The following is a 41,546-nucleotide window of genomic DNA, read 5'->3' on the forward strand; positions in this document are numbered from 1 at the left end:
GCCCGACCTACCGTCAGTATCAATGCCCGACATCTACAAACACCCGACGATTCAAAGCCTTGCAGCCGCCCTCACCACCACAACCGACAGCAAACCCACGCCCGCCCTGCAGCCGGCACCTCCGGCGCCTCTCATCGAGCCGCCGAGGCAAGCACGCTATGTCCTCTGCGGGGCGTTGCAGCTCCTGATCCTCCTCGGCTATCCCGCCCTCACAGCGGCCGTCTGGGTGGCGGGCTTCCACTGGGTCTCGACGAGCCCGAACCTGGTCGACGTCTACCTGCGGTCGGTGGCGTTCGGCGCCGCGATGTTCCTTGGCCTGTGCGCCCTTCCGATCCTCGTCAAGTGGGTGCTCGTCGGCCGGTGGAAGCCTCAGGAGATCCGCGTCTGGAGCTTGGCGTACGTCCGGTTCTGGCTCGTCAAAACCCTGATCCAGCGAAACCCGATGGTGTTGTTCGTCGGTTCACCGCTCTACGCGCTCTACCTGAGGGCACTGGGCGCGAAGATCGGGCGCGGCGCCGTCATCTTCTCCAGGAATCTGCCCGTGTGCACCGATCTGCTCAGCATCGGCGACGGCGCGGTGATCCGGAAAGACTCGTTCTTCAACGGCTACCGAGCCCACGACGGTGTCATCCGGACGGGTGCGGTGAGCATCGGCAGGGACGCCCTCGTCGGCGAGGCGACGGTGCTCGACATCGGGGCCTCGCTGGGTGACGGGGCTCAGCTCGGGCACTCGTCGGCTCTGCACGTGGGTCAGGCAATACCTGCTGAGGAGCGCTGGGCCGGCGCGCCTGCCCAGCGGGCCGAGAAGACGAACCAGATGGCGGTTTCAGCGCGCGACGTGGGCACCGGACGACGAGTGGTCTTCTCGGCCGTGCAGCTGGGGAACCTGCTGCTGCTGGGTCTGCCGCTGACGTTCGGCCTCGCGGACGTCGCGCTCCCGCGGCTCCCGGAGTTCGGCCCCCTGATGGACTCGGCACCGGTGTCGCTCACGACCTGGACATTCTTCCGTGACGCGCTGGTCGTCTCCGCCGTGGTCTTCTTCGGCGCCGTGCTCGTCGGCCTCGTGCTTGTGGGCACCGTTCCGCGCGTGCTGAACCTCTTCATCAAGCCGGACAAGGTCTATCCGCTGTACGGCTTCCATTACTGGGTCCACCGCGCGATCACCCGCACGACCAACCTCAGGTTCTTCACGACTCTCTTCGGTGGAACTTCCTACATCATCTACTACCTGCGTTGGTTGGGCTACAGCCTCCGGGGCGTGCGGCAGACCGGCTCGAACTTCGGCGAAATGGTCAAGCACGACAGCCCCTTCCTGAGCGCGGCCGGCAGCGGAACGATGGTCGCCGACGGGCTGTCCATCATCAACGCCGATTTCTCGAGCACCTCCTTCCGCCTGTCCCGGACGTCGATCGGGCCGGACAACTTCCTGGGAAACATGATCGCCTACCCCCCGCAGAGCAAGGCAGGCGACAACTGCCTCCTCGCGACGAAGGTCATGGTTCCCGTCGACGGACAGGTGCGGAAAGGCGTGGGCTTACTCGGCGCGCCCAGCTTCGAGATCCCACGATCAGTCAAGCGCGACAGGGACCTCGACGTGAGCAGCGCAGACGAGCTGCGCCGTGGCCTCAGGGCCAAGACCGTCTACAACACCATCAGCATGGCGCTGTTCCTGCTGGTGCGCTGGACTTTCTTATTCTCCGTCATCGTGGTCTACCTGGCTGCCGTCAACCTCTTGCACTTCCTGGGCGCGCTCGCACTCGCGGTCGGGCTGGCCACCGCCGGCGTCGTCGTCTTCACTGTCGCCTACAACGTCGTGGTCGACCGGCTGTTCCGGCCGCTGCAGGCCTTGGTGCCGCAGGGTTGCTCGATCTACGACCGCGCCTTCTGGCGGCACGAACGCTTCTGGAAAGTCACCTCCCTCACCTTTGTCCTCGCCTTCAATGGCACCCCGCTCAAGAATGTGATCTGGCGGCTGCTGGGTATGCGGGTCGGCCGCCGGGTCTTCGACGACGGCCTCCGCGTGCCAGAGCGGAGTTTCACCACGATCGGCGAGAACTGCACCCTCAACGCGGACACCATCGTCCAGTGCCACTCGCAGGAGGACGGCGGATTCAAGTCGGACCGCATCACAATCGGTGCCGGCTGCACCCTCGGTGTCGGCGCATTCGTCCACTATGGAGTGACGGCGGGCGACGGCGCGGTGCTCGCCACCAGTTCCTTCCTCATGAAGGGCGAGGAAGTGCCACCGAACGCACGGTGGGGCGGAAACCCCGCCACAGAGATGCGCGAGCACTCGGGCGATCCGCGGGCCCGAAAGATCAACATCGATGACAACTACGCCGCCGCGCTCGTCCGCGGCGGCTGACACCCGGCAAGCGTGGACACCGCCGAGCACCCGGTCCTCGCCGACCTGACCGAGCTACCGCACCGCGAGCACGCCCCCAACTGCTGACGTCCGCCTCTGGTCGGAACTGAAAGGAGATCGAGATGTCGTTCTCATCATCATTGCTGTTGGACGTGGATCTGCAGCTCGGCAGGGTGCCGATGCTGCGAGCCGCTGCCACCGGCGACGGACCGGGCTGGGCGGCCGTGCACCGCGATGCCTTGCGTGCCGTCGTCGCCGAGCACGGTGCGGTCCTGGTCCGCGGTCTCGGGCTGCGCGATGCGGCCGAGGTCGCCGCGGTGTTCCGTGGGCTGGCCACCGCAGGCCTGATGACCGAGAGGGAGGCGTTCGCGGAGCGGCAGACCTACGCCGAGGGCGTGTACTCCTCGTCGAAGTGGCCACCGAACCAGCCGATGTGCATGCACCACGAACTGAGCTACCGGCTCGAGTTTCCCGGCCTGATGCTGTTCGCCTGCCTGTCCGCGCCCGCCAAGGGCGGGGCCACCGGTGTGGCGGACTCGACGGCCGTGCTCGACGCGCTGCCCGGTGACCTCTTCGAGCGGCTCGAGAGGGAGGGCTGGACGCTCGTTCGCAGCTACAACGAGGAGATCGGTGCGTCGTTCGCCAAGGCGTTCGGCACCGAGGACCGGGGCGCGGTCGAGAGCTACTGCCGCGCCAATGCAATCGAGTTCGAGTGGCAACCCGATGGAGGGCTGCGCACCTGGCAGCACCGCAGCGCGGTGGTGCGGCACCCGATCACCGGTCGGCGCTGCTGGTTCAACCAGATCGCCTTCCTCAACGAGTGGACGCTCGACCCCGAGGTGCGCGAGTTCCTGGTCGACACCTATGGCGCCGAGGGGCTGCCGTTCACCACCCGCTTCGGCGGTGGCGACCCGATAGGCGAGGACGTCGTGCAGCTGCTCAACGAGGTGTATGAGGCCAAAACCACGCGGGAGCCCTGGCAGGCGGGCGATCTGATGCTCGTCGACAACATCCGCAGCGCACACAGCAGAGAGCCCTTCACCGGACCGCGCGAAGTCCTGGTCGGGATGGCTGACCCCGTTCGCCTGGCCGACTGCTCGCCGACCGTCGAGGTCAACGTCGGATGACCATGTCGCTCGTGCGACTGTTCACGGTCATCTCCGGTGTCCGGGTCCAGCGCGCTGGAGTGGCGCGAGCAACGGCTTCCTCGGCACACGACTCGACTACGTGCGGGGGGTTGTCAGCGGCGCAGCGAGCCCGCTCACTGGCGATGGCGCGCCTGCGGTGTCACTGCGGCGATCGCGCCCGACCTCGGCGAGCGCTACAGCGACACCGTCTTCCAGTGCAACTGTGCAGAGGACCTCCATGGCCCAGACTTGTCCAGCGCCCGGGCGATCCCGGCCCCGTCCTCCGAGACGAGCCGTCGCAAGGCAGGGGGCTGAGCCTCGCCGGTTGCCAGGCGAAAGGAACAGAAGGGAACCTTCCGAGATGATCATGCGGTTGCCGGACCTCGTTGCCAGATCCGCCCAACGCGCCCCCGGCGCGCCCGCCCTGACCGCGCGAACGACCACGATCTCCTACGCGGATCTGTGCGAACGGACGGAGCGAGCAGCCGCCGGGCTGCGCGGTCTCGGGCTCGATGGTGGTGAGCGCGTCGCGGTCTTCCTGGACAAGAGGATCGAGACCGTCGTGGCGCTGCTCGCCTGCTCGCGGGCCGGTGGCGTGTTCATCCCGGTGAATCCGGTGCTGCGACCCAGGCAAGTGAGGCACATTCTCGATGACTGCGCCGCGCGGGTCGTGGTGACGTCCACTGATCGGATGCGGGCCCTGCGCACCGAACTCGCCGCCTGCAAATCACTTTCCCACGTCCTCGTGCTGGGCGACTCGCCTGGTGAGGACAAGGAAGCCCCTTACCGCATACATTTCTGGTCAGAGGTCGCCGAGGGGGCAACCCAGGCGGTATGTCCTCCAACGGGTGGGGTCGACACGGATATGGCCGCGATCCTCTACACGTCGGGGAGCACCGGAGCCCCGAAGGGCGTCGTGCTGTCGCACCGCAACCTGGTCGTCGGCGCGGAGAGTGTCAGCACATACCTGAACAACACGGCGGAAGACCGGATCCTGGCGGTTCTCCCGCTGAGCTTCGACGCCGGACTGAGCCAATTGACGACTGGCTTTCACGTTGGTGCCCACGTGGTGCTCGCCGACTACCTGCTGCCGGGAGATGTCGTCCGGCTGTGCGCGGAGCACCGCATCACCGGGATGGTTGGGGTACCACCTTTGTGGATCCAGCTCGCGGCCCAGACGTGGCCATCCGAGGCCGTAGCCGGGATGCGCTACTTCGCGAACACTGGAGGGCGCCTCCCGCGCGTCACCCTGCAACGACTGCGAGCGATCTTCCCGACTGCGGCGCCGTACCTGATGTACGGCCTCACAGAGGCGTTCCGCTCCACCTACCTCGATCCTCAGGAGGTCGACCGGCGGCCGGATTCGATCGGCCAGGCCATCCCGAATGCCGAGATCCTCGTAGTCCGGGAGGACGGTGGCCTGTGTGGTCCGGGCGAGCCGGGGGAACTGGTGCACCGAGGTCCGCTCGTCGCCTCGGGTTATTGGAATGACGCGCAGCGGACGGCCGAGCGATTCCGGCCGCCGCCGAACCGTCCAGCCGAGCTGTGTACGCCTGAGCTGGCGGTCTGGTCCGGCGACGTCGTCGTCCGCGACGAGGAGGGTTTCCTGTACTTCGTCGGACGGCGCGACGACATGATCAAGACATCGGGCTATCGGGTCAGCCCCCAAGAGATCGAGGAAGTCGCCTACGAGACCGGACTGGTCCACGATGCCGTAGCGCTCGGCCTCGAGGACGAGGCTCTCGGCCATCGGGTCGTCCTCGTCGTGACCCCTCGCGATCCCGCCGGCTTCGATCCGGCCGCGGTGACCGCGCGCTTGCGACAGGAACTGCCCGGCTACATGGTGCCCGCCGAGGTGATAGTCCGCAGCGCCCTGCCCCAATCGCCGAACGGCAAGTTCGACCGGGCAGTCCTTCGCCACGAACTCGCCGCCTCCCGCCCTCAGGAGCCCGCATGACCGCAGTCGCCCACGCGCACCCCACGATCAGCCCGTTTGCGATCGCCAACGGCATGCTCCACGTCGGCGGCCACCCGGTCGGGTTGCTCGCTGAGTGCACCGGTGCCACCCACGACAACGAGTCGCGCGGCCACACCTTCCTCGTCGATGGCGGCCTCCACCACCAGTTCGCTGCCTTGTGGAACTTCGGGCAGGTCATCCGCAAGACGAACTACCCGGTCGCCAGCGCGAACCGATTGGGGGTCCCGGATGCTGAGACCGTCGGCGTCGCCGGGTGCTTGTGCACCCCGCTGGACCTGCTCGCACTTGATGTCTGCCTCCCGCGTGCCGAGATCGGCGACCTTGTGGCGGCCTTTCGGGCCGACGCCTACCGGATGACGCCAGTCCTACAGCGTTCCTCGGCCATCCGACACCGAAAGAACTGTTGATGTAGATCGCAGGTTGCCCCGCCTGTACGACCGATGAGGAGAATCCACATGCCTCGCTCGCCAGAGATCTCGCAAGCGATTTTCGAGGACGTCAAGGCCGTCGTGGTGGGCACGCTGGACATCGAGGACAAGGCCGATGACCTCGGACCGGAGACGGAACTCTACGGCAATTTCCCTGAGCTCGATTCGCTCACCGTCGTCAAGCTCATCGTCGCCTTGCAGAAACGGTTCGGGATCGAGATCGAGATCGACGAGATCGTCGGTGACATCTTCGACACACTCGGACGGCTCGCGTCCTTTGTGGAATCCACGGTGTACCGGGAGCCGCACGGCGGAGTCAAGTGCTAGAAATGCGCCACCGCATTACGGCCGCCGACCCGGCCCCGCGCCCGGCGCACATCGCCGGGGCGGACGAGGCCGCGACGCTACCTTGCATGCCGCCCGCCGGTAGGTCGCCGGCTTTACCGGCGTGGTCAAAGGCCCGGAGCCTGCAATTGTGCCGTGGCATGTCGGCGCTCTGCGGGAACGGAGCCCGACCGGAGTGTCCCTATTGTGTCGAAGTCGAGTTTGGCACGCGGACCTGCCAACGCTGTCGATGGTGATCTCCCGTATTTCGAGCAGGCCGCGCCGGGTGAGGGCGGCCAGAGTTTGAGCCGCTGCCGGCACTATGGATGCCACGGGCTGACGCCGGCCGATAGAATGGGATCTCTTCGCGGAACACGCCGGTCAGCTGCCGCGCCAACCGCGCGAGACGAGACGTCAGGCACACTGCTCGTTTTGCGCAGAAGTGTCGGCCGGGGCCCCAGGAGCGGGCCCCGGCCGACACTCGGTAACGGCAGGCTGTTTACTCGTTGTCTCCGTTGAACAGGTAGCGGCCGGGAACCTCGTCAGGCGGCAGGATCTTGTCATCGCCGGGGAACGGCTTGGTCCACCCGGTCGAGGTGTACCAGTCGTACCGGCCCAGCTGCGGCTGGTTCACTCCGTCGGCCTGAGCGTGTTCTCCGGTGAGCTTCGGCATTGCCTCGTTCTGGTGCCACTGGGCCCAGGCATCGGCCGTCTGCCGCTGGTCGGCGGGAGCGGCCGGCGCCTCGCTCGCCTGAGCCGACGGGGAACCCGACGTCGGAGTCACCGGGATCAGGTTGCTCACGCCTTCGGTGAGCGGGATCTGGTTGGCCACCGTGGTGTAGGGGGTGAAGTTCGGCGTGTCGGTGAACGCGCTGAACATCGGCGTCGCGGCGCGGTCCTCCTGGTTCAGCGGCTGCATCCCGAGGATTTCTTCGATCGTCTTCACCGCGTTGACCTGCGTGAAGTACTCGCTGTTGACGACGCCGCGCTTGGCGTAGGGGCTGGCGATGAAGAACGGCGCGCGGTGCCCGTCGACGTGGTCGGTGCCGGCCTGGGTGTCGTCCTCGAACACGAACACGGCCGAGTCCTTCCAGAACCGGCTGTGTGAGATGTCGGAGATCATCCGGCCGACGGCCAGGTCGTTGTCGGCGACCTGGGCCCGCGCGGTTGCAGGTCCACCGGTGTGGTCGTTGGGCAGCGACATGGTCGTCAGAGCCGGCAGATCACCGGTCTGCTCGGCCTTCTTGAAGTCCTGCTCCCAGACGTCGACCTTGTACTGGTCGGGAATGGCCAGGTTGAACTGCGGGAAGTTCGGGTTGCTGATGGCGTTGTTCGACGGCACGTCGGAGTACGACTTGTACGCGTCCATCGCTACCGGGAGGTCGCCGGTAGCCTTGCCCTCGAGGATCTGCGAGTCCGCGTAGTACTGCTGCCACGAGCCGGGCTTTCCACTGGCGATGGCCTCGTACTCGCCGTAGTTGCGCGCCGACTTGCCGGCGCGTTCGGCGGCGTCCCAGATGAACCCGTCGCGCTGGTAGGCCAGCGCGTCCCGGGCGTTGTAGGGGTAGCTCCGGGCCCAGGCGCTGGCCGCGTCCTGCGCCAGGTAGTCGTTGGGCTCGGCCTGCGTCAGCCAGTTGTGGCCGTCCGCCGACAGCATGCCGTTGTCGTAGAAGTTGTCGAACGTCGTGAACGTGTTCGCCATGCTGTGCTCGTTCGGCGTGACGGCCGCACCGAAGCTGGTCCGCGACGGGTCGCCGTTGCCCTTGCCCAGATCGCCGAGGATCTGGTCGTAGGTCCGGTTTTCCTTGATAATCATGAAGACGTGCTTGATCGGCGAGGTCTCACCGTGCTGACGCGGGATCGCTGTCAGCCGGCCGTGGCCGTTGGCGTCCGACTGCTCGTTCCCCGCCTGCGCCGGACGGTCCCAGGCGTTGTTGCTGAACACCTGCCGGGTCGTGTCGGCGAGCCGGCGGCCGTCCGGCATGGCGAAGGAGGTCAGCGTGCCCTTGTAGGCATAGCTCTGCGGAGCGCCGTCGGTGCCGATGCCCTGCTGGTTGCTGACGACGACCTTGCCCAGCTTGGCGTCGAACTGAACCTGGTTGGGGTACCAGTCGGTCGGGATCAGGCCCTGGTACTTCACCGGTCTGCGGGGGCCGTCGTATTCGAACTGCGCGAGCGCGTTGTCGCGGCCGACACTCACCAGCATGTGCTTCGCGTCGGTGAACGCGATCGAGTTCGGCGACGAGCCGACCTGGATGCCGGGCAGCGGCTCCACGTTGACTGTCTGCGTCACCTTGTGCGTGGCCGCGTCGATGACCGAGACGGTGTCGCTGTTGGTATTGGTGACGAACACGGCGCCGTCGTGCTGGGTCAGCGACGTCGGCTGGAGACCGACGTTGACGGTGTCGACGACCGTGTTGGTGCCGAGGTCCACCACCGAGACCGTGCCGGTTGTCGAAGCACCGGTCACCGGGTCGGACACGATGTTCGTACCGTCGGACTTGTTGGTCGTGTCGCCGGCGACGGCGGTACGGCCACCACGGTTCGACACGAACGCCTTGTTCCCGACGATCGTGACGGCCTGCGGCGCATTCCCCACCGCCACCTGGGCCGTGAGCGTGTTCGTGGCGGTGTCGACCACGCCGAACTTGTTGCTGCCGCTCAGCGCGAGGTACAGCTTCGCGCCGTCGGGCGACAGCGTCAGCCCGTACGGCAACGACCCGCCCGGCAGCGCGAGCTTCGCCGGCGCGGTCGGGTTGGTGATCATGCCGTTCGAGCCGACCGCGTACTTCAGGACGCTGGAAGTTGTGGCGGCATACAGTGCCGAGCCGTCCGGCGAGTACACCGGCGCCGCGACACCGGTGCCGCCGAACGTCTGCAGCACCGAACCACTTGCGGCGTCAAGGATGGTGATCGACGGCGTACCGGAGTTGTCGCCACCCGTCTGCGCCGCCACCTTCGAACCGTCCGGGCTGATGGCGCTACCGATCGATTGCGCGGAGAACGTGGCCGCACGCGATCCGAACGGGGAGATCCAGTGGTTGTCCGAGGTTAGGATCCGCCCGGCCGCGTCGTGCTGGCCGAGCATGCTCGTGCCGAACGGGTTGGCCGGGACGTGGCCCACCGCGGCGGACGCGACGCCGCCGACCGTGAGCATGACCAAGGCAGAGCCGGCGATCGTCGAGCGCTTGCGCGCTGCAGACCGTCGTCGTTGAACTTGCACCATCGATCCTTTCACAGAACAAATGCTCGGAGGGGACTCCGGGAACTAAACAACCCCAAGACAGCGCGGCGCCGAACGCGCGATTGCTCGCGCGGAGTAAAGGGATGGCCAACTGGTTACGGCCAGCCATCAGAACAGGATCAGACCAGCACCTGTCACCGTCAAAAAAGGCAAACCAAACAATACGGTGAAATCGCGATGCCCGTTCAGGATGGACGATGCCTGTGTGAAATCGACCGCCGATCGAGCGCAGTGCCCGTCCACGGCTTTTTCGCCGAGCTGGCAATTGGCCCATAGCTTACCTACTTAACTTCTAGCTTACCTGTTTAACTCATCACTTACCTGTTGCGGCGATTGGTCGCCAGCGGCTTCAGGCCGACCGGACGACGATCGCGAAATCGACCTCCTCGATCACCTGCAACGTGTTCGGCTTGCCGCCGCCACAGCAGGCCAACACTGGCCGGGATCAAGGCCTTCAAGGTGCCGTGCGGCGCGATACTGGCCGCGCTGCTGTTGACGGCCGGCTGCACCGCGTCGCCGGCCTCGGCTCCGTCGCCTGCGCTGGCGGCGCCTGGCCGCAGGCGGCCCGACCGACCAGGCCGGCGGGCCGCCCAGGACGCCGACACGAATCGCCGTCGGTGCGTCGCTGGGGGCAGCACCGCCGCCTCGATATGGCCAAGGCGCGTAAGGTTGAACACTTCATTCGGAACAGGAACCGCTGATCGGTGAACGCAACACCTCCGGCCACGACTCCCGCAACATCCCGGGCTGACCCCGGCCCGCCACCGCGGTGAACACCCCCGGACCCGACAGTCGTGCACCGTGGCGGCAGGTGCGAGACGATCGTGGCATGCAGACATCCGATCCCGGCCCAGATCGCGGTGCTGGCGAGACGAGCGTCAGCCTGCGCCGCGAGGGTTCCGCCGTAGCGGGACCCCCGCGAACAAGCCGATCACGTCGGTGTCCCCGTCGCCCTCCAGGTCCACCGCCAGGCTCCCCTGGTCGCCGGCGATGCTGTCGTTCAGCCACTGTGTGGGCGGCCAGAACCGTTCCACGCCGTCGGTGCCGATGATCGACCTCGTCACGAAGATGCCCTGTATGCGCGGGCTCGAATGCGTGTGCGGCCGGACCGTGATGGCGTCCGCGCGGCCGTCGTTGTCCACGTCTCCGAGGAAGTATCCGTAGTACGGGCTGTCGTCGAGGCTATTCGCGCACAGGCTCCACGCGAGGTACTCCTGCGCGACGGCGGCCGACAGCCCGCGGGTGGCTGCGTCCAGGCGCGTCAGCTGCGGCACCGCGACGCTGGTCTGGACACCGAAGCGACGAGTCGAGACCACCCCGAAAAGCTCCTCCTGGTGCTGCAGGGACTTCATCCTCAGGTACACCTCGACGGTCAGTCCGGCCGCGGCGACACCGTGTGGTTGTGGTGCTGGAGCGCGGTGAGCGTAGCGATATCGGGCGGGTCGGGAAGCAGCACCGGCGCCAGCCCGCCTGCGGGCTCGTCGGCCGCTCCGTCCTCGCCACCTGCCGCGCCGCCTACGAACGCTGGTCCGCGCGCGCCGACGCCGACCTCACCGTCTACCTCGACGCCGTGATGAAAGCCCTCGCCGCCGGTTTCACCGACACCGCACTGACCACCCCGGACCCGTCCACCGAGCACGCGTGAGTCGCGGCCACCACGGCCATACCCGGCGGCGGTCGTCGGGCGCGGGGTGCCGAGCGGCCACCGCGGCGTATCCACGTGGGGCACTCCGCCGGCGCCACAGTGGTGGAGCCACGTCAGCTTCGCTTCACACCAGTGCAAGAGCGCGCAGATCATCCGCGTACTTCTGGATCAGCTCCTTGGTGACGTGCGGAATGTCGCCCAGTGATGTGATCTTGGCGTCGCGTACAGCTTTCCGGAACTCCTCGGCCGGAGCGATCCCGGCGCGCACGGGTTCCGTCGGCCGTTCGTACGAGTGCAGGAGCGGCAGCAACGTGTTGCGTCGCTGGGGTTCCGGCAGTTTCCGCAGCGCGTCGCCGAACTGACGAAACCACTCCGAGTAGTCCTGGAGCCGGTCGATGCGGTGACCCGCTTCAGTCAGCCAGTCCACGAAGGTGTCGAGCGAAATGCCGTCGTCGTGGGGATTGAGCACGTGGTACGTGTGGTAGCCGCGCGTGTTTCGGGCGCCGATGGTGTTGACGGCTTCCGCGGTGAAGTCGACGGGAAGTCCGTCGTAGTGTGCCCTCGGCGGCCGGCCGGCCTCGGTGCGGTAGAAGGTTTTCGGCGCGATCCCCGTGGTGATGATGCTCAGGAGCAACCGCGTGAACAGGTCCGGTACGTTCACCTGGCCTACGCAGCGGCTGTGCGTGAGGATCATGTCGGATCGGAACACGGCTACGGGCAATCCGCATGTCTCGTGTGCTTCTCGCAGCAGTACTTCGCCGGCCCATTTGCTGGTCGAATAGCCGCTTGCGTAGCCGTCGCCGCGATGCCGGACGGGGCTGAGCCGCCGGATGTCGCAGCTCTCGGCCAAGGAACCGGGATCGATCTGGTCCGCGATGCCGATGGTCGACAGGTAGGTGAACGGCTTCAGTTTCGCGGTGACCGCCAGCCGGATCAGCTCGGCCGTGCCGACGACGTTCGGGCCGAACAACTGCTCGTACGGGAGCACGTGATTGACCAGGGCACCGACGTGCATGATCGCGTCGACCTCCTCGGCGAGGCGTGACCATGTCTGCCTCGCGATCCCCAGATCGGGACTTCCCAGGTCGCCGGCGATCACCTCGAGGTGGTCCTCGGCGAGTACGCGGTAGTGGCGGAGGAGTTCGGCGTCGCCGTTGTCGAAAGCCTTGTCGAGACGGTCACGTGCAGCCGCGTCGTCTGTGGCACGCACGAGACAGATCAGCTTCCCGCCCCGCCCGGCGACGCGTTCGAGCCAGTCGAGGCACATGAACCGGCCGAGGAACCCGGTAGCGCCAGTCAGCAGCACAGTCTTCGGCTCTCCGCCCGGCTGGGCCAGTCGTTTCGCCCTGGCCAGGGTTTCCACGTCCAGAAACTGGTCGAGTTTGAGGTCGCTCGCCCGTACCTCGGCAGCACCTCGCCCGTGCACGGAATCGAAGGTCGGACGCTGCCCGGTGGAGTCACGCTGGGTTTCGATGTGGTGTGCGATCGCCTGCAGGTCGTTGGCCGGACTGATGACGACGCCGACCGGCACTGCGATGCCGAAGACGTCCCGCAGGAGGTTGGAGAACGTCAGCGCGGACAGGGAATCCCCGCCGAGGTCGGTGAAGTGCGTTTCGGGACTGAGGTCTGTGCTGTCGCAGCCGAGCAGCGCCTGCACCGCACGGGTGACCGTTTCGTACACGGGCTGATCGGCGCCGCCCATGCGCAGTGCGCGCAGGTCGTCATTCTGGCCGCGTTCGATGTCTTCGTACAGCTGCTCCAGCTGGTCACCGTAGCGTTCTCGCAGGCGCGGTCGCAGCTGTTTCCTGATGTCGGACAGCAACCCGTTGTCGATGCTGAACGGCTCGGTCTCGATGAGGAAATCGCGGGGAACCTCGTACGGCTCCAGACCGGTCTCCTTGGCTGTCGCCTGCAACGCTTCGGTGAGCCTGGCCTTGAGGGCGCCGGATCCGCCTGCTTCTCGCCGGGCTTTGCGCGTCGGCACGACCACCGCGAGCAGGTACGGTCGCCGGCTACTGCCGTAGACGTAGATCTGGTGGATGAGGGGGTTTGCCGCGAACACGGACTCCACTGTGGACAGCGTGACGAACTCGCCTTGCGACAGTTTCTGCACATTGTTGCGCCGGTCCACGTACACCAGCTGATCAGCGCCGGTCTCGGCCATGATGTCGCCGGTGTGGTAAAACCCGTCGTCGTCGAACACGGAGGCGGTGATGTCGGGCCGCCGATAGTAGCCGGGGAAAATGGGATCGGTCTTGACCAGAAGCTCGCCGCGCGGGTAGGGGCGGTCGGTGCGGCGGTAGCCGAGTTCGGGGACGTCGGCCAGCTTGTACTCGGTCACCGGGGGCCGCTGGATCCTGCCGTCCATCAGCACCAGGCCGAATTCGGTGGCGCCGTATGCTTCGTGCAGCGGGACGCCGAGCACGGATTCGGCGAACGCCTTCGCCTCCGCCGAGGTCGGGGCGCTTCCCACCATGGCGTGCAGCAGCCGGTCGCCGAGGAAGTGCCGGCGGATGTCCGCCTTGACGGCGGCGTCGAGTTCGGTCGCGTCGGCGAACTCACCACGACGCCGGTCACGTTCGGCCTGGTACTCCTGGAAAAGCATGTCGAGGACGCGCGGAACGGTCATCAACGCGGTGGGCCGCGCCATCCCCATGTCCTCGAACAAGGTGGACAGGTCACTTTTCGCCGTGAAGTAGTTGATTCCGCCACGCCCGAACGTGTCGACGATCGTCGCCCGGCCGAACATGTGGCTCATCGGCATGAAGTTGACCGTGATCGCCGGTTCGTCGTCGGCACCGCCCAGGGCGCCGGACCACCACCGTCGTACCAGGCTTTCCGGGTACATCGCGCCTTTCGGCGTGCCGGTGCTGCCGGACGTGTAGACCACCAGGCTCAGCGGATCCTCACCGGGATCCGGCACGTGCAGCGGAGCGACAGGCAGCGTGCGTCCGCGCTCGACGACTGCCTCGAGCGTCGCGATCGAGCGGCCGGCACGGTCCAGTTGGGCCTTGGCCGACTCGAGTTCCTCCCGCTCGTCGTCGACTTCCGAGTGGTGATCGAACACCAGGACCGCCAGCACCGACTCCACCGACAGCGCCACCTCGACCGCTTTCCCCAGATAGGCGGGGCTCGTGGCCAGCAATCGGGGCTCGGTTTCATCGACGATCGCCCGTAGCTGGGCCACGGAAGCGGTCGGCTGGAGCGGCACGGAAACCACACCCAGGCAGACGCCGGCGAGGTCCAAGGTCGCGTAGTCCGCGCTCGTGAACCCGATCGTGGCGACGAAGTCTCCGGCCCGCAGGCCGCGCGCCGACCATTCCGACGCGATCGCCGTGGCCCGCGCCCACAGTTCGCCATAGCTGCGAGTCGTGAACTGAGGCAGCAGGCGGCGCGACCGGCGGCCCGAAACCGGGTCCGTGACCAGCGCCGACCGCCGCTCACGCACCGCGGGTCGCCCGGCATACGCGCGCATCGCACATTCGACGATCCGCGCGAGCGGCAGACCGGTCGCCGCCTGCACAGACCGATCCGGTATCGCAGCCATGAACTCGGGGTCTGTTTCACACAGCCGGGCCTTCCGCCGCTGCGCCTGTTCCTCCTTACCCTCCGACGTTTTCACTCCTACCACCGCCTTCCTCGTCAAGATCCACACGCGAGGCCATACGTCGCCGTCGCACAACCTTTACTGTACGGACAAGTAATCTAATTGGCACCTACATCGCGTGTGATGGTGGCCGCACGGACCGTAGCCGTCAGTGGGATTGACTGCCCTGAAGGCACTGGTCAGGACGGGTCGGCTACTCCAAGCCGTGAGTGAGAGAGGGCCACAACAGCTCCACGCTCTCCCAGTCGCGGTCCGTCGACATCCGCACCCGGTACAGGCTGTCCACGAACCGGACCCCGTAGACCATCATCGCCGCGTGTTCGGCGTTCACGTCCGGCCGGATTTCACCGCGCTCCTTCATCGCCTCGAGCAGTTCGGCGATGGCCCTGGCGCGGGGCTGGACGACGTGTTCTTCTAGGAGCTGCAGCAGTTCCGGCACGCGGTTGCTTTCTGCCAGCAGCGCGGTGTACAGCTGCCGGTTCTCACGGTCCTCGGCCGGCTCGATCCTGCGCAACAGCCGCAATAGCCGTTCCTTCGGCGGCAAGTCGTTCCAGTCCTCCGGCGGCGGTGCGAGAGACTGCTTGAACATGGAGCGGACGGCTGCGACTACCAGTGCCTGTTTGGTTGGCCAGCGCAGGTACATGGTCGGCCGGGTCGTGCCGGCGTCGGCGGCGATCTTGGCCAGGGACATGCCGGTGTAGCCGTCTTCGACCAGCCGTCGGATCGTCGCCTTGAGCACCGCCTCTTCCACGCCGGGCGTGCGCGGCCGCCCCATCGACGGCCGTCGGCCGGGGACATCCGCCATCGTCACTCCCCCTTCAGTGGACCACGAAGTATAGAAGCGCGACGGACACCCGCTCCACGAGAGCGAGCCGACTCATGTTGGCGCGGGGAGCGGTGCTAACGCGCCGCCGGCAGGCGAGGCTGCGGCTGGGCCAGTGAGCCGTTGCGGGTCCAGTCCGGCGGGCCGAACACCGCTTGGCCGAGTCCGGCCAGTCGGCGTGCTGCCTGGCGCTGGGGTGACGGAGACGATCGCGGACCTTGATCTCCTCCGGCAGCAGCCTGGTGATCATGTCGACGTCGGGGGCGCAGATGCAGACCGCGATGAACCGGCTCCAGGAATCCGGTTCCAGGTTTGCCATCTGGTAGTGGACAACCTCACCTCCGGGCTCCCACAACGCCTGCCCCGCGGTGATCTCGCAAGGCTCCCGTGGTCGGCGGTATCGGAACGTCCGCTCCTGCAGTCAAGGAACCGGCGTCAGCGTTGGTCGAGCTGCGCGCGCAGGTCGTGGATCGTGGTCTCGGCGTCGGCGAGCTGGTCCTGCAGGCCGATGATGCGGGCGGCGGCGGCGAGGGTGTGGCCTTCGTCGAGTTGTTCGCGCAGCCGGACCACGAGGGCGAGCTGGCGGCGAGAGTAGCGGCGATGCCCGCCGTCCGAGCGCTGAGGGCGCACCAGGTCCGCGGTGTCGAGGCTGCGCAGGAACGCTTCCTGTACATCCAGCATCTTCGCGGCCTGCCCGGTGGTGAAGGCCGGGTAGTCCTGATCGTCGAGGTTGCCCAGATCAGCCACGCACACCTCCTTCGCGGGTCGTCACGCCAGTCGCTACAGATTATCTAGAGCAGGTGCTTGACACAAATTGCAGTGCGCGCTATAGAAATGCGTAGGCGGTATATGACCTGGTGTCGAACACGACGATGGTGCCGAGGAGTGATCGACGATGCCGGACACCACTCATCACACAGCGGTGACCAGCGGGTTCGCCGATCTGCTCTGCGCTGATGCGGCCTGGCTGCGCGCGGAGTTCGACGCGATCATCACCGCCAATTTCGGAGTTGTCCCGCCCCCTCTGGCACGGCCGCGGCCTGGATCCGCGGGCCCGCGGCAAACCGGCCGCACGTCCCGCGAGGCCGCCGCCGGCGACTGGCCGCCCGGCGCGGCGCCGGTGCGGCGAACTGGTCATCGACAGCGTTCCCCTCCGCTGACCGGACGCCTCTGCAGTCAGCGAGTGATCTCGAAAGGCAGGTGATGCCCGCGCTCTCGTGGAGCCCGTCAGCCCGTAGTTCGTTCGCCGGCGGGGATGCCTGCTTCGCAAGACGGCCGAGGAGACCCTGGTAGCGGTCCCGGCCCCGCGTCTAGCGGCGCGCCCCTCGCGACACCCGAGCCGGCCCGACTGCAGCGGCGGCGAGCACCGGAGTGAACGACGTAGCGATCGCACATGCAACCCTCGAACTGGTTCCGGCCGCCGCCTCGGTGGCGGCGACCGGACTTCGACGAGATCAGCCGTACAGGTTGACGAACCGCCGCCGGCCACCCGAACGCCGGTGGTGGTGCACGGGGAAGGAGCAAAGGAGGCGAAAGGTCATGTTGATGCGGACTGACCCGTTCCGGGAGCTGGACCGGCTGACCCAGCAGTTCTTCGGTGCCAACGGCACCACGTCGCGCCCGGCGGTCATGCCGATGGATGCCTACCGGTCCGGCAATGAATACGTGGTGCAGTTCGACCTGCCCGGTGTCGCACCGGACTCCATCGACCTGGACGTGGAACGCAACGTGCTCACCGTCAAGGCCGAACGCAGCCCGGACTACGATGAGGGCGCCGAGGTGCAGGTGTCCGAACGACCCCGCGGGGTGTTCTCCCGCCAGTTGTTCCTGGGCGACACCCTCGACGCGGACAACATCGCAGCGCGTTACGACGCCGGGGTGCTGACGCTGCGGGTACCGATCGCCGAACAGGCCAAGCCGCGCAGGATCGCCATCAGCGGCGGGGGCGAGGCCAAGCAGATCAACGTGTGAGCGCCCCGAATCCGGGTTGGCCGATTCGCGGCCCCGCCTTGCGCGGCCTCGACCGCTTGGGGCGGGGCCGGTGTCGTCTTAGCCACCGGTACTCGAGCCTTGCCACCGGCGCCCGAGCCGTCTGCCGCGTCAGCAACAACACGCATCAACCCCAACGGAGAACCGGGTCATGCTCTACGAAGCCCCGACCCACGATGTCGCCGACCAACATTGCGACGCACCGGCACTCGACGACGGCGAACCCTGGCCCTGGCCCGGCGTGCCCCGTCTGGGGCGGGCACAGCAGGAGGATGAGGGGAAGCGATGGGTACGGCCTGCCGCTGCCGTGGACCCCGCAGCAGGACGTCGAGCGCACCGGCGGTGCCCGATGACCTCCTCGTTTACGCCCGCGAACTCCTCCCGAGGTCGGGCCGTCGGTGTTTCTGGCCGGGCCGACACCGCGCAGTCGAAGTACCGTCGTGTCGCCCGGACGCGATCGCCGAGCAACGGACCGGTCCGGCCTTTCAGGTCGGTGACCTGCGCTTTTCCGCACGCGGTTGCTTCATCGGAGTTACGCTCGCGGCAAGTGTTGCCGGGTGGGAACGGTCCCGCTTGCGGGTGAGCCGGGAGGTCACGATGGTTACGAAGCCAGTGGGGGCCGGGTAATCGTGGCGTCGGTGCGGCCGCCGGTGCGGTTGCCCCTGGCACAGCCCGCGCGGGAGGTGCCGGAGTCTCGTCCTGGCTGGTCCTGGGCGTTTGAACCGAAGCTGGATGGGTGGCGTGGTCTGCTGTTCGCCGAGCTCGGGCTACTGCAGTCGCGCCAGGACAACAACTTGGCCGATCGCTTCCCCGAGATCATGCAGGCCGGCGTGTCGCTGGGCGACGTCGTGCTCGACGGGGAACTCGTCGCCTTGCGCGGCGGCCGGCTGGATTTCGGGTCACTCGCCTCACGCCCCGGTGTCCGCGGGAAAGCCGGGTTGAGCATCTACTTCGCCGTGTTCGACGTCCTCGCGGATGGACCCGGACCGGGCAACGACTGGAGACCTCGCCCGTACCGGGAACGGCGAGCGCGCCTGGAGCAGCTGTTAGCCGATGTCGCCCCGCCGCTGCAGCTGGTTCCGAGCACGACCGACCGCGACGTCGCGCTGGCGTGGATGCGACCGGAGTCCAGCGACGTCGGGATCGAGGGCGTTGTGGCCAAGCTGATCGAGTCCCGGTACCGGCCCGGGCGGACCGACGCGTGGGTGAAGGTGCGGCAGGTGACCGTCGTGGACGCCGTTGTCGTCGGCGTGGCCGGCGACGTGCACGCCGCGCCGAGCGAGGTCGTGCTCGCCCGCCGCGACGAGCACGACATGTGGCGGCACATCGGACTGTCCCTGCCGCTCGCTCCACGGCTGGGCCAGCAGATCGGGGCGCACGTCACGCCCACCGGCGCGCCTGCGGCCTACATCTCCGCTGGGTTCGGCCGCGGACGCACCTGGTACCTGCCGGTGCGGCCCGAGCTCGTCGTCGAGGCCGAGACCGACCCCGCGGTCGAGTCGTTCAGCAGCCGGCAGCGGCCGCGGGTGCACCGCGCGCGGCCCGACCTCGCCGCCGGTGACGTGCCACGCGGCCGCCACACGGAGGAGTGAAGACGATGCCGGAGAAGAAGGTCACCGTGCAGGTCGGCGAGCGGCAGCTCGTGCTGTCGAACCTGGACAAACCGCTGTACCCGAGCGGGTACACCAAGGGCGAGGTGGTGCATTACTACAGCCGCATCGCCCCGGTCCTGCTCCCGCACTTGCGCGGCCGGCCGGTCACCTTCGTCCGGTTTCCGAATGGAACCGCCGCCGGCGAGGCGTTCTTCGAGAAGAACCTCGCCCGTGGCGCCCCGGACTGGATCCACACCGCCGAGTTGCCGAGCACCGGTTCTCGCAGCGGTCGCGGCCCGGGCACGATCGTCTACCCGCTGATCGAGGACCTGCCGAGCCTGGTGTGGGCGGCCAACCTGGCCGCGCTCGAGCTGCACGTCCACCAATGGATCGTCGGCCCCGGCCCGGCCCGCCGGGCTCCGGACCGACTCGTGTTCGACCTCGACCCCGGCGAGGGTGCCACCATCGTGGAGTGCTGTCGCGTCGCCGAGCGGCTTCTGGAGGTGCTCACTGCCGACGGGCTCACGCCGCTGCCCAAGACCAGCGGTTCCAAGGGCTTGCAGATCTATTGCGGCGTCCGGACCCGCCGCGCCGAGCGCACCTCCAATTACGCCAACGCGGTCGCCGAACAGCTCGCGGCCGAGATGCCCGAGCTGGTGGTGGCGAAGATGGCGAAAAACCTGCGCACGAACCGGGTCTTGATCGACTGGAGCCAGAACAACCCGGCCAAGACCACCATCGCCCCGTACTCCCTACGCGGGCGCGACGCCCCCACCGCTTCGACGCCGATCACCTGGGATGAAGTCCGCGCCTGCCGGACCCCGGCCGAGTTGACCTTCACCGCCGACGACGTGCTGCACCGCGTCGACGAGCACGGCGACCTGCTCGCCGAGCTTGAGCCGTCGCGTGCACCACTTCCGCAGAAGCCCAGCGCGTAAACAGCTGCGCTGCCGCAGGCGTTCTGCCACCGCCGAAGCCCACTACGCGCGGGGTCAGGTGGTTCGACGTGTTACGGGGCGGAATACGGGTAGCCGGGACTTGAGGTCGTCCGGAAACGAGCTCGAGGAGGAGTCGTGACCACAAGCGAAACTGGCCAGGTCACCGGTACCCAGGACAAGGACTACAACATCATCTGGTTCGTGGAGGCGTGTCTGAGCAACGCCCTGCGGATGGAGTCCTACATCGCCGACGCCGACCGTGCAGGCGACAGCGAGCTGGCGGACTTCTTCCGCCGCGCGCAGCAGGAAAGCCAGAAGGGAGCGGAGCAGGGCAAGAAGCTGCTCGCCCAGCGGCTCGGTGCCGCGAACTGAGTCCGCGAGCCGCACGTCGCGCCGCGGCCGTCGTGACCGACGTCCCCGACGAGCCGCGACTGCGAGGCGCGGCCAATACGAACAAACAGAAACCCTCACCTCGGGAGCGGGCGCTGTCGCCTGCGACTTACTCGCGGGCGTCAAGGAACGCGGTCACCTGCCGTGCCCTCGCCGACAACAACGCCTGACCGGGAACTACCCGACCGTTGGCAGTTTCTCCCTTAATCCCGTCGGCCCTCTGCCCCGTCCCGTCTCAGGTGGATCGGCTGGACAGCGCGTCGCGGATCTTGTCGATGAACGCCACGCCCGGGTCAAGCAGCCGGTTGGCCGGCGGTTTGTCCGGCGCCGAAGGATGGGGCCGAGTGGGAGCGCTCTTCTTCGCGTCCAGGACTTTACGACCCAACCGGCCCAGCTCTTCGACAGAACACGCGGCCCGGAGCCCGGGCAGCAGGACATTCTCCTCGTCCTCGATGTGGTGGCGAACGTCCCGGATCAGCCTGCCCAGCAGATCGTCGAACTGCGAATCATCCGGCTGAAGCCCCTCAAGCTGCTTCATCACCTCCTCAGCTTCAGCGTGCTCCCGGATCTCCTTGTCGGCCAGCTCATCGCCATTCTCCAGATACTCACGCGCCGCCGGGTACACAAACTGCTCCTCGGCGACCGAGTGGCGCACGAGCTCCGCGATAACGTGGTCGGTCAGATCCTTGCGATGCGCCCAATCGGTACCGCTTTCCAACTCGGCGAACACCTCTTCCACCGCACGATGATCACTGGTGATCACCGTGATCAGATCATTGTCTTGTTCGGAGGCCATGGCACTCACTCCCGTCCTGCAATATCGATATCACCGGGATACCCACCTCACCAACATCAAACGTCCGACACCCTGACGACGTCGTGCGCCCGCGTCCGCCCGTGACGACGACCTGCTCGCCGAACTCGCCATCACGCGTGTAGCGCTTCCGGCCCAATGACCGTCAACCCTGCTTCGCCTGCGGCAGAGCCAGGTCGCACGGCACCGCGTGCCGATGGGCACACGTCCGCCGGGAGTCGAAGCAGACATGGGCGCGGGCGACGAGTGGCCGGAGATCCGGCGGAGGATCACGGCAGCCGATGTGCTGCTCGTGGCGACTCCGACCTGGGTCGGGCACATGTCGAGCGTGGCCAGCGCGTCCTCGAGCGCCTCGACGCGGAACTGTCCGAAAGCGACGACGAGGGCCGCCCGGCGATGTTCGGGAAGGTCGGCGTCGTCGCGGTGGTCGGCAACGAGGACGGCGCCCACAAGATCATCGGCGACGTGTTCCAGGCCCTCAACGACACGGGCTTCTCGGTGCCGGCCCAAGGCGCGACGTACTGGAACGGCGAAGCATGCAGGGCGGCGACTACAACGACCTCGAGGAGACGCCCAAAGCGGTAGCCTCGACGAACGCGACGCTCGTGCGCGACGCCGTGCACCTGGCGAACCTGCTGAAGCAGCACCGGTACCCGGCTGGCTAGCGCGTCCTCGCCCCGCGCGAGCTCGCGGCCGCTCGCGCACGACCGCGGCCGGGCTTCCCGGGGCACTGCTTCGTGTGCCCATCCGTGACACGAAGGCACAGGTCCCTGGCGCAGGTCCGGATGAGCGAGAGAATCGAGGGGATCGGCCGGGAGTGCACCACCGACCCAAGCCCGAGGAGGTGCCGGGCCTCGAGCCGGGCGGGTCCGTGCTGCCCGGCGATACTCCACCGGACGCCGGACAGACGCCCGCTCTCTCCCACCCGCAGCCCAAGCCGTCACGTGACCGGCGAGCGGTTCGGCCGGGCGGGCGTCGCCCGGATCCTGGAGCGCTCCGCCGGCTCGCCGCCGTCGGAGCTCGCCCGCCCGCCTCCTCGCCAAGCCGCGGTCGCCGACCATCTCGGTGCCGATCCGTCCGCCGACGTCGGCGGGCTGGTGGTTTCCTGGACGCCGGGCGGATGAGGGCGCGCTCACGCGGACGGGCCGGCCGCCGGGCTCCGGTCCGACCGCGGCCAGACATACGGCAGGTCCGCCGGCACGTCCGGGAACCGCCACCGGTAGTGCCCGGGTTCCTTGCGCACCAGCGCCGAACGATGGCTGCGGTGCAGTTCCTCGTCGCCCAGCCAGGGCGGCAGCTCCCCCGCGGCGGCCAGTTCGGCCTGGGTCCGCACCGGCGCCGTGCCGTACTGGTCGAGCAGCTTCTCCGCGCACGTGTCGGCCGCCCCGGTCGCGCGCCACACGGCGCACACCTCCAGGCCGTACCGGGTCAGCGCCTCCGCGTACCCGGTCCACATCTTCGCGGCCGGGTGGTGCCGCCAGCCGTAGCCGGGCACGACCAGAGCGCGCAGCACTTGCAGCGCTTCGACGCGCTGCTTGCCCAGCCGCCGGCGGTCGAGTGTCCGGGCGCTTTCCGCGAAATCTTGAAGGGGAAGGAAAGTTTGCATCACCGTAAGCCCTACCCTCGGGCCGCTCGCCGCAACCGTTCACAGTCGAAACCGTGGAGCGCCACCGCTGCCGGCTGCTTCGGGCCGGTCGGTGGCTCGGTCAGGGCAGCGCCGCCGAACCGCACTGCAACGCTGAACGTCGAGCGAGTCCGCCTGGCGATCACCGTCGGCATCGCCGGGCGGGACCGGCTCATCGGGCTTCGATCACGGTCTTGAACTCCGCGGCGGCACGCTCGACCTTCTTCTCCGGGTCCGCCAGCAAGGACGCGACCGCCTCGCCGAGCTTCCCGGCCGGGGGCTCGTAATCCAGGGAGATCTCCACGCCGGTCCTGCCGTTCCCCTTGTCCTCGAAGCGGACGACACCGGAGTTCTTCACGTCCGGGTCGGCATCGTCGACCGTCGTCCAGGCGATCTTGCGCGGAGGCGAGTCCTCAGCGATGCGAGCCTCCCACTCCACCGTCGAGCCGGCCGGACCGGCAACCTTCCAGCGGGTGCGCGTGGCGTCCCCGTCCATGGCGTCGACGGACTTGACGTCCGAGAACACCTGCGGCAACCGCGTCAACGGCCGCCACCAGTCGTAGCACGCCTGAGCGGGCGCTTCGACCTCGACGTAGTGCGCGACAGCAGCCACCATGACCTCCTCGATCAATTCGGGCGCCGGGCCAGGTCGGCCTCGGCGGACTCACCGCTTACCCGGTTCGGCGCACTCGGCAAACGCCCGCGTCGGGTCGAGGTCGCCGTGGCGCGCCGAGGTTTCGGACCGCGAACGCCGGGTATGAGAAGGCAACCTCCCCGGAGAAAGAAACTGCTCGTGGTCGAATTGACACGCACCTTCACCGTCGGAACCGGACCGCGCGAAGTCGTCGAGTACCTCAAGGAATTCGGCAGCACCACCACGTAGGGCCCCCGGGACGCAGTCGTGCGACCGCCTCGACAGCGGCCTGATCGCGATTGGCGCGCTGCCGGCACAACGTCTCCAAGGTTGCCGGCGTGAGAACCGAATTCACCTACGAGCTGACCCGGCTCGAACCAGGCCGGGTCATGTTCAGCGACGACACCGCCACCACCACCGACTCATCAGCGTCACCGGCGCCGACGGCGGGGCCACCCTGACCTACCACGCGACGGTCGAGTTCCACGGCGCAGCTCGGCATGCCGATCGCCGAAGCGGTGTTCAAGAAAGTCCGCAACGATACCGAAGCCAGCCTTACCCGGGTCGTCGGCACCCTCCAGGCCCCGCCGGCTGAGCCGATCAGGACACGGCGCCCGGATCCGCGGCTGCACCGGACACGAGCCGAGGGCAGCGGCCTCGCGGCGTCATCAAAGGGCGGTCACGCCGGGTGGATCTTGTCCGGGTGATGCACCGCCGTCCGCCCCGATTTCTCGCTGCGCACCAGGTACTGCGGCGCGTCCGGTGACGCCTTCGCCTTCCGCCCACCGGCTTCGGTGTCGAAGGTGATCACGTCCTCGACCGTGCCCACCGAACTCTCGTTGCCCGCGTCCCACCGCACGCGGTCGCCCTTTTCGAAGGTCTTCGCCATACCCCGGGCTACCCGCTCATCCAAGGACCACACCCTCTCCCCCGAAGTGTGACCCGGCGCGCTTCCGGCGCTATGGGTGGACGGCGTCCCCGGCCGCGGGCCGGCACGCGACAGGCAAGTGGCGCGCATGCGTGAGCGTCGCAGCTGGCTATCGGATGACCGAGCGCCCGATCCGTATTGGCGCCAACTGGAAGTCCACCCGTACGGATCCCTCCGGGGCGAAAAGCCCATCGGGCGCAATCACCGAGCGAACCACATCGATCGCGCGCTTGTCTCCACCCCGACTCTCCGACCCGACGCTGATTTTCAGCTGTCGCGTCCGCTGAGCGCGGCCCGCATGCGGTCGATGAGCCCCACTCCCGGACCGAGGATTTTGTTGGCCGGCGGCCCGCCAGGGGCCGCGGGATCGCGGGCGCGTCGGTGCCAGCTCCTTGGCCTGCTCGAACTTTTGGCCCAGCTCCCGAAGCTGCGCACCGCACGCGCTGCGCAGCTTCGGGAGGAGGTCGTTCTCCTCGTCGTTGAGGTGATGGCGGATCTCCTCGATCAGTTTGCCGACCAGCTCGCCGAACTTCGGCTCAGTGGTGTCGGTGTTTTTGATCGCCTTCATGACCTTCTCGGCTTCGGCGTGCTCTTCGAGCTCGTGGTCGGCCAGCTCGTCGCCGTTCGCGAGCACCTTGCGGGCCGTGGGGCACAGATACTGCTCCTCGGCCACAGAGTGGCGCACCAGCTCGACGATGGCGTGCTCGACCAGTTCCCGCCGTGCGCTCGGGTCGATGCCGACCTCGATTTCGGCGAACACCGCTTCCACCTCGCGGTGGTCTGTGATGATGGCTTCGACGAGGTCCGGGGGGCACCGACGGCTACCCGGATTCCCCTCGGTCAAGCATCGCCGCGTACGACGCGGTGGTGACCCAGCCGTACGCGATGTGCGGCACCACGTCGGACACCCAATCCGAAAGCGACCAATCGCGCGGGTTGGACACTCCTATCGCGGCCATCGATGCGGCCGACACAGCGATGGCGCCCACGGTGGCGACCGCGCCGGCCGTCGTCGCGGAGGGGCGCCAGCCCGCCGCGCGGATCGCGCCGTAGCCGGCCCCCACCACGAGACCGGACACGATCCCGAGCAGCGCGCCAGCTCCCGAAACGCGATTGTTCCGCCCCTTGGCGGGGAACGTGAGTCCGGCCAGGTCGGCCAGCCGCGTCACGCTCTGCTCCGGGGTTTGGCTGGCTGGCCTGCCGCGCAGGACCATGTCCAGATAGGTGATGGCGTGCAACGCCGTGGTGCCCGCCGCTCCCGCGGCCAGGCCGCGGAGGATCGCTCGCCTCATGTCAGCGGGTGCCCGGGACCCGGATCGCCGAAACTCGGAATTCAGGACGCGGCCCGCCGGTCCAGATCGCAGCACACGCCGGCGCGCCACCAGGTCGTGCCGGTACCGCCCGCAATTTGGCCCATGTAGCGCAGGGGTGGCGGTGGGTGGGCCAGATTGCGCCGGCGTCGTCGAAGGGATCGGCGTCCTGGCCGTCGCGCATCCGGCGGATGATCTCGGTGCAGACCGCCGTTTGGTGAACGGATCGGCGGCTACGGCTTGCAAAAGACCCGGCGGCAGAACGGGTAGTCCGGTTCGGCACAGCTGGTCGTGGACAGTTCGCCGCGCCGCGCCTGAGCGGGCTCATCCCGTGTCACCCGAAACCGCTCAGGCTGATGGCGCTGGACCGTGCGAGCCGTTCGACATGAAGGCGACACCAATATGGGTTCTTCTACTGGGTTGAACGACTGCCGGAGGGGAACGAGGGGAGAGTGATCACGACAGCAGAGGGAGCAGAACGTGCTCGTGCGAGGGGGGCCCGCGCACGCGAGCTGGCGACCCCTGACCGCGTCAGTTCCGCAAGCTGGTGCGGCTGGTCGCCAAGCGGGGCGCGGCGAGATCGCGGACGGCTGCCCGGGGCCGGCAGAGGGCGTTGCCGCTGGCAGATCGCGTGGGGCAGGTGGCGACGTACTGGCGGGCGTACCTGACGATGCGCCAGATCGGGCCGCTGTTCGGGTTTCGCATTCCGCGGCGTACCGGATGATCGACACGATCGGCCCACTGCTGGCGCTGGCCGCGGTCCGCAAACGCCCGATCGATGCAGTCGCGATCGTGGACGGCACCCTGGTCCCGAATTTGATCACCGGCTGGCGACACCGTCGAAGAACTACCGCTATCGGCCAACGTGCAGGCCGCGATCGACGCCGAGACCCTGCTGGTGATCGCCACCGGCGATCCGCAACCGGGCAGCCGCAACAACTGCACCGTCTACCGCGCCTCCGGCATCGCCGAACGACTCGCCGACCGGCCGGTCATGGCTGATGGCGGCCATCGCCGGGGGCGTCGGCGGAGGTGTCACGACGGAGCCGGTGGATGATCTGATCGCTCAAGGCGGCGTCGGCGTCGTCGAGTTCGTCCAGGGCGCCGGCGAGATTGCGGGCCCGGTCGGAGATGTGGCCACCGGGGCGCGAACGAGGCGTGCAGGCAGATGAACGGGCGTGGCACGCCAAGTATCAGAAAAGATCGCTGGCGAGACACTCGCGGCTGATCGGTGTTTGCGTAGGACGAGAATGTAAAGCTTGCCGTGTACGCGCCAATGTCACGTTCTCGGGGGTTTGCGATCCGCCTGTGAAGGTCCCCGTTACGCCGACAGGACGGCGCTGAATCGCGTCGTCACGTCCGTGCCGAGCCGCGCACCAGCGGTGATCGAGACTCGGTTCCCGTTGGTGTGCGCCGAGTACCGGCTGGCGGCTTCGATGTCGGCGACCGGCACCTCGCGGGCCCACAGCACGTTGTAGGTGGAGCTGTCGACGGCGATCAAGACGGCGACGTCGAAATCGAAAGAACGGAAGGGTGAGAAGAACGCGCCTCGGGTGTCCGGGTGGATGGTCCTGGCCTTCACCTGGACCCGACGCCCGTCCGCAGCCCGCAGGTTGTAGGAGACCGACTTCGGGGCCAGCTCCCCGTCGTAGACCCGCGCGGCGAGGCACTCGGCATAGTCACCCAGCGGCGCATTCCGAGTCCTCACAACGCCCCGCCGCCGCAACTCCTGCAGGATCGCCGCGTAGTGTCCCAGCAATTCCGGAACAGACTCTCCGCGCAGGCCCTGCCGGCTGTCGGGATCCATGCCCGGACACTACGCGCTACCGGAGACCGATCCACCGAGACCGCGTCGCGCACGGTGGTCAAGAACTGCTGGCCGGTGGTGAGCGCCATCGTCGAGGGGCTGCGTTTCAGGTGGGTCTCGCGACCGGGCGGCGGGTACGTTCGGGGTGGCCGTGACGGCACCGGCCTGATCTCCCATTTGATCCAGGAGCCGATGATGCCTGTACCGGCACTGACCGCCGAGCAGCGGGAATCCGCGTTGGAGAAGGCGAACCTGCTGCGCCAGCAGAGGGCCGTGTTGTTGGCGGCCGTGAAGGATGGCGTCGTCACGCTGCCGGGCGTCCTGGAACGGCCGGTTTCGGCGCAGCGGCTGATGGATGAGGTCGGGATCTCCGCCGGCCGTTTACCGGACTAAGAGGCGACACGCCGAGACAGTCCTATCCGCAGTCGCGAGTAGCCAGTAGTCCTCACTCCATCGCTGATCGATCGGTTGGAGTGACGATGTTCGACGAGGCTGAGTGGGACGTCACCGCGATCTGCCGAGCGAGCGCGCGGTGCCGTGGTGGGTTGTTGATGAGGACCTGGTGCCGATCGAGTCGATACCGTGACCGAACCGGGCATGCCAGTGATAAGGACGTTCCTTCTTAGAGTGTGTTCGAGAAGGCTGGCGTGCCCGCGTGACCTTGTCGGCGCAGGTGATCAACAGTGCCGGGGTGGCACGACGTGCGCGGTACTCCTCGGACACCGGCGACGAACACTGGGCTCTGATCGAGCTGCTGCTGCCGGAGGTGAGGACCGCGGGCCCGGCCGGAGAAGCATCCCCACCGCGCGCTGGTGGACGCGATCCTCTACATCGTGCGGGCCGGGTGCTCGTGGCGGCAACTTCCCGCGGACTTCCCGCCCTGGCAGACCGGGGTTATGTTGGAGGAGTCGCCGCTGGTCAGGCCGGTTGTGGCGATGTGATCGGCGCGGCGGGATCTGGCTGGTGGCGGTGGGTGGCCGGGCCTGTCCACCCGGACGGTTCCTGGCCGGCCTTCTGGCTGTGGGCGTGCGGGCGCTGGCGGGCGTCAAGTGAGGAGGCGGCGTGGCTGCCGCCGGAGCGGAGGCCTGATGGTCACTCAGCGGAGCGACCGGATCGCCAGGGAGCAGGCGGCGCTGCGGCGGGTGGCGACGCTGGTGGCCCGGGCGGCGTCGCCGCAGAAGGTGTTTGCCGCGGTCACTGAGGAAGCCGGGCGGCTGCTGCGCGCCCACCACGCGTGGATGACCCGATACGAACCTGATGGCGCGGCAATAGTGGTCGCCACGTGGAGCAGCACCGGCGCCGCCGTCCCCGCCGGAACCCGATTGCGCCTCGGAGGGCGGAACGTGCGCACGCTGGTGTTCCAGACCGGCCGTCCCGCGCGCATCGACCATTCCACCGGCACCCCGGGCCTCGTCGCCGACGATCTCGCCCGCAAGTTCGATTACGGCGCGGCCGTGGGCGTGCCGGTCAGCGTCGAAGGCCGCCTGTGGGGCGCCATGGTCGTCGCATCCTCGCAAGGGGAGCCGCTGCCGGCCGACTCCGAGGCGTGGCTGGCCGGGTTCACCGAGCTGGTGGCCACCGCGATCGCCAACTCACAGGCGCGGGTGGAGCTGCACCGGTTCGCCGAGGAGCAGGCGGCGCTGCGGCGGGTGGCGACACTGGTGGCCCGGGCGCCGCCGCCGCCGGAGGTGTTTGCCGCGGTCACTGAGGAAGCCGGGCGGCTGCTGGGCGCCCACCACTCGTGGATGACCCGATACGACCCCGATGGCGCGGCAAGGTTGATCGCCACGTGGAGCAGCACCGGCGCCGCCGTCCCCGCCGGAACCCGGCTGCCCCCCGGAGGGCGGAACGTGTACACGCTGGTGTTCCAGACCGGCCGTCCCGCACGGATCGACAGCCCCGCCGGCACCCCGGGCCCGGACTGCGATGTCGCCAGCGAGTTGGGCGTGCGCTCGGCCGTCGGCGTGCCGGTCAGCGTCGCGGGCCGTCTGTGGGGCGTCATGGTCGTGTCATGCACGCAAGAGGAGCCGCTGCCCGCCGACACGGAGGCGTGGCTGGCCGGGTTCACCGAGCTTGCCGCCACCGCCCTCGCCAACGCCGAGGCCCACGCGCAGCTGGCCACCTCCCGGGCGCGGATCGTGACCACCGCCGATACCACCCGCCGCCGGATCGAGCGCAACCTGCACGACGGCGCTCAGCAGCACCTGGTCTCCCTCGCCCTACAGCTACGAGCCGTGCAGCTGGCCGCGCCGTCCGGGGGCAGTGAGCTGGTGCGGCAGCTCGACGAGGTGGCCGCTGGGCTGATCGAGGTCCAGGAGGAGCTGCGCGAGATCGCCCACGGCCTACACCCGGCCATCCTGGCCGAGCGCGGTCTGCGCTCCGCGCTGAAGGCGCTGGCCCACCGCTCTGCGGTCCCGGTCCGGCTGGATGTCCGGGTGGAGGGGCGGCTGGCCGAGCCGGTCGAGACCGCCGCTTACTACGTCGTGGCCGAGGCGCTGACCAACGCGGCCAAGCATGCGCACGCCACCACCGCCGAGGTCCAAGTGGCCGCCGATAAAGACGTGCTGCACGTGCGCGTCCGCGACGACGGCTGCGGCGGCGCCGACATCACCCGCGGCTCCGGTCTCACCGGCCTCAAGGATCGGGCCGAGGCGCTCGGCGGCGGCCTAGCGCTGCACAGCCCGCCCGGAGAGGGCACCACCCTTCAGGTTCAACTCCCGATGGAGCACGCCGGCGAAGCCGACAGCTTTGAGCACGTCAGCGACCAAGGACATCCCGTCTGAGTCCGGAGAAGCACCTCGCCGGGCCGGGCTCGGACTTCTCGCACTTGAAGCACTTCTTCGCCTGCTGCTCGTCGTCGGCCATGCCACTCCCCTGGTCTCGTTCGCCGCGTCGCGCTGACCGTAAGCCGGATCGCGCGAGCGCCCCGAGCTCGACATGCCGTTGCCCGGTGTGGCGTTCGCGTGATCCGCGCAGGCTCGCCAGGCCGGTCCGCCGGCGACGTCGGGGAACACGCGCGCCAAGCGAAAGAGAACGTGCAGAACTGGACGTGACACCCGGAGTCGGTGGCGCGGCCGCCGTGGCGTCGCACCACCGGCTCGCACGGGTTCGGACAGAAGACCAGGCGGGTCGGCGACAGGGACGCGTAGCGCCGCGCACCTTCGCCAAAGCGGGGGCGAGGGGGCTGGTCGGGACGGACCGATGAGGTCACTGTCCTTTCTCGTGTGGGAGGGCCGCACCGCACGCGCACGGCCCGCGGTTCGGAACCCTCTGGAACTCGTCAGGAAGCGATCTTCTGGCGGTTCGCGCCGGAACTTTCGGTGAAGGTCCAGTCGGACATGGCTGTCCTTCCCGAACTGTCGCATCGTCCGCTTGAGCATCGCCCGCCAGGACTCCCGGGACAGCTCCATCGGTCCTTCCGGCTCTCTGCGCCTCCTGCCCATCGGAACCACCTCCGTCGGTGCTGACGCGCGCCGACCGCCAAGACGTCGCCGGGTTCTTCCGCCGCGTGATGGAAGACGACTCGGCCCGGATGAAGCAATGCCACGAGTTCCTCAACGAACTTGCGGGGAGTGCCGGTCCGGGCCCAGCGGTTTCCTGGACCAGTCGGGCCCGCGCCTTCCGCGCAGAGCCGCGATCAGCGGCCGCGCACGGCGTCGGTCCGGCGACGGGCCCGGGCCTCGGCCCGGCCGCGAGCGGCGTACCACGGAAGGGCGAGGATCAAGGCGAGGCCGAGTTCGACCATGTCTCCGCCGTAGTACATCAGCTGCGCGCCCGCCTGCCTGTCGGCGGTGGCAAGCAGCGCGCCGGGCGGCGACACGGTGTACAGCGTCTTGGCCAGCACCGCGTGCGCAGCGGCGGCACCCACCAGCGCACCGGCCCGCACCCCGAGCCCCGAACGGTGGCGCACCGGCTCGAGCTGACACACCGCTGCCGTGAACAGCAGTCCGGTCAGGAACGCGTGGATGTGAACCACCCCGTGCAGCACCGGGTCGGCGGCGGCGGCGGCGTAGAGACCGGTCCGGTAGAGCAGCCACAGACTGCCCGCCTCCAGCGCGGCCGTGAACGGCGGGAACAGTAGCGCCCCCACGGGACCGGATCCGAGCACCCGCGCGAGTCGGCGGCGGATCGTCGCCGATGTGACCCGCAGGAGCAGCGTCACCGGGCGGCCGAGCACGAGCAAAACAGGCGCGACCATGCCCAGCAGAACGTGCTGCAGCATGTGTCCGGTGAACCCGGACGTTTCCGGGACGAGCACCGCCGCCGCGGCCGTCATGGCGCCGAGAGAGAACGCGGCCTCGCGCGCGGCGGGCCACCTGTCGCCACGACGGCGCACGCGCCACGTGCCGGCCGTGTAACCGGCGAGCACGACCAGCGCCGGCACCACGGCGAGCCAGCCGGTAAATAACCCCTCGCCGTGCCCACCGTGGGCCAGGAACACACCCATGTTCAGGCCGTCCGCGTCCACGCGACCCGCAGGCACAGCACACCCGCCGCCAGCAGAACCACCGCCACGCCATTCCAGATCCAGTCGTAGGGCGCGAGCGAAACGCCGTAGCGGATCTGGTGCAGGTTCAGCAGCTTGTGCTGGATGGTGCCGTCGTACAGCTGGAACGCACCAGCACCGGTCAGGACCCCGCCCGCGAACGCGCGCCCGCAGAGCCGGTCACCACGTCGCAGGTCGGCCACCAGGATCAGGCCGAACACGATCGCGAACCAGCCGAACGCGTGGAACAGCCCGTCCGAGACCAGACCGGCACCGGTCGTCGATCGGTCGAAGAAGTGGTGCCAATGCAGCAGCTGGTGGAACACCGTCTCGTCGACGAACGCCGCGACGCCGACTCCCGCCAGCACCCCGGCCCACGCCGAACGAGCCCTGCGCACGGGCGAAGCGCCAATCCCGGACCGTGCGGCCTCCACCACGTCCATCACCTCCGGCCTTGGGGCTACCCGCCGCCCGGCCGGACATGCATCACGGCCTGCGGACTAACCCCCGAGGACGACACGGTCGTGTGTTCTGCATGCCTAGCGTCGTCCCACGCTCAGCGAGCACGACGTGGTGTCGGTGGCGCAAATGCACTACCGTAAGACGAAGGTTGAGTCAGCAGCCGCCGATGTCGTTTCTCGCCCGGCGGGAAGTCGGTCGTCGAACTGCACGCTCCCTGCGCTGTCTTTGACGATCATCCTGCGGGCGCCCTCGAGGGGAGGACTGCGATGACCTTCTCGAATCGCAGCGAAACCAGCTCTGGATTGCCGCTGGGTGCCGATTTTGACACCGGTGACGAGTTTCACCTCTGTGTTCGTCGGCCAACGCCGACCGTGGCGGTGGTCGAAGTCGCGGGCGAAGTCGATTCGTGCACGGCGCCTCAACTCGAAGAGGTAGTCGGGTCTCTGCTCCGCAGCACCGTCGAGATCGTCGTCATCGATCTCTCACCGAGTATGTTCCTCTCGGTGGCCGGGCTGCGGGTGCTGTCCCAGCTCGACCTGGTGGCCGGCGAGCACGGCGTCGACTTCTCGGTTGATCCCGGAAGCTCACACGCTGCCCTGAGACTGCTGCAACTCGTGCCGATCGGATGTGAGCGCCGTGGCCGCGCGAGGGCATTTGACAATGGCGGTCCTCGGTCCCGCCCGGCGCGGTCCGCGACCAGAGAATGCGTCGAAGCTGAGTTCGTCCGCCGCAGACAGGAGTGACCTCGTTCCGGGAAAAGATCGTGGTGACCGAGGACGAGATCACCGCACTGGTCAACCAGTAGGCCGAGATCACGTTCGAGCTGTCCGAACGCGACATTGGCCGACGGCTGCGTGACCTGGAGGTGTCGTACTGGCCGGTGGCGTTGCGCGCCTACGTGGAGCAGGCGCGGCTCGAACGAAGCCTCGACCTCGACGAGGTCAACGAGTTCCTCGAGTCCATCCTCACCGGGATCATCGTCATCGACGCCGAGATGCAGATCAAGGCATGGAACCTGTGGTGCCGAAGACCTGTGGGCGTGCGTCGCGACGAAGCCGAGGGCGCCCACCTGCTGAATCTCGACATCGGCCTTCCCTGAGCGAACTGCCCCCGCCGCGCCCGAGGCCTTGGCCGATCCGAATTTTCACACCAAGCTGACGCTCTGCGCCATCAACCGTCGGGGCCGCAAGGCACAGGTTCGGCTGCTGTACAGCGCCCTGCGCGGACCGGACAGCCAACGTCAGAGGCAATGAGCCGTTCTGGTGATGCAGGAATTGAAACTTCCGTAATCGAGCAGCGCCGTGCGAACGTGCTCGGCATCCGACCGGCCTGATGTGGTTCGCCCTTCCTATTTCAAGCCTTCATCGAACGAGCCGAGCTCGCTGGCCGGAAGACCTGGCAGTAAGTCCCGCATGGACCTCGAGAAGATCCGGCGTCACACCCTTGGCGCCCTCCGCGAAGTGCCCGACGTGATCGGACTCCTTGGCTTCTCCTTCATGGGAAACGTCGCAGCCGAAGAGATCCCTCGAGTCCTGTGGGGCTGCGTGGATGCCCGCATACCTGCGGTGCTGACGCAGCGGCCGCTGACCCGCATCACCACAGGCGCAGGATCGGGAGATGCCGGTGGCGTGGCTGGATTAGCCGGAATGCTGCGGGGGTCGTGGCCGTAGGTGCTGCGTTCTGCGATTTGGCCGTCCTCGTTGGCCTTGTCAACGCGGCTTGCGGCGCATTGGGCCGCTGCGGGACGTGATGGCCGGGGATCCGCCATGACCAGGGGCTTGAGCGCGTAGGAGTCGTTGGTGTTCGCAGCAGAGACATCTACCGGCGGTGGCAATCCGGCGCGATCGGACAGCTCGTGGATCTTCGAGCCGCCACCCTGCGGACGCGGCTCGAACACCGAGGCCAACGGCTCCACCAACGAAACTCATCCGGCACCAACCGCAACGACAACGACAACGACCAACCACAATCAGCATCGTCGCCCACGAGCAAGCGAACACCACGTAAACGATCTAGGCCGTGCGCGAAAATGCGGTGGCTCCGCTGGCGGTGAGGTCTCGAGACTTCCACTGAGCCGCCCCGGCAGATAATTGCCACCGATCGGTTCGGCCGACACGGCGGCCCGGCTGGGCACCGGGCCGCCGTGTGCGGTCAGGTGGCCTTGTTCTTGGCGGATTTCGCCTTGCCTTTCATCGTTCCCTTGGCGTCCTGCAGGGGTGCGTAGGTGCCGTAGAGTGCGGGGTCGGGCTTGGGTGCTGTGCCGGGGCCGCCGAGGGGCTTGGCGTCCATTAAGTACTCGATGCCGGCGCCGGTGGTCCAGCTGGCGCCCTTGGCACCATCGGGGCCGTCGGACAGGTGCCAGATGGTGTGGTTGTGCTCCTGGTTCTCTTCGTCGAACAATGCGCTCGGGGCCACTTCGCCCTCCAACCCATCGGCTTCGAGTTCTTCGATCGCGGCCAGCCACTGCTTCTGGTGCACAGTGTCCCGGGCAAGGTTGAACTGCAGCATGGCCTTTACGCCCGGGTCGTCGGTCATGTTGTACAGCCGTGCTGTTTGCAACCGGCCCTGGGCTTCCGCGGCGGCGTTCGCACGGAAATCGGCCAGGAGGTTGCCCGACGCCACGATGTACTTGCCGTTCCACGGATAGCCGTTGCTGTCCGCGGGCAACGCGCCGCCGCCGGCGACAATGGCCTGCTGAGGGTCCATGCCGCCGATCACGGCGGCCATCACCGGATCCTTCACCGATTCCGCGGTGGCCGTGGCGGGCGCGCCTTCCAGCAACCGGGCGACCATCGTGGCCAGCATCTCGACGTGACCGATCTCCTCGGTCGCCGTGTCCATGATCAGGTCCTTGTACTTGCCTTCGACACGGCAGTTCCAACCCTGGAACAGATACTGCATCGTCACGGTCATCTCGCCGAACGCGCCGCCGATGAGTTCCTGCAGCTTGTGCGCATACACCGGGTCGGGCTTCTCCGGCTTAGCCTCGAACTGCAGCAGCTTCGTGTGACGGAACATTACTCACGCCCTTTCTACAAGGTGGAAACCAGCCATCGCTGGCAACAGGTCCGTCCGAATGCCCACCGCACGCGGAAATAACCATCTCAGCCCGGTTCGAGGCCACCGGGATTACCGAAGCATCCCCGGGGTACGCCTCGTTCGACGTGGCGGCCGTCGGCCCCACCGGAGCCCGCTCAGGGAGGAGAAGGACATGTCCACGAATTCGCCGTCATACACCGCCATCGGGCGGTCGTCCGCCCAGGTCGCCGCGAGTATCGTCGCCGTCGTATTCCTAGTGGTCGGCGTACTCGGGTTCATCCCCGGCGTCACGACCGACTACGACCAGATGGGCTTCGCCGGACACGACTCGATGGCCATGCTTTTCGGTTTGTTCATGGTCTCCACCCTGCACAACATCGTGCACCTGCTCTTCGGCATCGTCGGCCTCGCGTGCGCCCGCACCTCGCGCGCCGCGCGGCTGTACCTCCTCATCGGAGGAGTCGTGTACCTCGCGCTGTGGCTCTACGGACTGCTCATCGACCACGGCAGTGACGCCAACTTCGTTCCGCTCAACAACGCGGACAACTGGCTCCACCTCGGCCTCGGACTCGGCATGATCGCCCTGGGTCTGCTCACCGGCCGCGAAGAACGCACAGCCTCCACACCGACCGCAGCCGGGGGATCCGGCGGTCGCTAGCAACCACGCAACGCGTGGTTCCCAGGGGCGTCGGCGGTCTCCTCCTTACCCGCCGGCGCCCCGTTGAAAATCGAAGGGACCGCATGCCGGCCATCGCCGCGGACACCGCGCGCCCGCCTCGTCATGAGAACCGACCCCGACGTCTACGAGGCCATCGATCGCCCCTCGCGCACTGGGCGGACGAGCAGAGGCCGGGTCTCGCTGAAGACGAGAGCCCACCTGCTGGCGCACTCAGCGGCGGAGGACGTTCCTGACCGCCGCGACGACGAGACCACCGGCCAGCACCCACGGCCCCGCCACGATGAGAGGGTCCAGCAGGTGGTGCTTGACGTCCGCGCGTTTCTTGCCGACCCGGGAGGAAATTCCGTGGCGGGAGAACTCGCTGGCGACACCGGTTTCGGTGATGGGGTTGTCCGGATGGATTGTGGCAAACGAACGCAGGTGGTGCTCCCACGCATCCACCCGGTCGGCCGCCAGCAGGAGAAGCCAATGCGCGGCGCGCGCCTCGCTGTACTTGCGATAGGCGATCTTGCGCACGGCGCCGGAGAGGCCACGAGGTGGGCATGAGGTACCGAAAACCGGGGTGAGGAACGCGTGCTCGATCGACCGTTCCCGAGGCCACTTCTCGGGTTGGCGCTCGGGGAACTCCCAGTGCGCGCCCGTCTGGTCCTCTTTCCACAGCAGTTTCGGTACAGACGGCCGGTCCTGCGGATCGAGGTCGGCTCCCCAGCCGGGGATCCGGGCACGCAGTTGGTCACTCGTCTCCGCGAGCGGCGGCCGCTTGGAGGTGTAGACCATGATCGGGTTCCTTCCTTAGCTGCCGCTAGGCACGATCAGCGGCTTGATGCAGCCGTCCAGCTTCGCGGAGAAGATGTGGTAGCCCTCGGCGATGTGCTCGAGCGGGATCCGGTGGGTGACGATGTCGCTCGGCTTGAGGTAGCCGTTGCGGATGTGCTCGAACAACCGCGGCCACTGCCGCTTGACGGGGCACTGGTTCATCCGCAGAGTGAGGCCCTTGTTCAGGGCGTCGCCGAATTTGACCGCGCTGAACATCGGCCCGTAGGCCCCCATCACCGACACGGTGCCGGCTTTGCGGACCGAGTCGATGGCCCAGTTGAGCGCGATCGGTGAACCGCCCTGCAGCTTCAGCTTGGCCGACGTGACGTGCTGGATCAGGTTGCCGTCGGCCTCTGCGCCCACCGCGTCGATCGCGACGTCGGCACCGAGGTGGTCGGTGAGCTTCTTCATCTGCACGACGATGTCGTCGTACTCGGTGAAGTTGCAGGTTTCGGCGTGCGCGAAGGTTCGCGCCTTCTCCAGGCGGTACTCGAGGTGATCGACGACTATCACCCGTCCCGCACCCATCAGCCACGCCGACTTCGCGGCGAACAGCCCGACCGGGCCGGCCCCGAAGACGACGACCACGTCGCCCTCGACGATGTCTCCGAGCTGCGCGCCGAAATAGCCCGTGGCGAGTGCGTCGGTGAGCAGGACCGCGTCTTCGTCGTCCATCCACTCCGGGATGACGGTCGGGCCCACGTCGGCGAACGGCACCCGGACGAACTCGGCTTGGCCACCGTCGTACCCCCCGCAGGTGTGCGAATACCCGTAGATGCCACCGACGGCCGTGGCGTTGGGGTTCACGTTGTGACAGTTCGAGTACAGGCCGCGGGCGCAGAACCAGCAGGTCCCGCAGAAGATGTTGAACGGCACCATCACCCGGTCGCCGCGCTTGAGATTCCGCACACCTGATCCCACGTCCTCGACCACGCCGACGAACTCGTGCCCGAAGGTGAAGCCGACCCGGGTGTCCGGCATCATCCCGTGGTAGAGATGCAAATCCGACCCACAGATCGCCGCCAACGACACCCGGACGATCGCATCGTTCGGATGCTCGATCGCCGGCACTTCCTTTTCCTCGACCCGTACTTTGTACGGCCCGCGATACACCATCGCACGCACAGCGCCTCCTCCGGCGATCCCTCGGAGCGGCCGGCCGCTTGCCGTCACGCAACCGACCGCGCCACCGGGCGACTGAGTACCCGAGCCGCCCGCGCATAACCGTCGAACGTGCACACTTCGGCCCGGCCACGACTCCGGCACCGTGCTCGAGCCGGGCATCCTCCGAGGCGATCACGACGTTCGTGACGAACCGCCTCCTGCGCCTGCTGCGCACCCGGTGCGCCTCGAGCTCGCGGTTGACGTCGCGCACCCCGTGCCCGCGGGCACGGGCGAACTCGTAGCCGATCCGGGTCGGAGCCGGGTGCGCGGCGGAGTGCTGTCTGGTTCGACGGTCGTCCTCGCGGGTCATGGGCGTCCGGCGACACGTCGAGTTGTTCCAGCACGGCCCGGCGCTCGTCGTAGCACCGGTCGAGCCGTGAGCCGAACACGAGGCCCGGGCGGCGGCCGCCAGTGGATGCGCTGAACTGCGGCTGGCGGTCGGGCGCTACCTCGTCCGCACGCTCAAGCTGATCGGCCGCGGGCCCGTGTTCGCCCTGCACCAGTCGGTGGAAGAGGCGCTGGCCGCCAACGCCGTCTGACCGGCGCTGTCGAACTCCACGCCCACCATCAGCCGGACCCGGACCCGGACCCGTTCACGGACGCGGCTAACCCTCATCGGCACCCTCTCCGGCCACACCGCCCTCCATGCCACCGAGCTCGGCACCATCGTGACTATGACCTGGTACCTCTTGCCGTGATCATCGTGACTGCGTCCGTGATCATCGTGATTGCGTCGCGAACCACGCGTAGCACGGTTAAGGGTCCGGACCAGCTGGGTAGTCCGAGAATGGCGGCCGGACGGTCAAGCAGCGCGCGGTCCGGCCGCCCCACCAGAAGCCACGCCACGACCCGCCGCAAGTCTCGCGATCATCGGAGTCGTGGCCGCGAGGCTCAGTCCGGCCTTGACAGCAGTGCGGTGTAGAGCGTCAGGCCAGGCCCGAATGCCATCATCACGGCGGGTTTCCCGGTTTCGGGTTGCCCGCGAGTTCGTCGAAGATCACCAGGACACCGGTGCTCACCACCGCGGGGCCCGCGTGGTCGGTATGGGTGAATCTTCGGTCCCCGTCCCCAGGTGGCTCCGCGCGTTGCCGGGATCCACGCGGCCACCCGGCGCGCACTCCCCCAGCCGCCGGGTGTATCCCGGGCCACGCCGGGTACCTGCGGATCCATGACCGCCGAACCCGCCGGGAACTCCTTGTCCTTCATCGGCACTGCGACGACCCTGCTGCGGCTCGGGCCGTTCACTGTGCTGACCGACCCGAACTTCCTCCACCGGGGTCAGTGGTCGTACTTCGGCCAGGGTCTGGTGTCCCGGCGCCGGACCGAACCCGCGGCGCAACCCGCGGACCTCCCGCCACTGACCGCTGTGGTGCTCTCGCACCTGCACGGCGACCACTTCGACCGGGTGGCCGCCCGGGAACTCCCTCGCGACCTGCCGATCGTGACGACCGACCACGCGGCCCGGCGGCTGCGGCGGCGCGGGTTCCACGCGTCGGTCCCGCTCGAGACCTGGACTTCCGAGCGGTTCACCGACGCCGGCGCGACGCTCACCGTGACCGCGGTGCCCGCCCAGCACGCTCCGGGCTTGCTGAACCGCGTGCTGCCCCCGGTCATGGGCAGCGTGCTGGAGTACCGCGAAGCGCCACAGGCCCAGCCGCTGCGGATGTACCTCAGCGGCGACACGGTGATGCACGACGGACTGGCCGCGATCCGGGACCGGTTCCCCGGCCTCGACCTCGCCGTGGTGCACCTGGGCGGCACCCGGGTGCTCGGCGTGCTCGTGACCATGGACCACCGCCAGGGCGTGGACCTGCTCGAACTGCTGACCCCGGCCCAGATGGTGCCCGTCCACTTCGACGATTACGGGCTGTTCACCTCTCCGCTGTCCGACTTCCTCGTCGAAGTCCGGGAACGGCGCCCCTCGACCCGGGTCCGCGTCCTCCAGCGCGGGGAGACACTGCGGTTCTGACTGCCCGAGATCGGCATCGGGCGATCGGGTATCCACGGGCCAGGAGGTGTGCATGAGCGGATCCGGTGAGACGCTGGAGCGTCGAGGAGGAACATCTACTGCTGGATCCCGACACCGGTAGCTCCGTAGCCCGGCGCGCCCAGCTCACAGCCGGACGGCGGCTGCTCGCGGAAGCACCGACGGAAGAGGACTGCCTGTTGGCTGCCACGGGCACTCCGCTGACCGCTTCCGCGCCCGGCCCGGGCTCGCGGCGCAGGGCGTTACGCCAACATCGACATGGGCTACGGCGACCCGGTCAGCGACTACGAGGTGTGCGGGTGCCACGTCCTCGTGGGCGTCGCGGACCCCGACACCGCCGTCTCCGGAGTAAACCACCTCGGCCGCTGGTTGCCGGTGCTGCCGGCCCTGTCCGCGAACTCGCCGTTCGACCACGGCCGTGACACCAGCTACCACAGTTGGCGAATGGTGCTGCAGTCACGGTTCCCCGAGTCCGGCGTGGTCGCGTACTCCGCAGCCGCACCGAGTACGGGGCCGCGGTGGACGTCCTGGTCGACTGCGGTGCGCTCATCGACGACCACCAGTCCTTCTGGCCGGTCCGGCTCTCACCGCGGTGCACCGTCGAACGCGGACCGCCGACGTCTCATCCACCGTGGACGGTTCGCTGTTGCAGGCCCTGCTGTCCCGCGCCCTCATCCGCACCGCACTGGGCGGCCTTGACTGCGGCGTCGAAGCGGCCCGTTGCCCCATAAACTGGTGTCGCAGAATGGGAGCCGTTAGCTGCGCCGGCACGCGCACACCGCGACAACGAACCGGTCGGACCGCGCCACTTTCCCGTCGGCGTCCGCTGTTCGACCGGCCCTTCGACCAGGACCGGCGGGCCGGGGACCACGGTCACCCCGCGGTGCTCCCGGTCACCGTTCGGCACGCAGCACCACCAGCTCCTCGTGCCGCACCCCCGGCGCAACGAATCCACGGTCTTCCAGGAACCGGGCCCGCCCGGTCAGCACCGGCCCGAACGGTACCCGCGCCCGCGCCACGACCGCGGTCCGGAGTCCCCCCGCGGCCAGCTGTTCCCGGGAACGGTCCACATCGGACATCGTCGAGTGCACCACCAGAAGCACGCCACCGGGAGCGAGCAGTGCCACGGCGCCTTCGCACAATGGGTCGAGTACCGCGCGACCGTCTTCGCCGGCGTCACAGCTGAGTGTGAGTCGCTCCGTCTCAGGCGGACAGGGAACATAGGGCGGGTTCGCCACGACGATGTCGTACGGTCCACCCGCGGCCGCGGCGAGAAGGCCGCCCCGGCGGGTCCGCACCGGCAGACCGCGCGCCGCCGCGTTCACGCGCGCCGACACCAGCGCCCG

General features: G+C 68.1%; 36 protein-coding genes and 8 pseudogenes. 24 read left to right on the top strand and 20 right to left on the bottom strand.

Translation table 11 applies throughout. From position 1 onward, the window contains the following. Positions 1–22: 22 nt before the first annotated feature. From AB0M56_RS44920 to AB0M56_RS44940, 5 genes are all read left to right on the top strand, one after another. Positions 23–2,365, top strand: a complete 2,343-nt coding sequence (locus AB0M56_RS44920; protein WP_364188123.1) for a Pls/PosA family non-ribosomal peptide synthetase — start codon at positions 23–25, stop codon at positions 2,363–2,365. 122 nt (positions 2,366–2,487) lie between these two features. Further along, positions 2,488–3,492 carry a TauD/TfdA family dioxygenase gene (locus AB0M56_RS44925; RefSeq protein ID WP_364188125.1) on the top strand — a complete coding sequence of 335 codons (1,005 nt, stop codon included), beginning with the start codon at positions 2,488–2,490 and terminating at the stop codon, positions 3,490–3,492. A gap of 361 nt (positions 3,493–3,853) precedes the next feature. Then, entirely contained in the window at positions 3,854–5,449 is a 1,596-nt protein-coding gene (locus tag AB0M56_RS44930) for an acyl-CoA ligase (AMP-forming), exosortase A system-associated (protein ID WP_364188127.1), read from the top strand. Further along, entirely contained in the window at positions 5,446–5,877 is a 432-nt protein-coding gene (locus AB0M56_RS44935; protein WP_364188130.1) for a hypothetical protein, read from the top strand. The genes AB0M56_RS44930 and AB0M56_RS44935 overlap by 4 nt, the downstream gene beginning before the upstream one ends. 48 nt (positions 5,878–5,925) lie before the next feature. Further along, positions 5,926–6,225: an acyl carrier protein gene (locus AB0M56_RS44940; RefSeq protein WP_364188132.1), complete on the top strand. Its 300-nt coding sequence runs from the start codon at positions 5,926–5,928 to the stop codon at positions 6,223–6,225. Positions 6,226–6,721: 496 nt separating this feature from the next. On the opposite strand, the gene AB0M56_RS44945 is transcribed toward AB0M56_RS44940, so the two are convergent. Together AB0M56_RS44945 and AB0M56_RS44950 are read right to left on the bottom strand one after the other, a co-directional pair. Continuing rightward, positions 6,722–9,448, bottom strand: coding sequence for a bifunctional YncE family protein/alkaline phosphatase family protein (locus AB0M56_RS44945; RefSeq protein WP_364188134.1), 2,727 nt, complete (start codon positions 9,446–9,448; stop codon positions 6,722–6,724). A gap of 896 nt (positions 9,449–10,344) precedes the next feature. Continuing rightward, positions 10,345–10,818 carry a hypothetical protein gene (locus tag AB0M56_RS44950; RefSeq protein ID WP_364188137.1) on the bottom strand — a complete coding sequence of 158 codons (474 nt, stop codon included), beginning with the start codon at positions 10,816–10,818 and terminating at the stop codon, positions 10,345–10,347. A 50-nt stretch (positions 10,819–10,868) separates the two neighbouring features. Here AB0M56_RS44950 and AB0M56_RS44955 point away from each other — a divergent pair, with 50 nt between their 5' ends. After that, positions 10,869–11,111, top strand: coding sequence for a hypothetical protein (locus AB0M56_RS44955; RefSeq protein ID WP_364188140.1), 243 nt, complete (start codon positions 10,869–10,871; stop codon positions 11,109–11,111). A 124-nt stretch (positions 11,112–11,235) separates the two neighbouring features. Here AB0M56_RS44955 and car read toward each other — a convergent pair whose 3' ends face one another. The 3 genes from car to AB0M56_RS44970 all read right to left on the bottom strand — a co-directional run bounded on the left by car (position 11,236) and on the right by AB0M56_RS44970 (position 16,288). Beyond that, the gene (gene car / locus AB0M56_RS44960) at positions 11,236–14,766 is read right to left on the bottom strand and encodes a carboxylic acid reductase (RefSeq protein WP_364188142.1); all 3,531 of its coding nucleotides are present in this window, start codon (positions 14,764–14,766) and stop codon (positions 11,236–11,238) included. A gap of 145 nt (positions 14,767–14,911) precedes the next feature. Further along, the gene (locus AB0M56_RS44965) at positions 14,912–15,523 is read right to left on the bottom strand and encodes a TetR/AcrR family transcriptional regulator (protein WP_364188145.1); all 612 of its coding nucleotides are present in this window, start codon (positions 15,521–15,523) and stop codon (positions 14,912–14,914) included. A gap of 453 nt (positions 15,524–15,976) precedes the next feature. Next, positions 15,977–16,288, bottom strand: a complete 312-nt coding sequence (locus AB0M56_RS44970) for a MerR family transcriptional regulator (RefSeq protein WP_364188148.1) — start codon at positions 16,286–16,288, stop codon at positions 15,977–15,979. 792 nt (positions 16,289–17,080) lie between these two features. On the opposite strand from AB0M56_RS44970, the gene AB0M56_RS44975 reads away from it, so the two are divergent. The 4 genes from AB0M56_RS44975 (at position 17,081) to AB0M56_RS44990 (ending at position 20,432) form a co-directional block, all read left to right on the top strand. After that, entirely contained in the window at positions 17,081–17,512 is a 432-nt protein-coding gene (locus tag AB0M56_RS44975) for an Hsp20/alpha crystallin family protein (RefSeq protein WP_364188151.1), read from the top strand. Positions 17,513–18,213: 701 nt separating this feature from the next. After that, on the top strand, positions 18,214–19,122 hold the full coding sequence (locus AB0M56_RS44980) for a hypothetical protein (protein ID WP_364188216.1): 909 nt from the start codon (positions 18,214–18,216) through the stop codon (positions 19,120–19,122). A gap of 5 nt (positions 19,123–19,127) precedes the next feature. Further along, complete coding sequence (gene ligD / locus AB0M56_RS44985) at positions 19,128–20,060, top strand: non-homologous end-joining DNA ligase (RefSeq protein ID WP_364188154.1); 933 nt, start codon at positions 19,128–19,130, stop codon at positions 20,058–20,060. Positions 20,061–20,195: 135 nt separating this feature from the next. Then, entirely contained in the window at positions 20,196–20,432 is a 237-nt protein-coding gene (locus AB0M56_RS44990) for a hypothetical protein (protein ID WP_364188157.1), read from the top strand. Between the two features lie 253 nt (positions 20,433–20,685). On the opposite strand, the gene AB0M56_RS44995 is transcribed toward AB0M56_RS44990, so the two are convergent. After that, positions 20,686–21,246, bottom strand: a complete 561-nt coding sequence (locus tag AB0M56_RS44995) for a hemerythrin domain-containing protein (protein ID WP_364188160.1) — start codon at positions 21,244–21,246, stop codon at positions 20,686–20,688. A gap of 229 nt (positions 21,247–21,475) precedes the next feature. Between AB0M56_RS44995 and AB0M56_RS45000 the strand changes: the two are divergent. The 3 genes and pseudogenes from AB0M56_RS45000 to AB0M56_RS45010 all read left to right on the top strand — a co-directional run. After that, positions 21,476–21,929 (top strand): annotated as a pseudogene (locus AB0M56_RS45000) (NAD(P)H-dependent oxidoreductase); the annotation flags it as partial. A 152-nt stretch (positions 21,930–22,081) separates the two neighbouring features. Next, a pseudogene (locus AB0M56_RS45005) lies at positions 22,082–22,210 on the top strand (DUF6480 family protein); the annotation flags it as partial. Continuing rightward, positions 22,209–22,388: a hypothetical protein gene (locus AB0M56_RS45010; RefSeq protein WP_364188163.1), complete on the top strand. Its 180-nt coding sequence runs from the start codon at positions 22,209–22,211 to the stop codon at positions 22,386–22,388. The pseudogene AB0M56_RS45005 and the gene AB0M56_RS45010, both read left to right, overlap by 2 nt. A gap of 8 nt (positions 22,389–22,396) precedes the next feature. Here the strand turns inward: AB0M56_RS45010 and AB0M56_RS45015 are convergent, their stop codons facing one another. Both AB0M56_RS45015 and AB0M56_RS45020 read right to left on the bottom strand, forming a co-directional pair. Then, the gene (locus AB0M56_RS45015; RefSeq protein WP_364188166.1) at positions 22,397–22,870 is read right to left on the bottom strand and encodes an MSMEG_6728 family protein; all 474 of its coding nucleotides are present in this window, start codon (positions 22,868–22,870) and stop codon (positions 22,397–22,399) included. 190 nt (positions 22,871–23,060) lie between these two features. Next, positions 23,061–23,504, bottom strand: coding sequence for an SRPBCC family protein (locus AB0M56_RS45020; RefSeq protein ID WP_364188169.1), 444 nt, complete (start codon positions 23,502–23,504; stop codon positions 23,061–23,063). A 356-nt stretch (positions 23,505–23,860) separates the two neighbouring features. On the opposite strand from AB0M56_RS45020, the gene AB0M56_RS45025 reads away from it, so the two are divergent. After that, positions 23,861–23,983: a hypothetical protein gene (locus AB0M56_RS45025; protein ID WP_364188171.1), complete on the top strand. Its 123-nt coding sequence runs from the start codon at positions 23,861–23,863 to the stop codon at positions 23,981–23,983. 218 nt (positions 23,984–24,201) lie between these two features. Here the strand turns inward: AB0M56_RS45025 and AB0M56_RS45030 are convergent, their stop codons facing one another. The 3 genes and pseudogenes from AB0M56_RS45030 to AB0M56_RS45040 all read right to left on the bottom strand — a co-directional run bounded on the left by AB0M56_RS45030 (position 24,202) and on the right by AB0M56_RS45040 (position 25,742). Then, complete coding sequence (locus AB0M56_RS45030) at positions 24,202–24,411, bottom strand: DUF2945 domain-containing protein (protein WP_364188219.1); 210 nt, start codon at positions 24,409–24,411, stop codon at positions 24,202–24,204. 306 nt (positions 24,412–24,717) lie between these two features. Beyond that, a pseudogene (locus AB0M56_RS45035) lies at positions 24,718–25,294 on the bottom strand (hemerythrin domain-containing protein). After that, positions 25,272–25,742, bottom strand: a complete 471-nt coding sequence (locus tag AB0M56_RS45040) for a hypothetical protein (protein WP_364188174.1) — start codon at positions 25,740–25,742, stop codon at positions 25,272–25,274. The pseudogene AB0M56_RS45035 and the gene AB0M56_RS45040 overlap by 23 nt, the downstream one beginning before the upstream one ends. 544 nt (positions 25,743–26,286) lie before the next feature. On the opposite strand from AB0M56_RS45040, the pseudogene AB0M56_RS45045 reads away from it, so the two are divergent. Beyond that, positions 26,287–26,775 (top strand): annotated as a pseudogene (locus tag AB0M56_RS45045) (transposase family protein); the annotation flags it as partial. Between the two features lie 306 nt (positions 26,776–27,081). Here AB0M56_RS45045 and AB0M56_RS45050 read toward each other — a convergent pair. Then, positions 27,082–27,567: a hypothetical protein gene (locus AB0M56_RS45050; RefSeq protein ID WP_364188176.1), complete on the bottom strand. Its 486-nt coding sequence runs from the start codon at positions 27,565–27,567 to the stop codon at positions 27,082–27,084. Between the two features lie 78 nt (positions 27,568–27,645). On the opposite strand from AB0M56_RS45050, the gene AB0M56_RS45055 reads away from it, so the two are divergent. From AB0M56_RS45055 to AB0M56_RS45065, 3 genes and pseudogenes are all read left to right on the top strand, one after another. Continuing rightward, complete coding sequence (locus AB0M56_RS45055; protein WP_364188179.1) at positions 27,646–27,960, top strand: hypothetical protein; 315 nt, start codon at positions 27,646–27,648, stop codon at positions 27,958–27,960. A gap of 352 nt (positions 27,961–28,312) precedes the next feature. Continuing rightward, positions 28,313–28,457 (top strand): annotated as a pseudogene (locus AB0M56_RS45060) (transposase); the annotation flags it as partial. A gap of 198 nt (positions 28,458–28,655) precedes the next feature. Beyond that, a complete protein-coding gene (locus tag AB0M56_RS45065) occupies positions 28,656–30,350 on the top strand; it encodes a GAF domain-containing protein (RefSeq protein ID WP_364188182.1) in 1,695 nt (564 codons plus the stop codon). 854 nt (positions 30,351–31,204) lie between these two features. On the opposite strand, the gene AB0M56_RS45070 is transcribed toward AB0M56_RS45065, so the two are convergent. Then, a complete protein-coding gene (locus AB0M56_RS45070) occupies positions 31,205–32,050 on the bottom strand; it encodes a cytochrome c oxidase assembly protein (RefSeq protein WP_364188184.1) in 846 nt (281 codons plus the stop codon). Continuing rightward, entirely contained in the window at positions 32,017–32,496 is a 480-nt protein-coding gene (locus AB0M56_RS45075) for a DUF2243 domain-containing protein (RefSeq protein ID WP_364188187.1), read from the bottom strand. Before AB0M56_RS45075 ends, AB0M56_RS45070 begins: the two co-directional genes overlap by 34 nt. Before the next feature lie 285 nt (positions 32,497–32,781). Here AB0M56_RS45075 and AB0M56_RS45080 point away from each other — a divergent pair, with 285 nt between their 5' ends. From AB0M56_RS45080 to AB0M56_RS45090, 3 genes are all read left to right on the top strand, one after another. After that, positions 32,782–33,258 carry an STAS domain-containing protein gene (locus tag AB0M56_RS45080; protein WP_364188189.1) on the top strand — a complete coding sequence of 159 codons (477 nt, stop codon included), beginning with the start codon at positions 32,782–32,784 and terminating at the stop codon, positions 33,256–33,258. A gap of 122 nt (positions 33,259–33,380) precedes the next feature. After that, positions 33,381–33,614, top strand: a complete 234-nt coding sequence (locus AB0M56_RS45085) for a hypothetical protein (protein WP_364188192.1) — start codon at positions 33,381–33,383, stop codon at positions 33,612–33,614. 313 nt (positions 33,615–33,927) lie between these two features. Then, positions 33,928–34,185 carry a hypothetical protein gene (locus AB0M56_RS45090; protein WP_364188194.1) on the top strand — a complete coding sequence of 86 codons (258 nt, stop codon included), beginning with the start codon at positions 33,928–33,930 and terminating at the stop codon, positions 34,183–34,185. 45 nt (positions 34,186–34,230) lie between these two features. On the opposite strand, the pseudogene AB0M56_RS45095 reads toward AB0M56_RS45090, so the two are convergent. Together AB0M56_RS45095 and AB0M56_RS45100 are read right to left on the bottom strand one after the other, a co-directional pair. Beyond that, positions 34,231–34,385, bottom strand: a pseudogene (locus tag AB0M56_RS45095) (IS5/IS1182 family transposase); the annotation flags it as partial. A gap of 281 nt (positions 34,386–34,666) precedes the next feature. Continuing rightward, positions 34,667–35,533, bottom strand: a complete 867-nt coding sequence (locus AB0M56_RS45100) for a manganese catalase family protein (protein WP_364188197.1) — start codon at positions 35,531–35,533, stop codon at positions 34,667–34,669. A gap of 193 nt (positions 35,534–35,726) precedes the next feature. On the opposite strand from AB0M56_RS45100, the gene AB0M56_RS45105 reads away from it, so the two are divergent. Beyond that, positions 35,727–36,212 (top strand): DUF4383 domain-containing protein, encoded by a 486-nt coding sequence (locus tag AB0M56_RS45105; RefSeq protein WP_364188200.1) that lies wholly within the window; start codon positions 35,727–35,729, stop codon positions 36,210–36,212. Between the two features lie 231 nt (positions 36,213–36,443). Here the strand turns inward: AB0M56_RS45105 and AB0M56_RS45110 are convergent, their stop codons facing one another. After that, on the bottom strand, positions 36,444–37,010 hold the full coding sequence (locus AB0M56_RS45110; RefSeq protein WP_364188202.1) for a hypothetical protein: 567 nt from the start codon (positions 37,008–37,010) through the stop codon (positions 36,444–36,446). Positions 37,011–37,025: 15 nt separating this feature from the next. Continuing rightward, positions 37,026–38,333 (bottom strand): zinc-dependent alcohol dehydrogenase, encoded by a 1,308-nt coding sequence (locus AB0M56_RS45115; protein WP_364188205.1) that lies wholly within the window; start codon positions 38,331–38,333, stop codon positions 37,026–37,028. A gap of 1,048 nt (positions 38,334–39,381) precedes the next feature. On the opposite strand from AB0M56_RS45115, the gene AB0M56_RS45120 reads away from it, so the two are divergent. Next, complete coding sequence (locus AB0M56_RS45120; RefSeq protein ID WP_364188207.1) at positions 39,382–40,182, top strand: MBL fold metallo-hydrolase; 801 nt, start codon at positions 39,382–39,384, stop codon at positions 40,180–40,182. Between the two features lie 276 nt (positions 40,183–40,458). Continuing rightward, positions 40,459–40,899: a glutamate-cysteine ligase family protein gene (locus tag AB0M56_RS45125; RefSeq protein ID WP_364188210.1), complete on the top strand. Its 441-nt coding sequence runs from the start codon at positions 40,459–40,461 to the stop codon at positions 40,897–40,899. A gap of 56 nt (positions 40,900–40,955) precedes the next feature. Here AB0M56_RS45125 and AB0M56_RS45130 read toward each other — a convergent pair. Together AB0M56_RS45130 and AB0M56_RS45135 are read right to left on the bottom strand one after the other, a co-directional pair. Continuing rightward, positions 40,956–41,107 (bottom strand): annotated as a pseudogene (locus AB0M56_RS45130) (CDGSH iron-sulfur domain-containing protein). Then, a pseudogene (locus tag AB0M56_RS45135) lies at positions 41,094–41,546 on the bottom strand (methyltransferase); the annotation flags it as partial. The pseudogenes AB0M56_RS45130 and AB0M56_RS45135, both read right to left, overlap by 14 nt.

Origin of the sequence: Amycolatopsis sp. NPDC051372 (genome assembly GCF_040682095.1) — a bacterium.
In the GTDB taxonomy this organism is placed as follows: Bacteria; Actinomycetota; Actinomycetes; order Mycobacteriales; family Pseudonocardiaceae; genus Amycolatopsis.

What these genes read in the sequence shown, in the direction of transcription:
- AB0M56_RS44920 (WP_364188123.1), top strand. Translation starts at nt 23, where the DNA reads ATGCCCGACATCTACAAACACCCGACGATTCAAAGCCTTGCAGCCGCC.
- AB0M56_RS45110 (WP_364188202.1), bottom strand. Translation starts at nt 37,010, where the DNA reads ATGGTCTACACCTCCAAGCGGCCGCCGCTCGCGGAGACGAGTGACCAA.
- ligD (WP_364188154.1), top strand. Translation starts at nt 19,128, where the DNA reads ATGCCGGAGAAGAAGGTCACCGTGCAGGTCGGCGAGCGGCAGCTCGTG.
- AB0M56_RS45105 (WP_364188200.1), top strand. Translation starts at nt 35,727, where the DNA reads ATGTCCACGAATTCGCCGTCATACACCGCCATCGGGCGGTCGTCCGCC.
- AB0M56_RS45015 (WP_364188166.1), bottom strand. Translation starts at nt 22,870, where the DNA reads ATGCAAACTTTCCTTCCCCTTCAAGATTTCGCGGAAAGCGCCCGGACA.
- AB0M56_RS45020 (WP_364188169.1), bottom strand. Translation starts at nt 23,504, where the DNA reads ATGGTGGCTGCTGTCGCGCACTACGTCGAGGTCGAAGCGCCCGCTCAG.
- AB0M56_RS44945 (WP_364188134.1), bottom strand. Translation starts at nt 9,448, where the DNA reads ATGGTGCAAGTTCAACGACGACGGTCTGCAGCGCGCAAGCGCTCGACG.
- AB0M56_RS44940 (WP_364188132.1), top strand. Translation starts at nt 5,926, where the DNA reads ATGCCTCGCTCGCCAGAGATCTCGCAAGCGATTTTCGAGGACGTCAAG.
- AB0M56_RS45090 (WP_364188194.1), top strand. Translation starts at nt 33,928, where the DNA reads ATGGACCTCGAGAAGATCCGGCGTCACACCCTTGGCGCCCTCCGCGAA.
- AB0M56_RS44930 (WP_364188127.1), top strand. Translation starts at nt 3,854, where the DNA reads ATGATCATGCGGTTGCCGGACCTCGTTGCCAGATCCGCCCAACGCGCC.
- AB0M56_RS45065 (WP_364188182.1), top strand. Translation starts at nt 28,656, where the DNA reads ATGGTCACTCAGCGGAGCGACCGGATCGCCAGGGAGCAGGCGGCGCTG.
- AB0M56_RS44950 (WP_364188137.1), bottom strand. Translation starts at nt 10,818, where the DNA reads ATGAAGTCCCTGCAGCACCAGGAGGAGCTTTTCGGGGTGGTCTCGACT.
- AB0M56_RS45125 (WP_364188210.1), top strand. Translation starts at nt 40,459, where the DNA reads ATGGGCTACGGCGACCCGGTCAGCGACTACGAGGTGTGCGGGTGCCAC.
- AB0M56_RS45030 (WP_364188219.1), bottom strand. Translation starts at nt 24,411, where the DNA reads ATGGCGAAGACCTTCGAAAAGGGCGACCGCGTGCGGTGGGACGCGGGC.
- AB0M56_RS44925 (WP_364188125.1), top strand. Translation starts at nt 2,488, where the DNA reads ATGTCGTTCTCATCATCATTGCTGTTGGACGTGGATCTGCAGCTCGGC.
- AB0M56_RS44995 (WP_364188160.1), bottom strand. Translation starts at nt 21,246, where the DNA reads ATGGCCTCCGAACAAGACAATGATCTGATCACGGTGATCACCAGTGAT.
- AB0M56_RS45100 (WP_364188197.1), bottom strand. Translation starts at nt 35,533, where the DNA reads ATGTTCCGTCACACGAAGCTGCTGCAGTTCGAGGCTAAGCCGGAGAAG.
- AB0M56_RS45115 (WP_364188205.1), bottom strand. Translation starts at nt 38,333, where the DNA reads ATGCCCGGCTCGAGCACGGTGCCGGAGTCGTGGCCGGGCCGAAGTGTG.
- AB0M56_RS44975 (WP_364188151.1), top strand. Translation starts at nt 17,081, where the DNA reads ATGTTGATGCGGACTGACCCGTTCCGGGAGCTGGACCGGCTGACCCAG.
- AB0M56_RS45120 (WP_364188207.1), top strand. Translation starts at nt 39,382, where the DNA reads ATGACCGCCGAACCCGCCGGGAACTCCTTGTCCTTCATCGGCACTGCG.
- AB0M56_RS45040 (WP_364188174.1), bottom strand. Translation starts at nt 25,742, where the DNA reads ATGAGGCGAGCGATCCTCCGCGGCCTGGCCGCGGGAGCGGCGGGCACC.
- AB0M56_RS44965 (WP_364188145.1), bottom strand. Translation starts at nt 15,523, where the DNA reads ATGGCGGATGTCCCCGGCCGACGGCCGTCGATGGGGCGGCCGCGCACG.
- AB0M56_RS44935 (WP_364188130.1), top strand. Translation starts at nt 5,446, where the DNA reads ATGACCGCAGTCGCCCACGCGCACCCCACGATCAGCCCGTTTGCGATC.
- AB0M56_RS45080 (WP_364188189.1), top strand. Translation starts at nt 32,782, where the DNA reads ATGACCTTCTCGAATCGCAGCGAAACCAGCTCTGGATTGCCGCTGGGT.
- AB0M56_RS45050 (WP_364188176.1), bottom strand. Translation starts at nt 27,567, where the DNA reads ATGGATCCCGACAGCCGGCAGGGCCTGCGCGGAGAGTCTGTTCCGGAA.
- AB0M56_RS45075 (WP_364188187.1), bottom strand. Translation starts at nt 32,496, where the DNA reads ATGGACGTGGTGGAGGCCGCACGGTCCGGGATTGGCGCTTCGCCCGTG.